The organism is Streptomyces sp. NPDC033136 (assembly GCF_055578235.1).
Genome location: NZ_JBVIPD010000005.1, coordinates 56,264 through 111,723, shown reverse-complemented (window position 1 = coordinate 111,723; position 55,460 = coordinate 56,264). Strand labels below are relative to the sequence as shown.

Below are 55,460 nucleotides of genomic sequence, written 5' to 3'. Positions count from 1 at the left end.
GGACCATGGAAAGCAGCAGTGCCGCGTCGGGCGGCAGCACGCGCCGCGAGGCCACCCGGCAGAAGCTCTACGAGGCGGCCGTCACGCTCATCGCCGAGCAGGGGTTCTCCGCCACGACCGTGGACGAGATCGCCGAGCGTGCCGGGGTCGCGAAGGGCACGGTCTACTACAACTTCGCGAGCAAGTCCGTCCTCTTCGAGGAACTGCTGCGGCACGGGGTCGGTCTCCTCACCGCCTCCCTGCGGGAGGCGGCCGAGCGGACCGCCGCGGAGGGCGGCAGCAAGGTCGGCGCCCTGGACGCGATGATCCGGGCGGGGCTGGTCTTCATCGACCGCTACCCGGCCTTCACCCAGCTGTACGTGGCCGAGCTGTGGCGCACCAACCGGGCCTGGCAGTCCACGCTGATGGTGGTCCGGCAGCAGGCCGTCGCGGTCGTGGAGGACGTCCTTCGCGACGGTGTGGCGGGCGGTGAGTTCAGCGACGAGATCGACGTCCCGCTGACGGCGGCCGCGCTGGTCGGCATGGTCCTGGTGGCCGCGCTGGACTGGAAGTCCTTCCAGCCGGAGCGCTCCCTGGACGATGTCCACGCGGCCCTGTCCCGGCTGTTGCAGGGTCGGGTCAGCGGCTGCCGCTGACGGGACGGGCGGCGCACACGTGAAGGCGCCGGTCCGGTGTGGCCGCGTCCCCCGCGGGCCACCCCGAACCGGCGCCTTCCCTGCTCCCCCGTGCTTCCCCCCGCAGGACCCCCGTTGCGGTCGTCCCCCGGTTTCTCCCCCGTGCCTCGCTTCCGCCGACGCCGTCGACGGAAGGAGCGGATCGTGGGCCGGCCCCGTTCCGGCGCCCCGTGTCGCCGGTGCCGGAGCCGTGCCCCTCTCCGTGTCTCCACTCTCTCGTTCCGGCAGGTCGTCCCCCATCCGCGCGCGTACTCAACTCCGCGTCTAGGTACGCGTACTCACTCCTGCGCACGCGACCTCAGGACGCTCCGTCGCCGCCTGGTCACGATCACGTCCGCGCCGGTACTCGAAGGTGGTCGGCGAGGGGCTGTCAGCGGGGGCCGATAAAGTCCCTGGCATGGCACGGATTGCGGTGATCGGCGCCGGGATGGGCGCGCTGACGGCCGCCGCCCGGCTGGCCGTCGCGGGCCACCGGGTGGCGGTGTACGAGCGGACGGACACGTACGGCGGGGCGCTGCGCCGCTTCGAGCGCGACGGGTTCTCCTTCGACACGGGCCCCGGCCTGCTCCCGCTGCCCGCCGTCTACCGCGACCTGTTCGTCAAGACCGGCAAGGAGCCGCTGGAGCGCTGCGTCGAGCTGGTCCAGGTCGACCCGTCGTCCCGGCATGTCTTCGCGGACGGCACACGGGTGTCCCTGCCGAACGCCTCGCGCGCGGGGGTCGTCGCCGCCCTGGACGAGGGGCTCGGCGCGGGCGCCGGGAAGCGGTGGGGCGACTTCCTGGTCCGGGCCCGCGAGGCCTGGGACCGGACCCGCCGGCCCCTCCTGGAGGAGCCGCTGTGGCCGAACTGGCAGGTGCTGGCCGACCGCGAGCCCTACCCGGCGGTGCCCCACAAGCGGCTGCTGCGTACCCGCCGGGCCGGCACACTCGCCGAGATCGGCGCCTGGGAGCTGCGCGACCCCCGGCTCGCCGCACTCCTGGAGAGCCACGCCCTGACCCACGGCCTGGACCCCCGCACCACCCCGGCGAGCGCGGCCGTCCTGCCGTACATGGAGCACGCCTTCGGCACCTGGTACGTGTGCGGCGGCCTGCGCGAGCTGGCCCGGGCGGTGTACGAGCGGTGCGTGGCCCGGAGGGTCGAGTTCCGTTTCGGCGCCGAGGTGACCGGTGTGCTGGAGAAGGACGGCCGGGCCTCGGGGGTCGAACTCACCGACGGGACGGTCGCCGAGGCTGATGCCGTGGTGGCGGGCGTCGCTCCTGGCGTACTGGACCGGCTGACCGCCGGCCCTGGGGTGCGGGGCGCCGGCGAGGTGCCTCCGCAGCGGGCGGCGGCCGGCCGGCTGACGGTCCTGCTCGCCCTGCGCGGCCCCCGCCCCGAGGGCACCGCCCACCGCACGGTGGTCCACACCCAGGACCGCGAGGCCGAGTTGGAGGCCCTGTTCGGCGCGGCGGTGCGGCATCCGCATCCGACGGTGACGGTCCTGCGGCCCGGTGAGCGGCGGTCGGCTCCGGAGGACCACGAGGCGGTCACCCTCACGACGGTGGTCCCCGCGCGGCTCGACCGGTCCTACGACGACCTCGCCGCACACATGGTCACCGTCGCCGAACGCGCCCTGCCCGGTCTGCGCGACCGCCTCCTCTGGCAGGAGGTGCGCACCCCGGCCGACATCGCGGACGCGACGGGCGCGGAGGGCGGAGCGGTGCCCGTGCCCGCGCTGGCGGCGGCCGGCGGGCGGCTGCTGCACCCGTCCAACAGCACACGCGTACCCGGCCTGTTCACGGTCGGCGGCTGGGCGCACCCCGGCGGCGGACTGCCGCACGCGGGCATGTCGGGCGCGCTGGTCGCGGGACTGATCGTGGAGGGACCGGAGTTCCGGGGCTCGCAGTGAAGTGAGGTCGCCTAGGAGCGGCCGGCTTCAGAAGCGGTACTGCTCGTCGAAGCCGTTGCCCTGCGGCTGCTGCCCGCCGCCCTGGTACGGGTACGGCTGCTCCGGCGGCAGTTCCTGCCCGTACTCGTCGGTGTTGCGCTGCTGCGGGACCCACACCCCGCCGGGCGGGGTCTCTCCGCCGTAGGTGCCGGGGTACTGGTCCTGTCCGTAGCCCTGCTGGCCGTAGTACTGCTGGTCGCCGTAGCCGGTGTCGTACGAGCCGCCGCCGTAGTTCGAGGAGCCGATGTACGGGTCGGAGTAGGCGGCGTACTGCTGCTGGCCGGTGGCGTCGTAGCCCTGCTGCTGGCCGTAGCCCGAGTAGTCGTAGCCGTAGGACGGGTCGGCGCCCTGGGCGGCGTACTGGTCGTGCGACTGCTCGTGGGACTGGCCCTGGTATCCGTTGTCGCCGTAGACGCCGTAGGAGCCGGTGTCCTCGGGCATGGGCTGCGGCTCGTAGACCGAGGTGGTCTCGGCGGCCGTCTCACGGCCGGGGCGCGCCGGGGTGAAGACGTCGTCGCGGTCGTAGTCGTCGTCCTGGCCGTAGTCCTGGCCGTAGTCGGCGGTGCCGCGGCGGTGGCCGGCGTCCTCGTCGCCGTAACCGCCGTCGGCGGCCTCCAGGCCGGAGACCTCGAGGGTCGGCTCCTGGCGGCTGCCGCGCTCACCACGCCGGCGCTTGCTGCCGCCCAGCACGGGCGCGTTCATCGCCCAGCCGGCCGCGAAGCCGCTGCGGAACGAGAGGGTCACGTAGGTCTGGCCGACCGCGAAGGCGGCGGCGCCCAGTCCGATCACGACGACCTGCGAGATCAGGACACCGATGACGACGCCGAGGAAGCCGCCGAAGGCGAGCAGCCGCCAGCGCAGCCGCGCCTTGTACTGCAGCAGCACCTCGCCCAGCAGCCACAGCGCGACGATGCCGAACGCGATGTAGAGGACCGCCCAGCCCATGTACGCCCCTCTCCCAGTGGCCGCTACGCAGTGTGTCGTATACCGGTGCGAACGGTCTAGGCCTGCGGTGGGTGGTGCAGGCCCAGGTTCTCGTAGATCTCCAGTGTCGCGGTGGAGTTGTTGAGCGTGATGAAGTGCAGGCCGGGCACACCCTCGGCGAGCAGCCGCGCACAGAACTCCGTGGCGAATTCGATACCGATGGAGCGTACAGCGGCCGGATCGTCTTGTGCTGTGAGGATCCGCTCTTTCAGGGCGGCCGGGAACGCGGCGTTGGTGAGCGAGCCGATCCGCTCCAGCGACCGCACGCTGGCGATCGGCATGACCTCGGGGATGATCGGGGTGTCACAGCCGGCGGCCGAGACCCGGTCACGCAGCCGGAGGTAGTCCTCCGACTGGAAGAACATCTGCGTGATGGCGTAGTCGGCGCCCGCACGGCACTTGTCGACGAAGTGACGGACGTCGGCGTCCCAGTCCGTGGAGCGCGGGTGCATCGCCGGGAAGGCGGCGACGCCCACGCAGAAGTCGCCGGAGGCCTTGATCAGCTCGACGAGCTCGGCGGCGTAGGCGAGGCCCCGCGGATGCGGCACCCAGTCGCCCATCGGGTCGCCGGGCGGGTCGCCGCGCAGGGCGAGCATGTTGCGGATCCCGGCGTCGGCGTACTGACCGATGATGTTGCGCAGGTCGGCCACCGAGTGGTCGACGGCGGTGAGGTGGGCGATCGGCGTGAGGGTGGTGTCGGAGGCGATCGCCTCGGTCGCCTTGACCGTGCCCGCGCGGGTGGAGCCGCCCGCGCCGTAGGTCACGGAGACGAAGTCGGGCGCCACGGCCTCGACCCGGCGCAGCGCGTTCCACAGGTTCCGCTCGCCCTTCGGGGTCTTGGGGGCGTAGAACTCGAACGAGTACGTCGTCTTGCCGGACGCGAGCATGTCGCGGACCGTGCGAGCGTGGTCCGACCTGATGGATGCGGTGCCGAGGGCCATACCGGCAGGTTAGCCAGGGGCCGTCGGTCCCCCAACCGGACGCTGACATTTGACCGCTTTGTCCACTTGTTGTCCACCCCTTGGACAGACCGGCGTCACTCACGCTCCCGCAGCCGCTTCGCGAACTCGGCCGCCGCCGCGCCCGGGTCGTCGGCCTCGGTGATCGCCCGTACGACCACGACGCGCCGGGCGCCGGCGTCCAGGACCTCGCCGAGGTTGCCGAGGTCGATGCCGCCGATGGCGAACCAGGGGCGGTCGGTGCCCAGGGCGGCGGTGTGGCGCACCAGGCCCAGGCCGGGGGCGTGGCGGCCGGGCTTGGTGGGGGTCGGCCAGCACGGGCCGGTGCAGAAGTAGTCCACGCCGTCCTGCACGGCGGCCGCGGCCGCCTCGGACTCGGCGTGCGTGGAACGGCCGATCAGGACGTCGTCGCCGAGGACCGCGCGGGCCGCGGGGACCGGGAGGTCGCCCTGGCCGAGGTGCAGGACGTCGGAGCCGGCGGCGTGTGCGACGTCCGCGCGGTCGTTGACCGCGAGCAGCTTGCCGTGCCGGGCGCAGGCGTCGGCGAAGACCGCCAGGTGCTCCAATTCCTCGCCGGCCTCCATGCCCTTGTCGCGGAGCTGCACGATGTCGACCCCGCCGGCCAGCACGGCGTCCAGGAACGGCGCGAGGTCGCCCTGGCGCTTGCGGGCGTCGGTGCACAGGTAGACCCGGGCGTCGGCGAGCCGGGCCCGGGCGGTGGTGGCGGTGCCGGTCATGCGTGTCCCCCTGGGTGTCGGTGGCGCGGGCCCGCCCGCGGGTACGCCGGTCGTACGGGTACGGCGCGCCGACGGGCACGTCGGTGTCGTACCCGTGTGGGTGCGGGTACGGGTGCGCCCGAGTGTCCGTGCGGGTGCAGGTGCGACTGCGTATGGTGCTGGCGCGAAGCGCCCCCCGTTCCGTGGCGTGGCGCGGGAGCGAGCGCCCACGTCCCGCTGCGAGCGCCTCGGGCACCTTACGCCTGCCCCGGGGCGGTCACGGCAGCCCCACCCGCCCCGAACAGGCGCGGCCCGTCCCCGGGCCGTGACCCCACGGGCCACGGCCCCACACCGGGCGGTTGTTCAGGTCCGGCTCCGCTCACACGGCGCCGGACGGTTGTTCGAGCGAGGGCGGGTCAGACCGCGAGCGCCTGGGCGCGGCGCTTCACCTCCGTGCCGCGGTTCTCGCTGAGCGCCTGCGCCGGGGTGCCGGGCAGGCTGGGGTCGGGGGTGAAAAGCCACTCCAGCATCTCTTCGTCCGTGAAGCCGTCGTCCCGCAGGAGCGTCAGGGTCCCGGACAGGCCCTTGACGACCTTGTCCCCGTCGATGAACGCCGCGGGGACGTGCAGCGCGCGGTTCTCACCGCGGCGTACGGCGATCAGCTGGCCCTCCTTGACCAGCTGCCGCACACGCGTCACCTCGACGCCGAGCTGTTCGGCGATGTCGGGGAGGGTGAGCCAGGCGGGGACGAGAGCATCGATCTTTGCGTCAATCTCGGTCACGGTGACAAGCCTGCCATCCACCATCGACAGTCGGAAGCCGACCCGGTCCGGCCGGGCGGGCACAGAGGCCCCGGTAACAGGCACCTAGGCCGCAGCCGCCTTCATGGGCCGGGCCGGGTCCGCCAGCAGCACCGGGTTCATCGGCGTGCCCGACTCGATCAGGCGGCGCCCCTGCGCCAGGTCCCGGGGGCGGCCCACCGCCAGCAGCGCGACCAGCCGGTCGCCCCGCAGCCAGCAGACCGTCCAGGCGGGACCGGAGGGGTCGCCGCGCCACAGGGTCGCGTCCGCGGCGGCGTGGTGCCCGGCGTACTGCACGAACCGCCCGAACTGCTCGGACCAGAAGTAGGGCACCGGGTCGTACACCGCCGGGGTCTCCCCCGAGGCCCGGCCGACGACGTTCACGGCGACCGTGCGCGGCCCCTGCAGGGCGTTGTCCCAGTGGTGGACCAGCAGGCGCTCGCCGTAGCGCCCGGAGGGGAAGGACGCGCAGTCGCCGACCGCGTACACATCCGGCGCCGACGTGCGCAGGTGCTTGTCGGCGACGATCTCGCCGTAGGTGCCCAGCTCGATCCCGCAGCCGGCCAGCCAGGCCGTCGCGGGGCGGGCGCCGATGCCGACGACGACCGCGTCGGCGGGCAGCCGCGAGCCGTCGTCGAGGAGCACCGCGCCGGGCTCGACGCGCGCCACGCGCGCGTTCGTCCGCAGGACCGCGCCCGCGTCGGCGTACCAGCCGGTCATCGGTGCGGCGACCTCGGCGGGCAGCGCCCCGGCCAGCGGCCGCTCGGCGGCCTCCACGACGGTCACCGCGCAGCCCGCCTCGCGGGCGGCCGTGGCGAACTCCGCGCCGATCCAGCCCGCGCCGACGACCACGATGTCGTGCCGGCCGGCCAGCACCGGCCGCAGCCGCTCGGCGTCGTCCAGGGTGCGCAGCAGATGCACCCCGGGTACGCCCTCCGCGCCGGGCAGCCGGACCGGTTCGGCACCGGTCGCGACGACCAGGACGTCGTAGGGCACGGGTCCGTCCTCTGTGTCCAGCTCATGGTCGGCGGGGCGCAGGCCCAGCACTTCGCAGCCGAGGCGCAGTTCGATGCCGAGGGCCTCGAAGTCGACGTCGAAGGCGGAGCCCTCGGCCTTGCCGAGCAGCACGGCCTTGGACAAGGGGGGCCGGTCGTAGGGCTGGTGGGGCTCGGCGCCGATCAGGATCACCGTGCCGGTGAAGCCCTGCTCCCGCAGGGCGACCGCGGTCTGCACACCGGCCATGCCCGCGCCCGCCACGACCACGCGCCGCGGCGCGGACGAGCCTGTTTCCTGCGTCTGCTCGCTCACCTGATCACCATAGACACCTGACGTTCTGTCAGTCACTGCTCCCGCGTCATGACCTGCTCCACAGCACTCGTCCCGCCGCCCGGGCCCGTCTGTCCGGGTACCCGCGATCGGCCCGTGTACGACGTCGCCGCCCGGGTGCCGGACCCGGGCCCCGGTGGAGGCTCTCTTACCGCCCTCCGCCGCCTCGGGCTAGGGTGGCCGACGTAAAGCACTCGCGGGAGCCCGGACGCACCGGGCTGAGAGGGAGGCTGGCGGCCTCCGACCGTACGAACCTGATCCGGGTCATGCCGGCGAAGGGAGGGGCTGGACGCCCATGTCGCCTACGTCCACCGCATCGGATACGTCCGCCACATCAGACGTCCTCGTCGTCGGGGGCGGGATCATCGGCCTGGTCACGGCTTGGCGGGCCGCGCAGCGCGGGTTCGCCACGGCCCTCGTGGACCCGGAGCCGGGCGGCGGAGCCGCGCAGGTCGCGGCCGGCATGCTGGCCGCCGTCACCGAGCTGCACTACGGCGAGCAGACCCTGCTCGGCCTGAACCTGGCCTCCGCCCGGCGCTACCCGGACTTCGCGTCCGAACTCACCGAGCTGACCGGCCACGACCTCGGTTACCGCCGCTGCGGCACCCTCGCCGTGGCCCTGGACGCCGACGACCGGGCCCACCTGCGCGAACTGCACGCCCTGCAGCAGCAGTCGGGCCTGGAGTCGCAGTGGCTGTCGGGGCGCGAGTGCCGGCGCCTGGAGCCGATGCTCGCGCCGGGCGTGCGCGGCGGGCTGCGGGTCGACGGCGACCACCAGATCGACCCCCGTCGGCTGGCCGGGGCGTTGGTGGCCGCGTGCGAGCGGGCCGGCGTGGTCGTCCACCGGGCCTGGGCGGAGCGGCTGACCGTCGTACGGGACCGGGCCGCGGGCGTCGTCCTGGCCGACGGGAGCGAGCTGGGTGCCGGGCAGGTGGTGCTCGCCGGGGGCAGCCTCAGCGGGCGGCTCTCGGGGGTGCCGGAGGACGTGCTGCCTCCCGTGCGGCCGGTGAAGGGGCAGGTCGTACGGCTGACCATGCCGCAGCGGCACGGGCCGTTCCTCAGCCGGACCGTGCGCGCGGTCGTACGCGGCAGCCATGTCTACCTGGTGCCGCGCGAGAGCGGCGAGCTGGTCGTCGGGGCGACCAGCGAGGAGCTGGGCTGGGACACGACCGTGACCGCGGGCGGTGTGTACGAGCTGCTGCGCGACGCGCACGAGCTGGTGCCGGGCATCACCGAGCTGCCGCTCACCGAGACCCGGGCCGGGCTGCGCCCCGGCTCCCCCGACAACGCGCCGCTGCTCGGCCCGACCGGGCTGGAGGGGCTGCTGCTGGCCACCGGACACTACCGCAACGGCGTGCTGCTCACGCCGGTGACCGGCGACGCCCTGGCGCACGCCCTGGCGACGGGTGAACTCCCCGAGGAGGCCGGCCCCTTCACCCCCAAGCGCTTCAGCACCGTCACCGCACTCACGGAGCAGCCCGCATGAACATCTCCGTCAACGGGGAGCCCCGGGACGTCCGGCCCGGCACTGCTCTCGGCACCGTCGTGGAGTCGCTGACCGCGTCGCCCTCGGGAGTGGCCGCCGCCCTCAACGAAACCGTCGTCCCGCGCACACAGTGGCCGTCCACGCCCCTCTCCGAGGGAGACCGCGTGGAGGTCCTCACCGCAGTCCAGGGAGGCTGACCATGGCCGACGATCCGTTTGTCCTCGGTGGTACGTCCTTCACGTCCCGCCTGATCATGGGTACGGGCGGGGCGCCCAGTCTCGACGTGCTGGAGCGGTCGCTGGTCGCGTCCGGGACGGAGCTGACGACGGTCGCGATGCGCCGCGTGAACGCCTCGGTGCACGGCTCGGTGCTGTCCGTCCTCGACAAGCTCGGCATCAGGGTGCTGCCCAACACGGCGGGCTGCTTCACCGCCTCGGAGGCCGTCCTCACGGCCCGCCTCGCGCGCGAGGCCCTCGGCACGGACCTGATCAAACTGGAGGTCATCGCCGACGAGCGCACGCTGCTGCCGGATCCGATCGAGCTGCTGGACGCGGCCGAGACACTGGTCGACGACGGGTTCACGGTGCTGCCGTACACCAACGACGACCCCGTGCTGGCGCGGAAGCTGGAGGACGTGGGCTGCGCGGCGATCATGCCGCTCGGCTCGCCGATCGGTTCCGGGCTGGGCATCCGCAACCCGCACAACTTCCAGCTGATCGTGGAGCACGCGCGCGTGCCGGTGATCCTGGACGCGGGCGCCGGGACCGCGTCGGACGCGGCGCTGGCGATGGAGCTGGGGTGTGCGGGTGTGATGCTCGCCTCGGCGGTGACGCGGGCGCAGGAGCCGGTGCTGATGGCCGACGCGATGCGGCATGCCGTGGAGGCGGGGCGGCTGGCGTACCGGGCGGGGCGGATCCCGCGGCGGCACTTCGCTCAGGCGTCGTCGCCGGCCGAGGGCATGGCCGCGCTGGATCCGGAGCGGCCCGCGTTCCGGTAGGCGGGCCGGGCACACGTCACAGGTCGGCTGCAGTCCCGCCCCGAAACCGACGGGGGGCCGGGGCTGTCGGTGGCGGCTCGTACACTCGCCTGCGTGGACACGACCCTTCAGGACCCCTTGGTCGGGCAGGTGCTCGACGGCCGGTATCGCGTAGACGCGCGGATCGCGGTCGGCGGGATGGCCACGGTCTACCGGGCCGTGGACACCCGGCTCGACCGGGTCCTCGCCCTCAAGGTGATGCACCCCTCGCTCGCGGTCGACGGCTCGTTCGTCGAGCGGTTCATCCGGGAGGCGAAGTCGGTGGCCCGGCTGGCGCACCCGAACGTGGTGCAGGTCTTCGACCAGGGCACCGACGGCTCGTACGTCTACCTCGCCATGGAGTACGTCGCCGGCTGCACTCTGCGCGACGTGCTGCGCGAGCGCGGGGCGCTGCAGCCGCGCGCCGCCCTGGACATCCTGGAGCCGGTGCTGGCCGCACTGGGCGCCGCCCACCGTGCCGGGTTCGTGCACCGCGACATGAAGCCGGAGAACGTCCTGATAGGGGACGACGGCCGGGTCAAGGTCGCCGACTTCGGGCTCGTCCGGGCCGTGGACACGGTGACGAACACCACCGGCACCGTCCTCGGCACCGTCTCGTACCTCGCCCCCGAGCAGATAGAGAACGGCACCACCGCCCCCCGCGTCGACGTGTACGCCTGCGGCGTGATGCTGTACGAGATGCTGACCGGCGACAAGCCGCACGACGGGGACTCCCCCGCCGTGATCCTCTACAAGCACCTGCACGAGGACGTGCCGCCGCCCTCGGCCGCCGTGCCGGGCCTGGCGTACGAGCTGGACGAGATGGTGGCCTCGGCGACCGCCCGCACTCCGGAGATCCGCCCGCACGACGCGGTGGCGCTGCTCGCGCGGGTCCGCGACGGACGCGGCCGGCTCAGCGAGGACCAGCTGGACGCGGTGCCGCCGCAGGCGCTCACGGCGGACCACGACAACGCCGACGACCGGACGAGCGTGATCCCGCGGGCGCTGACGGTGCCGCGGCCGCTGCCCGTCGACGAGGACGCCGAGCCGGCGGTGCACCGCACCAGCCGGCTGCGGACGCCGCCTCCGCCACCACCCCGGGGACGCCTGCCGCGGCGTGGCGTCCTCTCGATCGTCACCGCCCTGCTGCTGGTCCTCGGGGTCGGCGCGGGCGTCTGGTACATCAACTCCGGCCAGTTCACCAAGGTCCCGGCGCTGCTGTCGAAGACCGAAGCGCAGGCCCGGCAGCAACTGGAGGACGCCGGGCTCGAGGTCGGCAAGGTCAGCCACGACTACAGCGACACCGTCGAGCGCGGCACGATCATCGGTACCCAGCCCGAGCCGGGCAGCCGTATCCGTGTCAACGACTCCGTGTCGTTCACCGTCTCCGACGGCCCGGAGACGGTGAAGGTGCCGGATGTGGCGGCGTACCGACTGGCCCGGGCCAAGGAGCGGCTGAGGTCGGACGGCCTGGAGCCCGGCATGGTCACGCAGGAGTTCAGCGAGGACATGGACAAGGGTTACGTGATCAGCACGAAGCCCGCCGCCGGCACCGAGCGACGGGCAGGCTCGGCGATCGCTCTCGTCGTCAGCAAGGGCGCCCCGGTCGACGTCCCCGACGTCACCGGTGAGAGCGAGGACGACGCCTGGGAGGAGCTGCAGGAGGCCGGCCTGAGCATGAAGATCTCGCCCCGGCAGGTCACCTCGGACGAGTTCGACAAGGGCCAGGTCGCGGCGCAGTCCCCGAAGGCCGACACGCAGGTCGCCGAGGGCGCCACCGTGACGCTGACCGTGTCCAAGGGCCCCGAGATGATCGAGGTCCCGGACGTGGTCGGCGACAGCGTGGACGACGCGAGGAAGGCGCTGGAGGCCGCCGGGTTCCAGGTCAAGGAGGACCGCGGCCTGCTCGGCCTGTTCGGCGACACGGTCAAGGGCCAGTCGGTCGAGGGCGGCGAGACCGCGCCCAAGGGCTCGACGATCACCATCAAGATCAGGTGACGGACGCGGGCAGGGAGCCCGGACGGGACGGGGCCGGGCGCATGACACCCTGAACGGGTGAACAATCAGCTGTCCGGCCCTCCCCGCAATCCCGTGGGCGGCCATGTCCCCGTGGCCGGTGGACTCCACTCCGTCGGCCTGGCGTACGCCCGTGACCTCAAGGCGGAGACCGTGCAGGTCTTCGTCGCCAATCCGCGCGGCTGGGCCACCCCGGCCGGCAACCCGAAGCAGGACGAGGCGTTCCGCGCCGCGTGCGAGGCGGAGTCGATCCCGGCGTACGTGCACGCCCCCTACCTGATCAACTTCGGCTCGCACACCGAGGCCACCGTGGAGCGGTCGGTGGAATCGCTGCGGCACTCGCTGCGCCGGGGCCGGGCGATCGGGGCGCGGGGCGTGGTCGTGCACACGGGCAGCGCGACCGGCGGCCAGGAGCGGCCCGTGGCGCTGCGGCAGGTACGGGAGCACCTGCTGCCGCTGCTCGACGAGCTGACCCGTGACGACGACCCGTTCCTGCTGCTGGAGTCGACCGCCGGACAGGGCGCCTCGCTGTGCTCGCGGACCTGGGACTTCGGCCCGTACTTCGAGGCCCTGGACGCCCATCCGAAGCTGGGCGTGTGCCTGGACACCTGCCACATCTTCGCCGCCGGGCACGACCTGACGGGCCCCGACGGCATGCACCGGACACTGGACCTGCTGGTGGACACGGTCGGCGAGGGCCGGCTGAAGCTGATCCACGCCAACGACTCCAAGGACGTGGTGGGCGCCCACAAGGACCGGCACGAGAACATCGGCGTCGGCCACATCGGCGAGGACCCGTTCCGGGCCCTGATGACCCACCCCGCGACCGAGGGCGTGCCGCTGGTCATCGAGACGCCGGGCGGAAAGCAGGGGCACGCGGCGGACGTGGAGCGGCTGAAGAAGCTGCGCGACGACTGAGGGCTCAGAGACCGGGGCCGTCCTCGGGGCCCTCCTGGTACGAGTAGCGCTGCTCCTGCCAGGGGTCGCCGATGTTGTGGTAGCCGCGTTCCTCCCAGAAGCCGCGCCGGTCGGCGGTCATGTACTCCACGCCGCGCACCCACTTGGGGCCCTTCCAGGCGTACAGGTGGGGCACGATCAGGCGCAGCGGGAAGCCGTGCTCGGCGGTGAGCAGTTCGCCGTCCTTGTGGGTGGCGAAGAGGGCCTGCTCGGAGGCGAAGTCGGACAGCCGGAGATTGGAGCTGAATCCGTACTCGGCCCACACCATCACATGGGTGACGTCGTCCGCGGGCGGGGCGAGGTCGAGGAGCGTGCGGGCGGGAATGCCACCCCACTCGGCGCCCAGCATGCTGAACTTCGTGACGCAGTGCAGATCGGCCACGACGGTGGTGTGGGGCAGGGCCGTGAACTCCTCGTGGGACCAGCAGTGCTTGCCGCCGCCGGCGGTGGCTCCGAAGACCCGGAACTCCCAGCGCTCGGGCCGGAACTTGGGGACGGGCCCGTAGTGCGTGACCGGCCAGCCGCGTTGCACCCGTTGCCCCGGGGGCAGCCCGGGCTGCGTCACTCCTGCTGAGTCGCGCCCTTCTCCCGATGCGTTCTCCAGCGGCTGACCCATGACTCCATCCTGACAGACCCCGGGTGATGCCCCGGACCCGGGCGACACCAAAACGGAACAAACAGAACTAAGCATGCCCTTACTTACTAAGTGAAGACTTACTGGACGATCTTCTTCACCAGTGGAATCATGCGGCGCAACCTGCCAGTTCCCCCGCGTGGAAGGAGCCTCTGCTATGCAGGGCGACCCCGAGGTCCTCGAATTCCTCAACGAACAGTTGACCGGCGAGCTGACGGCGATCAACCAGTACTGGCTGCACTACCGGATCCAGGACAACAAGGGCTGGACGAAGCTCGCCAAGTACACGCGTGAAGAATCCATCGATGAGATGAAGCACGCGGACAAGATCACCGAACGCATTCTCATGCTGGACGGCCTGCCCAACTACCAGCGGCTCTTCCACGTACGGGTCGGCCAGACGGTAACCGAGATGTTCCAGGCCGACCGGCAGGTCGAAGTGGAGGCGATCGACCGCCTCAAGCGCGGTATCGAGGTGATGCGCAGCAAGGGCGACATCACGTCCGCGAACCTCTTCGAGTCGATCCTCGAGGACGAGGAGCACCACATCGACTACCTGGACACGCAACTGGAGCTGATCGACAAGATCGGCGAGGCGCTGTACATCGCGCAGCAGATCGAGCAGCCGAGCTAGGGCCTTTTGCGAAGGTGGGGTCTGCCGCGCGGCCGCCCTTCGGGCGACGACGACACAACAGGCCCCTAGGCGGCGTCCTCGAGTTCCGTGAGCGTCGGCCGGCCCTGGTCGGCCAGCTCACGGCGCGGGCAGGCCCCCCTGCCCAGAATCGCCTGGATACGGCGCACGCAGGACCCGCAGTCCGTGCCCGCCTTGCAGGCGGAGGCAATCTGGCGGGGAGTACAGGCGCCGCTGTCCGCGTGCTGCTTGACCTGCTTCTCGGTGATTCCGAAGCAACTGCAGACGTACACGCGGTCCACCTCCCGCCGGGTTCGTTCCTGGATGCCGTCCCCGTTGATCGGTGAGGCTAACCTAACCTTACCCGCCGGGTGGGAGTCGCAAAAGACGAGAGGGGCGCGGATCGTATGTGATCCGCGCCCCAGTCGATGCCCGGTAACAGGCGGACCCGTTACTGGTCCCTGTACATCTCGGCCACCAGGAACGCCAGGTCGAGCGACTGGCTGCGGTTGAGCCGCGGGTCGCAGGCCGTCTCGTAGCGCTGGTGCAGATCGTCGACGAAGATCTCGTCGCCGCCGCCCACGCACTCGGTGACGTCGTCGCCGGTCAGCTCCACGTGGATGCCGCCCGGGTGGGTGCCGAGCTCCTTGTGGACCTCGAAGAAGCCCTTGACCTCGTCGAGCACGTCGTCGAAGCGGCGGGTCTTGTGCCCGGAGGCCGCCTCGAAGGTGTTGCCGTGCATCGGGTCGGTCACCCAGGCCACGGTGGCACCGGAGGCGGTGACCTTCTCGACCAGCTCGGGGAGCTTGTCGCGGACCTTGTCGGCGCCCATGCGGACGATGAACGTCAGCCGGCCCGGCTCCCGCTCCGGGTCGAGGCGCTCGATGTACTGCAGCGCGTCCTCGGCCGTGGTCGTCGGGCCCAGCTTGATGCCGATGGGGTTGCGGATCCTCGACGCGAACTCGATGTGCGCGTGGTCCAGCTGCCGGGTGCGCTCGCCGATCCACACCATGTGCGCGGAGACGTCGTACAGCTGCCCGGTGCGCGAGTCCACCCGGGTCAGGGCGGACTCGTAGTCGAGCAGCAGCGCCTCGTGCGAGGCGTAGAACTCGACCGTCTTGAACTCCTCCGGGTCGGTCCCGCAGGCGTGCATGAAGTTCAGCGCGTTGTCGATCTCGCGGGCCAGCTGCTCGTAGCGCTGCCCCGAGGGGGACGACTTCACGAAGTCCTGGTTCCAGGCGTGCACCTGGCGCAGGTCGGCGTAGCCGCCGGTGGTGAAGGCGCGCACCAGGTTCAGCGTGGAGGCCGAGGCGTGGTACATCCGCTTCAGCCGCTCGGGGTCCGGGATCCGGGCCGCTTCGGTGAAGTCGAAGCCGTTGACGGAATCGCCGCGGTAGGTCGGCAGCGTCACGCCGTCGCGGGTCTCGGTCGGCTTGGAGCGCGGCTTGGAGTACTGGCCGGCGATGCGGCCGACCTTCACGACCGGCACGGAGGCGGCGTACGTGAGGACGGCGCCCATCTGGAGCAGGGTCTTCAGCTTGTTGCGGATGTGGTCCGCGGACACCGCGTCGAAGGCCTCGGCACAGTCGCCGCCTTGGAGAAGGAACGCCTCTCCCTTGGCGACGGCCGCCATCCGGGCGCGCAGCTGGTCGCACTCGCCCGCGAAGACGAGCGGCGGATACGACTCGAGGTCCGCAACAACTGCGCGCAGAGCCTCGGTGTCGGGGTACTCGGGCTGCTGCGCCGCGGGCAGGTCTCGCCAGGTGTTGCCAGCGGTGGCGCTGGTCTTAGCGTTCACGGTCACGACCTCAACACTACGGGGTCGTGTCGGACGTCCCGACCCATGCCCAGCAATTGAGACACCGCGTGCACGCCTAGGACGTGCGGTAAGGTGCCTGGCATGTTCGCGCACTCGACCCAGACCTGGTGGTGGACCGCTCATCCGGCGGCCCGCTGACTGCGCGTACTCAAGACTTCGCGAAGGCCGCCCGAGGGGCGGCCTTCGGTGTTTCCCGGGGTCGCTCCTCTCCACACCGCATCCCAACGGACCCCAGCGGATCCCAACGGACCCCAACGGATCCTCGGAGAAGGAGCACGGACCCATGAACCTGCTCGGCTTGCCGGACGACCCCCGCCCGTTCGCCCTGCTGCGCCGCCGCACCCCGGGCCACGACCACGATCTGGTCGAGGTCCTCATCGGCCCGGTCGCCACGTACGACCGCCTCGCCGACCTCCCCGGCGAGAGTCTCGCGCTCGTGCCCTTCCGGCAGATCCGCGAGCGCGGCTTCGACGTCCGCGACGACGGCACGCCCCTGCTGGCGCTGACGCCCGAGGAGTCGTACACCGTCCCGCTGGCCGAGGCACTGGAGCAGCTGCCGGCGCACGACGTGCGCGTCGAGGACGGCGGCTTCGACGTCGCCGACGAGGAGTACGCGGAGATCGTCGGACGCGTGCTGCGGGAGGAGATCGGCCGGGGCGAGGGCGCGAACTTCGTGATCCGGCGGACGTACGAGGGCGAGATCCCCGGGTTCGGGCGAGCCGACGCGCTCGCGCTGTTCCGGCGGCTGCTGGAGGGCGAGCGGGGCGCGTACTGGACGTTCGTCGTGCACACCGGAGATCGGCAAGGGCCCGAAGGGCCTTCCTCGGAAGGGCGGGGGCGGGAGACGGGCGGGCGGACGCTGGTCGGGGCGAGCCCGGAGGCGCACGTCCGGATGTCCGGCGGCACGGTCGTCATGAACCCGATCAGCGGCACCTACCGCTACCCCGCCGAGGGGCCCACCCCCGAGCACCTGCTGGACTTCCTCGCCGACGGCAAGGAGATCGAGGAGCTGTCGATGGTCGTCGACGAGGAGCTCAAGATGATGTGCACCGTCGGCGACATGGGCGGGGTCGTGGTCGGGCCGCGGCTGAAGGAGATGGCGCACCTCGCGCACACCGAGTACGAACTGCGCGGCAAGTCCTCGCTGGACGTGCGGGACGTGCTGAAGGAGACCATGTTCGCGGCGACCGTCACGGGCTCGCCGGTGCAGAACGCCTGCCGGGTGATCGAGCGGCACGAGGTGGGCGGGCGCGGCTACTACGCCGGCGCGCTGGCCCTGGTCGGCCGGGACGCGGGCGGGGCCCAGACCCTCGACTCCCCCATCCTCATCCGCACCGCCGACATCTCCGCCGACGGGCACCTGCGGGTCCCGGTCGGCGCGACCCTCGTGCGCGGCTCCGACCCGGTGGGCGAGGTCGCGGAGACCCACGCGAAGGCGGCGGGCGTCCTGGCGGCCCTGGGCGTACGGCCGGGCAGGCCGCGCGCGGAGGCCGTACGGCCGCGGCTGGCTGACGACCCCCGGGTCCGGGCCGCGCTGGACGGACGCCGGGCCTCGCTCGCGCCCTTCTGGCTGCGGATGCAGGAGAGGACCGGGGAGCTCGCCGGGCACGCCCTCGTCGTCGACGGTGAGGACACCTTCACGGCGATGCTCAAACACGTGCTGCGGTCGAGCGGCCTGGACGTGACCGTGCGGCGGTACGACGAGGACGGGCTCCGGGAGGCGGTGCTCGCGCACGCGGGCCCGGTCGTGCTGGGCCCGGGCCCCGGTGATCCCTCCGATCTCGGCGACCCCAGGATGCGGATTCTGCGGAACCTCACCGCCGAGGTCGTCGGCGGCCACCCGCACGGCGTGCTCGGCGTCTGTCTCGGGCACGAGCTGATCGCCGCCGAGCTGGGGCTGGACATCGTGCGGAAGGAAGTGCCGTACCAGGGGGCGCAGACGGAGATCGAGCTGTTCGGGCGGCGGGAGACCGTCGGCTTCTACAACAGTTTCGTGGCCCGCTGCGACGACGAGGCGGCGGCCGAGCTGGCGGCCCACGGCGTCGAGGTCTCGCGCGCCGCGAACGGTGAGGTGCACGCGCTGCGGGGGCCCGGATTCGCGGGCGTGCAGTTCCACCCGGAGTCGGTGCTCACGCTCGACGGCGCGGCCGTCGTGCGGGACCTGCTCGGGCAACTGCGGGGCACGAGCACGCCCTCGGTGTGAGCCGGTGCCGGCCGGGGCCGCGCGGCCCCGGCCGGTCACGCGTCGTCGAGGCCGCGCTCGATCGCGTACCTCACCAGCTCCACGCGGTTGTGCAACTGCAGCTTGCCCAGGGTGTTCTGGACGTGGTTCTGCACCGTGCGGTGGGAGATGACCAGGCGTTCGGCGATCTGCTTGTAGCTCAGGCCCTTGGCGACCAGGCGCAGCACCTCGGTCTCGCGCTCGGTGAGCCTGGGCGCCTTCGGTTCGTCGGTGTCCTGGGCGGGGGCGGGTTCGGAGGCCAGACGGCGGTACTCGCCGAGGACCAGGCCGGCGAGGCCGGGGGTGAAGACGGGGTCGCCGACGGCCGTGCGGCGGACCGCGTCCTGGAGTTCCCCGGTGGAGGCCGACTTCAGCAGATAGCCGGTCGCGCCCGACTTCACCGCCTCCAGGACGTCGGCGTGCTCGCCGCTCGCGGACAGCACGAGAACGCGCAGGGCGGGGTTGGCGGCGACGACCTCCTTGCAGACCTGCACGCCGGGCTTGCCGGGCAGGTTCAGGTCGAGCACGAGGACCTCGGGCGCCGCGGCCTTGGCGCGGCGCACGGCCTGGTCGCCGTCGCCCGCGGTCGCGACCACCTCGAAGCCCGACTCGGCCAGGTCACGGGCGACGGCGTCGCGCCACATGGGGTGGTCGTCGACCACCATGACCTTGATCGGCTCCCGCCGCTCCCCGGTGTTCTCCGTCATCGCCGCTCCGCCTTCCCCCGTACGTCCGTCACGTCCTTCGGTACCTTCAACTCGACCTCCGTGCCCTGCCCCGGCACCGAGATCAGCTCCGCGCTGCCGCCGAGGTCGCGCAGCCGGCCGCGGATCGACAGGGCCACGCCGAGCCGCCCCTCGCCCTCGGCCTGGGCGAGCCGCCCCTCCGGGATGCCGGGTCCGTCGTCCCGGACGGTGACGATCACCTCGTCCGGCTCGTCCTCGATCAGAATCCAGGCGCGGGCGTCCTGTCCGGCGTGCCGCTGGACGTTGTCCAGGGCGGCCCCGACCGCGGCGGCCACCTCCCGGGCGGCGACCGGCGCCAGCGGCACCGGCGCGCCGGGCTCGGCGAGGCTGACCGTGGCCCCGGCGTACGGCGCGAGCAGGGCACGCACGTCCACGGGGCCGCTCTCCTCCGGCTCCTCGTCGACGGCCCGGACGAGCGCGCCCTCGGCGGCGTCCTCCGACACCCGGGAGACCGGCACCAGTCCGCCGGAGACCAGGGTGCGCAGCGCGACCTCCTGCTCGCCGGCCATCCGGCCCAGCTCGGCCGCCTCGCCGCCGATCACCGCCCCGCGGCGCTGCACCATCGCCAGCACCTGGAGCACGCTGTCGTGGATGTCCCGGGCTAGACGCTCCCGCTCCCGTGTGGCGGCCTCGATCTCCAGGGCGCGGGCGAGGGTGCGCTCGGAGGCGCGGGCGACCTCGACGACGTAGCCGATGGCGATGGAGGCGATGCAGACCAGGATGACGTTGTGGACGGTGTCGCGGGCCGGGCTGCCGCGTTCGACCAGGTTGGCGACGGCCACCAGGCCGGAGGCGAGGGCCGCCCAGCGCCAGCCGCCCTTGATGGCGAAGGCGAGGACGGCGCCGGCGGTCCATATCGACGGCAGCGTCGGGCCGCCCGCCTGGATCCGCTCGTGGGCGTCGGCGACTGGCGTGAGCAGGATGCCGGTGACGGCGACGGTGAGGTCGGCGGCGAGGAACCGCTTGGTGCAGCGGGCGGCGTTCGCGACCCGGGGCAGCGTGGCCAGGGTCCACCCGCCGAGCACGACGTAGTAGGCGACGGCGACCCAGGGCCGGGTGAACTCGGCATAGGCGGTGGCGAACAGGCCGACCGCGTACAGCATCGTGAGCACCCGGTACGCGCTGAGCGCACGCCACAGCGGCTGCTCGACCGACATCCTCATGACACGCTCGCGCCTGGCCATCTTTCCCACCCCCGGATCGAGCCCCCCTGAATCCAGCACCCCTGGATCCGGCACCCCTGGATCGAGCCCCGGCTAGGGGGCTTCTGTCCGCGGCTCCGCCTGCTGTTCCTTCTCGGCTTCGGCCTGTTCCTTCTCGGCCTGTTCCTTCTCGGCCTGTTCCTTTTCCGCCTGTTCCTTTTCCGCCCGTGCGAGCGCGGCCTTCGCCGCCTTGCCGGCTTCCTTCTCCGCCTTCGCCACTTCGGCGAGCTGCCGCTTCATGGCCGTCGCGTACATGTCGACGTACTCCTGGCCGGAGAGCTTCATGATCTCGTACATGACCTCGTCGGTCACCGCGCGCAGGACGAAGCGGTCGTGCTCCATGCCCTGGTAGCGGCTGAAGTCCAGGGGCTTGCCGATCCGGATGCCGGGCCGCATCAGCTTCGGCATGACCTTGCCGGGCGGCTGGATCTTCTCCGTGTCGATCATGGCGACGGGGATGACGGGCGCACCGGTCGCGAGCGCGACGCGCGCGAGGCCGCCCGGCTTGCCCCGGTAGAGCCGGCCGTCGGGCGAGCGCGTCCCCTCCGGGTAGATCCCGAACAGTTCGCCGCGCTGAAGCACCTCGATGCCGCTCTTGATGGCGGCCTCACCCGCGCCGCGCGCGCCGGAGCGGTCCACGGGCAGCTGGCCGACCCCCTTGAAGAAGGCGGCCGTCAGCCGGCCCTTCACCCCGGGCGTGGTGAAGTACTCGGCCTTCGCGATGAACGTGACCTTGCGGTCCAGGACCGCGGGCAGGAAGAACGAGTCCGAGAAGGACAAGTGGTTGCTCGCCAGGATCGCGGGGCCCTCGGCGGGAACGTTCTCCAGTCCTTCCAGCCAGGGCCTGAAGGCGACCTTCAGCGGTCCCCCGACAGCGACCTTCATAGCGCCGTACAACAACCCAGTGCCTCCTGTATGTGTCGATCAGACCTTAACCCGGAGCACTGTCAAAGGCGCCGACGGCCCTGGCCGGTGTCAGTACGGTCGCGTACGGTGAAGGTCCCGCGAACGATGTGCGACCCCTTCCATGACGTTCCATGACGTTCCCTGACGTTCCGTAACATTTCGTGATCGTGTCAGTCCGTCCTCATCCGTTCTCAGCCGTTCTCATCCCTGCTCATCCCTTCTCACGACCAGGAGGCCGAAGGTGCCGGTCCTTGCCGGAGCCGAGCCGTTCCACCACGAGGGCGGGGAGGTCGCCGTCCTCCTCTGCCACGGCTTCACCGGTTCACCGCAGTCGCTGCGCCCCTGGGCGGAGCACCTCGCCGAGCACGGCCTGACCGTCTCCCTGCCGCTGCTGCCCGGGCACGGCACGCGCTGGGAGGACCTGCGCATCACCGGCTGGCACGACTGGTACGCGGAGGTGGACCGTGCGCTGCGCCTGCTGTGCGAGCGCCGCGAGAAGGTCTTCGTGGCCGGCCTGTCCATGGGCGGCGCCCTGGCTCTGCGGCTGGCCGCGAAACACGGTGACGCGATCAGCGGCGTGATGGTCGTCAACCCGGCGAACAAGGTGCACGGCCTGGCCGCGCACGCCCTGCCGGTGGTCCGCCACCTCGTCCCCGCGACGAAGGGCATCGCCAGCGACATCGCCAAGCCGGACAGCAGGGAGCTGGGCTACGACCGGGTGCCGCTGCACGCGGCGCACTCCCTGCGGCAGTTCTTCCGGGTCGTCGACGGCGAGCTGCCGCAGGTCACCCAGCCGGTGCTGCTGCTGCACAGCCCGCAGGACCATGTGGTGCCGCCCGCCGACTCGGCCCGTATCCTCAGCCGCATCTCGTCGACGGACGTGAAAGAGGTCCTGCTGGAACAGAGCTACCACGTCGCCACGTTGGACCATGACGCGGACCGGATCCACGAGGAGAGCCTCGCGTTCATCGGCCGGCTCGCGTCCGGCCTCGTACAGGAGCCCGGTCTCGGCAAGGAAGGGACGACCGCAGGTGGCTGAGCACGACTCCGACCGCGAAGGCCGGGAGCCGGACGAGAAGGGTGTCCCCCTCGACGAGGAGGCCGCCTGGGCGGCGATCGTCGCCGGGTACGGCGACGAGCCGCCGGACCCGCCGGGCGCGAAGCCGTTCAAGTCGGTCGAGGACCTGGCGCTGTTGGAGGCCGGGACCAACGACGACCGGGGGGAGGACAACCGTGTGGAGACGGCCGGGTCGGCCGGGGAGGCCGTGAAGCCCGCGGAGCCGGAGGAGGCCGAGGGGCCCGGTGAGAAGCCCGTCAAGCCGCTGGGCGGCTCCGTCTCCTTCGCGCCCGGGGTAGGCCCGCGTGACTACTCCGCGCCCGAGCCCGCCGAGGAGGACTTCGACGAGGACGACGAGGGCCACTTCGTGCCGCCGGAGCCGCCCCCGCTGCCGACCGCCGACCCCACCGCGAAGTTCGCCTGGCTCGGCGTGCTGGGCGGGCCGGTGCTGCTCCTGCTCGCGGTGCTGCTCGGCTGGGAGATGACCTGGTGGCTGGCCACGCTGGCGATCGGCGGGTTCGTCGGCGGGTTCGCGACGCTGGTGATGCGGATGCGTACGGACGACGAGGAGGACGACGACCCCGGGCGGGGCGCGGTCGTCTAGGAGGGCGGACGGCCCCGGGCGGGAGCTCGGGCACCCAAGGGGCCGACGCCCCCAGGCGGAATCCCGGCCGCCCAAAAGGCCGACGCCCCCAGGCAGGGATGCCGTCGGCTAAGAGGCCGGAATTCTGAGGGCAGCCAGGACCGGCAGGTGGTCCGTGGCCGCCCTCAGGTCCGCGTCGGTCACCCCCGGCTGCCCGGACGGCACGCCGCAGCCCAGCACCTCGACGCCCTGGGTCGCGAAGATCGCGTCGATGCGCTGGTAGGGGTCGCTGGGGGTCCAGGTGTGCTCGCCGCCCCAGGGGGCCGCGGCCCGGCAGTCGGTCAGGCCGTCGGCGAGCCGGCGGAAGGCCGGGCCGTCGGGGCGTTCGTTGAGGTCACCGCCCGCGACCGCGTGCTCAACGCCCAGGGCGGCGAGCCGGTCCAGGAGCATGCCGGCCTGATCGTGGCGCTCGTCCTTCTGGAGCGACAGGTGACAGCTGAGGACTCCGAGGCGGACGCCGGCGAAGCGGACGACCGCGGTGGCGAAGCCGCGGCGGTGCAGGCCGGGAGTGAGGGGCAGGAGAACGTCCTCGGTGCGTTCGGCACTCGCCCGGAGCGAGCAGAGGATCGCCGGTCCGGCGGCCGTGGCCCCGCCCGTGAGGATCGTCAGGCCGGATGCGTGGGCCAGGCGGGCGAGTTTCTTGCGCCAGCGGAAGAAGCGGGGGGCCTCCTGGACGAGGACCAGGTCGGGGGCGCAGGCGCGGATGACACGGGCCAGGGCGTCGGTGTCGTCGCGCATCGAGCGGATGTTGTAGCTCAGGACCCTGATGACCGCGGAACCGTCAGGTTCGCTACGCGAGTTGGGGAGCAGCGACATGTGATCAATTTACGCCCGATGGCTCGGGACGCGGGGATGTGCGCGAGCGCCAGTCGTTCGCGGCTGGTTCGCACACATCCCCGCGCCCCCGGAAGAGACAGGGCGTCACATGATCGGGTCGGGTTCCCTCACCAGGTCCGCCGCGCCCACCAGACCTGCTTTGTTGCCCAGTTCCGCCGCTCGGACCTCCGCCACCGGACGCCAGTTGCCGCCCACCAGCCAGCGCTTGTAGGACTTGCGGATCGGGCCCAGGACCAGTTCGCCCTCGTCGGAGAGGCCGCCGCCGACGATGAACGCGGAGGGGTCGAAGAGGGACGCGAGGTCGGCGAGGCCCGCGCCGACCCAGCGGGCCAGTTCGCGGTAGGAGTCGACGGCCACCCGGTCGCCCTGGCGGGCGGCCATGGAGATGTGCTTGCCCTCGATGCCGTCGGGCGTGCCGTCGCCGAGGCCGAGGAGGATCTCGGCGTTCTCGGGGGTGGCGTTGGCACGCTGCATGGCGTAGCGGACGAGCGCGCGGCCGGAGGCGTACTGCTCCCAGCAGCCCTGGGATCCGCAGCCGCACAGCAGGCCGTCCGGCACCATGCGGATGTGGCCGAACTCGGCTGCCACGCCGAAGTGCCCGCGGCGCAGCTTGTTGCCGATGATGATGCCGCCGCCGAGGCCGGTGCCCAGCGTGATGCAGATGACGTTGCGGTGGCCCTTGCCCGCGCCGAACTTGTACTCGCCCCACGCTGCGGCGTTCGCGTCGTTCTCGACGACCACCGGGAGACCCACACGGGCCTCGACCTTGTCCTTGAGCGGCTCGTTGCGCCAGTGGATGTTGGGCGCGAAGTAGACCTCGGAGCGCTGCCGGTTGACGTAGCCGGCGGCGCCGATGCCCACGCCGACGATGTCGTGTCCGACGCGTGCGCCTTCCACGGCCGAGGCGATGGCGTCCACGATGCCCTCGGGCGTGCCCGGGGTCGGCACCTTGTGGGTCGAGAGGATGTTGCCTTCCTCATCGACCACGCCGGCCGCGATCTTCGTGCCGCCGATGTCGACGCCGATGGTGAGTCCCATGAATCCCTCAGTTTCGGTCGAGCCCCGCTACGGCCCACGGTACCCGAGGCCCTGCCGTCGGGTTCGCCGTCGTCCGTACGCTGGGCAGGACCGGCGGCGGCACGCCGGGGGCCGCTCGTCCCGGGCCGGGGGCTCAGTCCAGGTCGATGCGCTCGCCGGGGCCGTCGTCGTCGCCGCGGTCCCGGCGTTCGTCCTGGTCACGGGGGTCGCCGTCGGTGCCGCGACTGGTCCAGCGCTGCTCCTGTGCCTGGACGGCGGAGCGGTAGGCGGCGAGCAGTTCGTTCCCGGCCGCGGCCAGGTGGTCGAAGACGTCCGGGTTGCGTTCGATGACGGGTTCCACGGCGGCCTTGGCCTGCTGGACGGCCTGCTGGACGGCCTGCTGCGCGGCGGGGCCCGCGACCGCGCCGAACAGTGGGGACTGCATGCCGGACAGCTTGTCCGCGACCGCGTCGACGAGCTTCTTCAGTTCCTCGGCCGCGGAGGCCGGGGGCGGGCCGTACCGGTCGCGGTGGCGGGCCTTCTCCGCCTCGAGGTCCTCGGCACACGCGGTCGACCAGGCGTCGGCGTCGGCCGCCCGCGCCTCGTCCACGGCCTCTTCGCGGGCGGCGTCGAACGGCGGGGGCTCTTCGCTCATGACGGGCTCCTGACTACGGTTCGTCCCTACGACGTTACCCGAACGGCCCCGGAGGGTTCACGGGCCCGCGCGGCCCATGTTCCGCCGCGCTGCCTCACCGGGCCTGCGGCCAGAGCTTCGGGTCGGGCACGAAGCGGATGCGCAGCTCGCCCTCGCGCAGGGCGGCCCCGTCGACGGTGCAGCGGCGCAGGACGGAGGGCAGCGGGACGATCCGGCGCAACCCTCCCGCCGTGACGGCGAGTTCGTCGCCGCGCCGGACCAGGTCCAGCTCCTCGCGTATCGCTCCGGGCAGGGGGATGTGCCAGACGAGCACCCCGTCCTCGCCGAGCCCGTCGGTCACGGGCCACTCGACCGGGGCGGCCGGGATATCCGGGATGTCCGGGCCGGCGCCGGGCACGGCGAGGGCGGTGAGATCGTCGGTGCCGCGCGGGTCGCGGCCGAGGTGGGCGACCGTGCGGACGTCGTACGACTCCCGCCACTCCTCCAGTGTCTTGCGCTGCTGGGCGACCGGGCCGGCCAGCCAGGTGTCCGCTGAGGCCTCGGGCAGGACGCGGTTGGCGACCACGACATCGGTGCGCAGGCCGCGCAGGGCGAGTCCGAGGCGCGCGTGGCGCAGGGCGTCGGCGCCGGCCGGACCGGGCTCGGCGACCAGGCGTACGACGGTGTCGCGGTCGGCGACGACGGCCTCGACGGCGGCCAGGTCCACGTCCCGGCGGGCCGCCGTCTCGTACAGCCACTCGGCGGGCATGGGGACTCCGGCGAGCCGGCCCAGGACGGGGCGCAGGGCGCGGGCGGCCTGCCGCTCGGGCGGGAGCAGGCGGCGCAGGTAGCGGCGGAGTTCCCCGGGCAGGGCGAGGAGGGTGAGGGCCTGCGGGGCCGGGGGCAGGTCGACGACGAGGAGGTCGTACTCCTCCGACAGCGCGGCGTCCCGCAGGGCGCGCAGCAGGGCGAGTTCCGCCGCCCCGGGGAGGGGAGTGAGTTCCTCGGGGTCGAGGCGGGAGGCGCCGAGGAGGTCCAGGGCGGAGGCGGCGCGGTCCTGGAGGGTGGTGAGGTCCTCGCGGAAATCCTGGTCCGGGTCGGGGCGCCAGGCGGTGAGGCACGGGGCGGCCTCGCCCGGGACCGGGCCGGTCGGGACGCCGAGGGCGGCACCGAGGGTGTCCGTACGGTCGGTGCCGAGGACGAGGGTGCGGGTGCCCTCGGCCGCCGCGGCCAGGGCGGTCGCGGCCGCGAGGGTGGTACGACCGCTGCCGCCGGGGCCGGTGATCAGGATGGTGCGCATGGGGATGAACGGTAACCGAGCCGCCCTCGGGGGCGCGGGGCTGTGCGTACCCGCGGCCGGGCACGACGCCCCGCACCGGGGCCGCCGCGCGAACCCCCGGCCGGTCAGGCCGACTCGACCCTCTTCTTCAGGCCCGCCAGCGCCCGGTCGATGATGACCTTCTCGGCCTTCCGCTTGATCATCCCCAGCATCGGGATCTTGACGTCGACGGTCAGCACGTACGTCACCTCCGTGCCGCCGGCGCCGGACGGCTTGAGGAGGTAGGAGCCGTCCAGGGAACGGAGCATCTGGGACTTCACCAGCGTCCAGGACACCTCCTGTTCGCCGGTCCAGGTGTATGCGAGCACCTGGTCGTCCTTGATCGCGCCCGCGTCCATGACGAGGCGGACCTGCTCGGCGCGGCCCCGCTCGTCGGTCTTGAGGACTTCCGCCTCCTTCACCTCACCCGTCCAGTCCGGGTAGCGGGCGAAGTCGGAGATGACCGCCATGACATCGGCCGGGGCCGCCTCGATGGTGATGCTCGAGCTGGTGTGTTCCGCCATCGCCGTGGCTCCTCCAGATGCGGGCCGGTAAGACGTCGTCGTGCGCACGTGCGTGCAGCGTGAAGGCTACCGCGCACGGGACCGGGCGATCTCACCCGACCTGGGACCTCACCATTCCAGCACCCACGGCGTGCCGGTCCCCGCGAAGTGCCCCACGTTCACACACTCGGTCGCCCCGATCCGCATCCGCCGCACCAGCGGCTGGTGCACGTGTCCGAAGAGGGAGTAGCGGGGGCGCGTGCGACGGATGGCCTCCAGCAGGGCCCGGCTGCCGCGCTCGAAGCGGCGCGCGACGGTGTCGTAGACCAGCTCGGGAACCTCCGGCGGGATGTGTGTGCACAGCACGTCGACCTCGCCCACGGCCTCGATCTTTGCCGCGTACTCCTCGTCGCTGACCTCGTACGGCGTCCGCATCGGCGTGCGCAGACCACCGCCGACGAAGCCGAAGACCCGGCCGGCTATCTCCACGCGCTGGCCGTCGAGGACGGTCGTGCCGGGGGTGGCGTACTCCCGCCACAGAGGCGGCATGTCGACGTTTCCGTAGGTCGCGTACGTAGGTGTGGGGAACGCGGCGAACAACTCGGCGTACTGCTTGCGCACCGCCTTCTCGATCACCGCGGCGCGGTCCTCGCCCACCCCGGCCCACAGCCGCGCGCCGAACTCCCGGGCCTCCTCGAAGCGCCGTGCGGTGCGCAGCGCGACGATCCGGTCGGCGTTCTCGACACCGAACAGGTCGGGGAAGATGCCGCGTGAGTGGTCGGCGTAGTCGAGGAAGAGGACGAGGTCGCCCAGGCAGATCAGGGCGTCGGCGCCCTCGCCGGCCCTGGCCAGGTCACGGGCGTTGCCGTGCACGTCGCTGATCACGTGTACGCGCGTCCTGCGGGTTCCGGCTGGTGTGGGTGCCATGACGATCAAGGGTAGGTCGAGCGCCGCAGTTGTGAACAGTGGCGGCCCTACCTGCGGTTACTGGCCAGTGATTTAGTGGTTGGACTACTGTGCGCGAAGGAATACCCCACTGTGTGACGCAGCGAACATCTCGACGGGACCCCCTGTCGTAGAAGCCATACCGGCGGGTAACGTCCGGGCAGTCCAGTCGTGCTCTGCATTTCAACAAGCGAATGCCTGAGTACCCGCCCGAGCCTTGGACCGCACCGTCGCAGCACACACCGTCGTGGCGCCGGCGCCCTATGAGGAGCAGCAGTTTTGCGCGAGTTCAGCCTTCCGGCCTTGTACGAGGTCCCGTCGGACGGAAATCTGACCGACATCGTCCGCAGAAACGCCGCGCAGCACCCGGACGTCGCCGTCATCGCCCGCAAGATCGGCGGCAGCTGGCAGGACGTCACGGCCACCACCTTCCTCGCCGAGGTGCGCACGGCGGCGAAGGGGCTGATCGCCGCCGGGGTCCAGCCGGGCGACCGGGTGGGCCTGATGTCCCGCACCCGCTACGAGTGGACGCTGCTGGACTTCGCGATCTGGAGCGCGGGCGCGGTGACCGTGCCGGTGTACGAGACGAGCTCGCCCGAGCAGGTGCAGTGGATCCTCGGTGACTCGGGCGCGACCGCCTGCATCGTGGAGTCGGACGCCCACACGGCCGCCGTCGAGTCGGTGCGCGACCGGCTGCCGGAGCTGAAACACGTGTGGCAGATCGAGGGCGGCGGCCTCGACGAGCTGGGCCGGCTCGGCCAGGACGTCACGGACGAGACGGTCGAGGCGCGCAGCTCGATCGCCCGGGCCGACGACCCGGCGACCATCGTCTACACCTCCGGCACCACGGGCCGCCCCAAGGGCTGTGTCCTCACCCACCGCAACTTCTTCGCGGACTGCGGGAACGTCGTGGAGCGCCTGCGCCCCCTGTTCCGCACCGGCGAGTGCTCGGTCCTGCTCTTCCTGCCGCTGGCGCACGTCTTCGGCCGGCTGGTGCAGATCGCCCCGATGATGGCGCCGATCAAGCTGGGCTGTGTCCCGGACATCAAGAACCTCACCGACGAGCTGGCCGCGTTCCGCCCGACGCTGATCCTCGGTGTGCCGCGGGTCTTCGAGAAGGTCTACAACTCGGCGCGCGCCAAGGCCCAGGCCGACGGCAAGGGCAAGATCTTCGACAAGGCCGCCGACACGGCGATCGCGTACAGCGAGGCCCTGGACACCCCCTCGGGCCCGTCGCTCGGCCTGAGGATCAAGCACAAGACCTTCGACAAGCTCGTCTACAGCAAGCTGCGCGCGGTCCTCGGCGGTCGCGGCGAGTACGCGATCTCCGGGGGCGCCCCGCTGGGCGAGCGGCTGGGTCACTTCTTCCGCGGCATCGGCTTCACCGTCCTGGAGGGCTACGGCCTGACCGAGTCCTGCGCTCCCACCGCCTTCAACCCCTGGGACCGCCAGAAGATCGGCACGGTCGGCCAGCCGCTGCCCGGTTCGGTGATCCGGATCGCCGACGACGGCGAGGTGCTGCTGCACGGAGAGCACATCTTCAAGGAGTACTGGAACAACCCCGGCGCGACCGCGGAGGCGCTGGCCGACGGCTGGTTCCACACGGGTGACATCGGCACCCTCGACGAGGACGGCTACCTCAGTATCACCGGCCGCAAGAAGGAGATCATCGTCACCGCGGGCGGCAAGAACGTCGCCCCGGCCGTGATCGAGGACCGCATCCGGGCGCACGCGCTGGTCGCGGAGTGCATGGTGGTGGGCGACGGACGGCCGTTCGTGGGCGCGTTGGTCACCATCGACGAGGAGTTCCTGGGCCGTTGGTGCTCCGACCACGGCAAGCCGGCGGGTTCCACCGCGGCGTCGCTGTGCGAGGACCCGGACCTGCTGGCCGCGATCCAGGCGGCGATCGACGACGGCAACGCCGCGGTGTCGAAGGCGGAATCGGTACGGAAGTTCCGCATCCTGTCCTCCCAGTTCACGGAGGAGTCGGGCCACCTGACCCCCTCGCTGAAGCTGAAGCGGAACGTGGTGGCGAAGGACTACGCGCACGAGATCGAGTCGATCTACGCGAAGTAGTACAGCCTCTGCGCAAGGGTCATGGCGCGGTGTCCTCGGCGAGGACCCGCGCCATCGTGCGTTCGGCGAGCGCGGTGATGGTGACGAAGGGGTTCACCCCGAGCGACCCGGGCACCAGCGAACCGTCGGTGACGTACAGCCTGGGGTAGCCCTTCACCCGCCCGTAGTCGTCCGTGGCCCGGCCCAGCACGCAGCCGCCCAGCGGGTGGTAGGTGAAGTCGTCGGCGAAGACCTTGCTCCTCGCCCCGAACAGGTCGTACCGGTAGATCGTCGCGTTGGCCGCGTTGATCCGGTCGAACAGCTTCTTGGCCATGGCGACGGAGACCGCGCTGTGGGCGGCCGTCCAGCCGAGCCGCAGCGCCCCCGAGCCGGTGTCGTAGGAGAACGACGCCCGCTCCGGGTTGCGGGTGATCGCCAGGTAGAGGCTCACCCAGTGCTCCAGGCCCGTCGGCAGCGGGGCGATCTCCGCGAACACCGGGTTGGAGGCGTTGGCCCAGTCGTCGATGCCCATGACCGGCATGGTCGACTGGTGGGCGCCGACCGTGTCCCAGAGGTGGTTGGCCCGGCCGAGCATCACGTTGCCGTTGGTGCCCCAGCCGGCGCCGACGCTCGCGTCGAGGTCGGGCAGGGTGCCCGTCTCCCGTGCGCGCAGCAGCAGTTCGGTGGTGCCGAGGCTGCCGCCGCCGAGGAAGAGGTACGTGCAGCCGTACTCCTTGGTCGCGACGACCCGGCCGGTCTCGTCGATGCGGTCGGCGGTCAGGACGTAGCCGCCGTCCGGCGCTCTGCCGATCGCGCGCACCTTCTCCAGGGTGTGGAGGGTGACGTTGCCGGTGCCGAGGGCGGCGGCGAGGTAGGTCTTGTCGAGGCTGCGCTTGCCGTGGTTGTTGCCGTAGATGACCTCGCCCGCGAGCGCCGACTTCGGGGCGGTGCCGGCCGCCTCGCGCCGCATGTGGCCGAAGTCGTAGACGCTCGGCACGAAGGTGGTCCGCAGGCCGGCCTTCTCGGCGTGGCTGCGGGAGACGCGGGTGAAGCGGTACCAGTCCGTCGACTCGAACCAGGCGGGGTCGACGGTGTTGACGCCGAGGGCGGCACGGGCGCGCGGGAAGTACGTGCCGTACATCTCGTCGGCGTCGACGGTGGGGAACTGCTCGGCGAAGTACGCCCGGGGCGGGGTGACCGCCATGCTCCCGTTGACCAGGGAGCCGCCGCCGACGCCGCGGCCGACGTAGACGGACATGTGGTCGAAGTGGACGCGGTCCAGGACGCCCGGGTGGCGGCCGATGTCCCGGTTGACGACGTCCAGCCAGAGGAAGGAGCCGAGGGGGGCCTCGGTGCGGGTGCGGAACCACATGGAGCGGTGGTCGGGGGCGCTGGTGGTGCAGAAGACCTTGCCGTCGGGGCCGGGGGTGTTCCAGAGGCGGCCCATCTCGATGACGACCGTGCGGATACCGGCCCGGCCGAGGCGGAGGGCGGCGACCGCGCCGCCGTAGCCGGAGCCGATGACGACGGCGGGGGCGGTGTCGACTGCGTCGGGCTGGGCGGCTCGGGCGCTTTCGAGGCCGATACGGGTGAAGCCGAGGGTGGCCGCTGTTTGCAGGGCCGCCATGCCCAGAATTCGACGTCTTGTCAGGTGACGATGTGTCAGGTTTGCTGTCATGGGCGCAGCATCGGCGGTATTCGGGGTTCCGCCTAGTGGGATGCCGCTTGATCGTTGGGGGCGGGTGCGGGTCGTCCGTGGCCTGCCGCGCGGTTCCCCGCGCCCCCGGCTGCCCTACAGCAAGCTCTTGAGGTGCTCAGCGAGCAGGTCCCAGCGCCACTTCTCCTCGACCCATGCGCGGCCCCGCTCCCCCATCCGGCGACGCAGCTCGGCGTCTTTGAGGAGCGTGGTGATCCGGTCGGCGGCGTCCTTGGGGGAGCCGCCGCGCACCACCCAGCCGGTCTCCCCGTCCAGGACCGCGTCCGGCGCACCCCCCGAGTCGCCCGCGACGACCGGCAGGCCCGTCGCGGAGGCCTCCAGGTAGACGATGCCGAGGCCCTCGACGTCCAGGCCGCCGCGCCGGGTCCGGCAGGGCATGGCGAAGACGTCACCGGCGCCGTAGTGGGCGGGCAGTTCGGACCAGGGGACGGGGCCGGTGAAGCGTACGGCGGGGGCGACGCCGGTCTCCCGGGCGAGCCGCCGCAGGTCCTTCTCGTACGGGCCGCCCCCGACGATCAGCAGCACGGTGTCCGGCTCGGCGGCCAGGATGCGGGGCATGGCCCGGATCAGGGTGTCCTGTCCCTTGCGCCGGACGAGCCGGGAGACGCAGACCACCACCGGCCGGTCCGTCAGGCCGAGGCGGGCCCGCACCTCGTCGCCGCCCGATCCGGGGTGGAACGTCTTCTCGTCCACCCCGGGCGGCAGCTGCGCCATGCGGGCGGCCGCCGCGGGCGTCAGTGCGGAGGCGATCCGCGAGCGCGTGTACTCGCCGAGGTAGGTGATCGTGTCCGTGGAGTCCCCGATCCGGCGCAGCAGCTGCCGCGCGGCGGGCAGCTGGGCCCAGCCGGCCTCGTGTCCGTGCGTGGTGGCCACCAGCCGCTCGGCGCCCGCGCCGCGCAGCGCCGGGGCCATCAGGCCGAGCGGGGCCGCGGCCCCGAACCACACCGAGGTGCACCCGTGCTCCCGCAGCAGCCCGACGGCCCGCCGGGTGGCGCCCGGCGTCGGCAGCAGCATGGTCGTAGGGTCGCGTACGACGGTGAAGGGCTGCTCGGCGTCGAAGGAGCGGGTCGCCTCGACACCCTCCCGGCTCCGCTTCCAGGTCGACGCGTAGACGACCAGCCGCTGCGGGTCCAGCCGGAGCGCCATGTTGTGCAGGAACGCCTGGATGCCACCGGGCCGGGGCGGGAAGTCGTTGGTCACGATCAGGGTCTTGCGCACGCCGCCGACCCTATCGAACCGCACCTCACAGCCCCGCGCGGCAGCACGTATGGCACCCTCACAGGCGGCGGGCCCATCATGGCCCCATCATCACGGCACGCGAACGGGCAGGGATCACGTGAAGACGACGGACTCGAGGTGGTCCCTGGCATGGCTGCCGGTGGTCTGGTGTCTCACGAGGCTGGTGCTGCTGCTGTTCGTGCTGAAGGTGTACGTCTTCCCGGGCCCGGACGTCACAAGCGACGTGCACGTGATCTACCAGGGCTGGTACGACGTCCTGCGCACCGGGTCGTTCCCGCTCGGCGATGTCACCTGGCAGTACCCGCCCGCCGCCGCCCTGGCGATCCTCTCCCCCGGCCTGCTGCCGTTCCTGGACTACGCCACCGCCTTCTTCGTCCTGGTCTGCGTCACCGACCTGGCGGTGCTGGCCCTCATGGCGTACGCGGGGCGCCGCCCGGGCCGGTCACCGCGCGGCGCCTGGGTGTGGGTGATCGGCGTACCGCTGCTCGGGCCGACGGTGTACGCCCGCTACGACGTGATGGTCACGGCGGTGGCGATGGCCGCGCTGCTCGCGGGCGCCCGGCACCCGAGGACCATGGGGGCCCTGGCGGCCTTCGGCGCACTGCTGAAGGTCTGGCCGGCCATGCTGCTGCTGGCCGCCCGCCGCCGCAGCGCCTGGGTGTCGGCCCTGGTGACCGGCATCGCGGTGACGGGCCTGTTCGCCCTGGCCGTGCCGGGGGCGTTCGCGTTCCTGACGTTCCAGCGGGACCGGGGCACCGAGGTGGAGTCGCTGGGCGCGCTGGTCTTCCATGTCGCCCGGCACTTCGGCTGGCAGGGCGAGGTGAAGCTGAACTACGGCTCGATCGAGTTCCTCGGGCCGTACGTGAGCGAGGTGAGCACGGGTGCGCTGTTCCTCACGGGGGCGGCCTTCGGCTGGCTGGTGCTGTGGCGGCTGCTGGCCCGGCGCTTCGAGGAGCACACGCTCGCCGACGCGGCCTTCGTGGCGGTGCTGATGTTCACCACCACCAGCCGTGTGATCAGCCCGCAGTACATGGTGTGGCTGGTCGGGCTGGCGGCGGTGTGCCTGTACTTCCCGGGGAGCCGGATGCGGCTGCCGGTCGTGCTGGTGCTGGTGGCGTGCTTCGTGACGGTGCTGGAGTTCCCGCTCTACTTCGGCAACGTGGTGGCCAGCGACGGTCTCGGTATCACCCTGCTGTTCCTGCGCAACGGCCTGCTGGTGGCGGCCGCCCTCATCGCGGCCCGTGCCCTGTGGCGCGCGACGGTCCCGCGCACGCTGCCCGCTCCCGTGCCCCCTCAGCCCGCCCGCGCCGACGAGACCCGCGTCTCCTCCTGAGCCGGAGCCCGCCGGAACACCACCCCCACCGGCACGCACTGCACCACCGTGGCCGGCGCCGGCGCGAGGCACACCCCGGGCAGCCCCGGCTCCGTCGGTTCCGCCAGGGCATGCTCCGGGTCGCCCGGGCGACGGGCGAGGCGGAACGGGCCTGGCTGCGGGAGGCCATCGAGCGGCGGGACCGGGCGGGGTGGGGCTGCCCGGTCAGCCCAGCTGGGCCCGCAGGGAGTCCCGCCACTCCCGGGTGAACGCCTCCGGCGTCGTCCCCAGGACCTCTCGCATCGCGTCCTGCACCGCCCCGGCCCGCTTCTCGTGCTCCCCGACGGCCCGGTAGAACTCGCCCAGCCGGTCCTCGCCCCAGCGGTCGGCGATCAGCCGGCACGCCGTCCAGCCGCTCTCGTAGGCCCGGGCCAGGCGGCTCGCGTCGCCGGTGAAGCCGAAGTCCTTGTCGTCCGGGAGGGCGGCCGGGACCTGGCCCCGGCTCACCGCGCGGGACAGCTCCGGTGCCGCCTCGGAGGGCGGGCGGTCGGCGGCGCGGTAGCCGACCCAGTCGGCGTACCCCTCGGACAGCCACAGGGGCGTGGCGGCGCCGGTGTGGGCGCGGGTGGCGACATGGGTGGCCTCGTGGGTGACGACGACCTGCTCGCCGAGGCTGCCGAGGAGGGCGAACGCGTCCGGGTTGACGATGATCCGGTCGGCCGGCGCCCGGGCCGGTGCGCCCGTCTCGCCGGTGGTGACGGCCGCGATGCCCCGGTAGGAGGAGGCGGGCGAGCCAAGGAGCCCGGCCATCCCCTCCAGCGACTTCGGTACGACCAGGACGACCCGCCGGCTCCAGTCGGTGCCCCACGCGTCCGACACGGCGGGCACCGCACGGTCGGCCAGGGCGGCGAAGTCGCGCAGTGACCGCCCGGACCGGCCGACGCCGAGGACGAGGCTGCGCTGCCCGCGGACGAGGTGCACGGTCCCCTGGTCCCACAGCTGCTGCGCGGCCTTCCTGGCGGGCCGCTCGGTGTCGACGGTCCACCGCCCGTCCGCGTCCCGGCTCAGCCGCAGGGTACGCGGGGCGGTCACCGGTCCCCGGTCGTACCCGGCGACGCGGTAGCGCAACTCGGCGTCGGCGGTGGCCGTGTCGCCGGCGCGGCGCAGGCCGGTCACGCGGTACGACCAGGCGGCCAGGGGCACCGCGCGCAGATCGGCGAAATCCACCCCGGCGCCGGTGCGTTCGTAGGCCCGCTCGTCACGGTCGAGGACCGCGGCGGCCCGCCGGTCCAGAAGCCGCTGGACGTCGGCCGCGGCACGGTCGGTCGCGGACGGCCCGCCGCACCCGACCAGGCCGGCGAGCAGCACGACGAGCGCCACCAGCGCGGACCCCGACCTTCGACCAGCCACGTTCCCGATCGTACGGGCGCCGGGCCGCCCTGGTCAGACCCTGGTGACCGACGAGACGGGCATCATCCCGACCGGGTCGTAGCGCACGGGGGCGCCGGGGTAGGGCGCGTGGATGACCTGGCCGTTGCCCATGTACATCCCGACATGGCTGGCGTCGGACCGGTAGACCACCAGGTCACCGGGGCGGGCCTCGGACAGCGGCACCTGCCGGCCGGCGTGCCGCTGCGCCTGCGAGGTGCGTGGCAGGGAAACCCCGGCCTGCGCGTACGACCACTGCATCAGGCCCGAACAGTCGAAGCCGGTGGGCCCGTTGGCGCCCCAGACGTAGGGCTTGCCGAGGGCGCTGCGGGCGGCGGCGACGGCAGCGGCCCCGCGTCCCGAGGCCGCGGTGGCGCCGCCGAGGTCGGGCGCGCCGGCGCGGCCGGAGCGGGAGGCCCGGCCGTAGGCGTCACGTTCGGCGTCCGGCAGGGAGTCGAGCAGCCGCTTGGCCATGGCGAGCTTCCGCTCGACGGTCCTCTTGTGGGCGGCGACGGCCTTGCGGCTCTTCTCCAGCTCGCGGAGCTTGTCCGCGGCCTCCTCGCGGTCCTGGGCGAGTTCGCGCATGGCGTCCTGGAGCTCCTTCAGTTCACCGGCCTGGTGGGCGGTGAGGCGGTCGAGCCGGGAGGCCTGGTCGAGGTAGTCGTCCGGGTCGTCGGAGAACAGCAGGGCAAGGGACGGATCGATGCCGCCCGAGCGGTACTGGGCACCGGCGAGCGAACCGAGCGACTCCCGCACGGAGTTGACGCGCTGCTGCTGCCGGGCGATCCGGTCCCGGGCGGTGCCGGCCTCCCGGCGCAGGTGGCCGGCGCGCTCGTCGGCCTCGTTGTAGGCCTCGGTCGCCTTCTCGGCCTGCTCGTAGAGGCGGTCCACCGTGGCCCGGGTGTCGTCGTACGGTGCGGCCACGGCGGGTACCGCGCCCAGGGCGGCGGCCGCGGCGGACAGGAAGCCGACCGCGGCACTGGTGCCCCGGTCGAACCCGGACGGTGCAAAGCGGCGATGGGACCCCACAGGAAGCCGCTCTCCTCTCCACTGGAGACCACTGACGGATGTGGAAACGCGGCAGACAGTAGCCCCGCGGGAGGGGGCCGCCAACGACCATCCGTGGGTATGCGGCACGACGCCCCGCCGCTGACGCAGGTCACCGGCGGGGCGTGGGCTCATTCAGGACTGGCGCGATTCGCCCGAACGGCGGACACGGTGTCCTGGTCTTGAGGACGTCGAGGGGGTTTCCGGGGGTTACCCCAGGGGCTGGGGTCAGACCCGGACGCCGAACATGAAGGGGCCGCCGATGGTGTTCATCGACTCGTAGCGGACGACCGTGCCGGTGCGCGGGGCGTGGATGATCTGCCCGTTGCCGGCGTAGAGGCCGACGTGGTGCAGGTCGTTGAAGAAGAAGACCAGGTCACCGACCTTGAGCTGGCTGACCGAGTAGATCTTGGTGCCGGCTCCGGTCTGGGCCTCGGAGGTGCGCGGGATCTGCACGCCGGCGGCGGCGTAGGCCCGTGAGGTGAGGCCGGAGCAGTCGTAAGAGCTCATGCCGGTGGCGCCGTAGACGTAGGGCTTGCCGAGCTGGCTCTGGGCGAAGGAGAAGGCGGCGGCGGCACGGCCCGAGCCGGGCGGGACGTCGACGGTGAGGGCGTCGCGCTCGGCGGCCCGGCTGGCGCGGTTCTCCTCCTCCTTGAGCTGTGCCTTCTCGGCGGCGGTGAGGGTGTTGAGCAGCTTCTGCGCGGAGGAGAGCTTGCCCTGGACTTCCTTCTTCTTCTTGCCGAGTTCGGTGCGGGTGGAGGCGAGGTCCTTGAGCTTCTCGGAGGCCTCGGCGCGCTGCTGGGCGAGTTCGCGCTGCTTCTCCTGGACCTTCTTCAGCGCCTCGACCTGCTGGCTGCTCAACTGGTCGAGCGTGGAGGCCTTGTCGAGGTAGTCGTCCGGGTTCGAGGAGAGGAAGAGCTGGACCGAGGGGTCGATGGAGCCGGTGCGGTACTGCGACGCGGCGGCGAGGCCCAGGCTGTCGCGCAGCTCGTTGAGCTCCTCCTGGCCGCGGGCGACGTTGTCCTGGATGGTGGAGATCTCCTTCTGGAGCTTCTCCTGCTTCTCCTTGGCCCCGTTGTACTTCTCGGTGGCGTGCTCGGCCTCCTCGTAGAGCTTGTCGACCTTGGCCTTGACCTCGTCCTTGCTCGGCTTCTCACTGGGAGCCGCGTTGGCGGCCTGCGAGCTGAAGGCGACGGCAGCGGCGGCGGCGGTGGTCAGCACGGTCACACGTGCGCGGCTGGGCTGCTTCGGACGACGGTGGGACGCCACGGGTGAAAGCTCCTTCTGGCTCCTCCGCCGTCTCTCCCGATGAGTGATCACCCGAGCGGAGGTTCGGCCCGACCCTAGTGACCTTCCTGTGATCAGTTCAAATCCTCAGATGAAAAATCGCGTCACGGTAGGCCAACTTTTCCCCGGGACTCACCAGCGGTGCGCCCCAGCTGACGTAACGTGACCCACAGACCTCATCAATTCGGGCATCACGCCCGGAGGTTACGTATGGTGCGTACGTCCCCTAGGGCCGCGAAAGGCGCTTGAGGAGCATCGCCGAGGCCACCGGCCGGGCACCCGCGCGGGCCACGCCGTCGGCGACCTCGCGGTCGGTGGAGGCCACGATGACCGGGCGGCCCGGCGGTTCGGCGCGCACCAGCTGGCGGATCAGCTCGTCGGCGGTGACGCCCGGCTTCGAGAAGAGCACCCGGACCCCGCGCGGCGGCGCCAGCAGCACCGGCGCGGCCAGCTCGGCCCCGTCGAAGACGCAGGTGACCTCCGCACCGCTCTGCGCGGCCAGTTGGGAGAGCTGCCCGAGCAGCCTCAGGCGCTGCTTCTCCAGCGGCATCTGCGGATAGCCGGTCTTGGTGACGTTGTAGCCGTCGACGACCAGATGGGCCTGCGGCAGCGCGAGCAGCTGGTCGAGGACCTGCGGGTCGTTCTCGGACAGGGCGCGGGCGGCGATGTCCTTGGGGCTCATCCGGCCCGGCTCGACGGCGTCCACGGTCTCGGCGGGCCGCACCGACACCGGCGGCAGGGCCAGCTCGCGCCGGAGCCCCTGGGTGGCGTCCAGCAGGGTGTCCAGCAGCAGCCGCACCCGCATGTCCTCGACGCTGCGGCCCTCGCGCGCCGCCCGGCGCGCCGCCTCCAGGGCGGCCTCGGTCTCCCCGAGCCGGGCCTTGAGCCGCCGGGTCTCGCTCTCGGCGGCGGACACCTGGGCCTGCCCCTCGGCGCGGACGGCCTCGATCTCGCCGTGCGCCTTGCGCAGGGCGGCCTCGCCGCGCTTGACGTCGCTGAGGGCGGCGCGGAGCTTGCGGTGCGCCGACTCGGCTTCCTTCTTGGCCGATTCCAGCTCCGCGCGCAGCCGCTCGGTCTCGGTCCGGGTGTGGTCACGGGCCCGGTCGAGTTCGGCGCGCAGCCGCTCCAGCTCGGCCCGGTTCTCCTCGTCGGCGCGCTCGGCGTCGGCCCGCTGGGCCTCCTCGCCGGCCGCGGTCACCAGCTTCACCCAGCCGGCGGGCCGCAGCACGTAGGCCGCGGCCGCCACGTCGAGCGGGTCCGCGGCCGGGGGCGGGGAGCCTGAGTCGAGGGCGCCGGTGAGCTCCGGCTGGGCCTCTCTGAGCTTCTCCCCGATGCGCTGCCGGAACAGCGGGTCGGTCTCCAGCGCCGCGGCCATGGCGTTGCCGGCGAACTTGGCTCGCCGGTTCGGGGCGAAGCGGGCGAACTGCCGTAGCTGTGCGGGCAGCTCGCCGACCGTCAGCGAGCCGAAGCCATCGGAGACGATCTGCACGACCCTGCGGCGCACGCCGTCGGGCAGCGGACGGTCGAGCACCTCGGCGGCGCCGTCGCCCGGCCCCCCGCCTGTGGTCTCCGCCATCCGTCACACCCCAATGTCTGTGCGGGGCCCGCTCCCCTCAGGAGCCGGCGCCCGGCCTGTCCACGAGTTCCACCTGGTCCACCGCGTTGCACCAGCGGCAGCGCACCGACTCGATGGTCTCACTGAGCACCTCGCGCTCCTCGACCTTCGGCTCTCCGGCCAGGTCCAGGTGGACGTACTCCACGACCTTCGACGAGCGGGTCACGTCGAACCTCGTGAGGTTGCCGCAGAGGGTGCAGCGCCACCGCGTCGAGGCGGTCGGCAGGGGAACCGTCATCGTGACCTGTTCTCTTTCCTTCTAGTGTCCGTGACGCGACCGGCATCCCCGGTGCGTGTGGCACGTAACCCTACGGCCTGGCGGGTCGTCGCCGCCCGCGCGTCCACGGCGGCGAGGCGGTCTGTGCGGTTGCGTCCGGTTACGTCATGCTCTGTGTTCATGATCAGCAAGTGGACTGCGTCGATCGCCCGGGCCGGCAGATCGGTCAGGGGATCGTCGGCGCCGGTGACGTACTCCCTGATCGCCCTGTGCTGCCTGGTCTTCCTGGCCGGACCCGGCTCGGGACTGAATCCGGCGTACGGCTCGGGCGACGAGCTGCTCGCCGCGCAGCGGGCCTACTTCCGGCGCTGGGGCGTGATCCCCGCAGACCTGTTCGAAGGGTCCGGGGGGTCGGCTCTCACCCCGGCGACAGCGCTCTTCGTCCACGGCAGCTGGGTGCACCTGCTCGGCAACATGCTCTTCCTCTACGTCTTCGGCGCGATGACCGAGGAACGGATGGGCCGGGTGCGGTTCACCCTGTTCTACGTCGGCTGCGGCTACCTGGCCCTGCTGGGCTACGCCGTCGCCAACGCGGACTCCGGGCAGTCCCTGGTCGGTGCCTCGGGGGCCATCTCGGCCGTCCTCGGCGCGTTCCTGTACCTGTTCCCCCGCGCCCGGGTGACCAGTCTCCTGCCGTTCCTCTTCTTCCTGCCGGTGCGCTTCCCGGCATGGATCGTGCTGCCGTTCTGGGCGGCCCTGCAGTGGCTGGCCGCGGGGCGGGCCTCGGACGGGCCGGGGGTGGCCTACCTCGCCCACCTGATCGGATTCGCGCTCGGCTTCGGCTACGCGTCGGTCCGCTACGGCCGCCCGACCAGCCCCACTAGAGTGAAGGCCGCCCCTGCTCCGGCCCCCGAGGGAGAGAACCAGCCGTGATCACCGCGATCGTCCTCATCAAGACCAGCGTGGACCGGATCCCCGAGATCGCCGAGTCGATCGCGGCGCTGGACAGCGTCAGCGAGGTCTTCTCCGTCACCGGCACCTACGACCTGATCGCGATGGTCCGGGTGAAGCAGCACGAGGACCTGGCCGAGGTCATCCCGGGCCGCATCAGCAAGATCCCCGGGGTGGAGGGGACGGACACGCACGTGGCGTTCCGCACCTACTCCCAGCACGACCTGGAGGCGGCGTTCTCGATCGGGCTGGACAACTAGCGCCGGGACGCCAGGACCGTCCGGCCCGCGCCGGTCCCGGATGAAGAGTTCTTCATCCGGGGTTCATCCTGCTTCCCGGGTTCCGTCCGCAGGATCGGGCTCATGGTCTTCTCTCGCCGGATGGCGGCCCTGTCCGCCGTCGTGCTGATCCCGCTGGGCATCGCCGCGACCAGCTACGCCCTCGCGGACCGCCCCGCCTCGCCCAGGGTGCCCTCCCAGCGGGTGGAGCTGGACACCGCCTCGCCCACGCCCACCTCCGCGCCCGATCCCACCCCGAAGCCCACGCCGTCCGGCTCCACGCCGGGCGACGAGGTCGTCTCCCGGCCTGCGGTGACCGACAGCTCAGCGAGTGACGATGATGACGACGACAGCGGCGGCCGGGGCGACGCGGACGACGGGCCGGGCGACGACGACGGCCCCGGATCCGACAACTGACACCGGCCGCCGGCGGCTCTCCGCCCGGGTCCGGATCCTGTTGTGGCTGCTGCTGGTGATGGCCCTCGCGCTCGCCTCGGTGGCCATGACCACGCGCTCCTTCCTCCTGCGGGACGTCGACAACCGGATCAACCGGCTGCTCACCCAGGAGACCGGCGAGTTCGCCAACTTCGAGGAGCGGGGCGGAGATCCCCGGACGGGCCGCCCGTTCTCCGACGCGGACCGGCTGCTGACGGTGTTCCTGGAGCGGCAGTACCCCGACGCGGACGAGGAGCTGATCGGCCTGGTCGGCCGGGCGGGCGGAGCACCCCGGCAGATCCGCCAGCCGCACGACCTGCCCGTCGCCCTGCCCCTGCACGAGGACCCCGGGGCCCGCCGCCGTGTCTTCGACTCACCCCGCTCCTCCGGTGTGCTGCGGCGGCCGCAGGGCGAGATCCGCTGGGCGAAGGTCACCGTGGCCCGGCCGGGCCGGGAACCGGACGCCGCGTTCGTCGTCGCCTTCCACCCGGAGCGCGAGCAGGCCCGCGTGAACGACGTGTTCCGCACCCTGCTCGTCATCTCCGGGGTCGCCCTGCTGCTGACCGTCGGGATCGCCTGGGCGGTCGCCGGGCGGATCCTCGAACCGGTGCGGGTGGTGCGCCTCGCGGCCGCTCAGCTCACCGAGCAGGACCTCACCCGCCGGATCCCGGTGCACGGCAACGACGACATAGCGGCTCTCGCCGAGACGTTCAACGGCATGCTCGACCGGCTGGAGCGGGCCTTCGCCGCGCAGCGCGAGTTCGTCGACGACGCCGGCCACGAGCTGCGTACCCCCATCACCATCGTGCGCGGCCATCTGGAGCTGATGGGCGGTGCCGAAGAGAACGCAGCCGAGCGCGAGGAGACGGTCCGGCTGGTCACCGACGAGCTGGACCGGATGAGCCGCATCGTCGAGGACCTGCTGCTGCTCGCCAAGGCCGAACGCCCTGACTTCGTCTCCCCCGAGCCTTTCCAGGTCGCCGAGCTCACCGCCGACGTCTACGTCAAGGCCCGCACCCTGGGCGACCGCGACTGGCAGCTCGCCGAGGTCGCCGATCTGGAGGCCGAGCTGGATCCGCAGCGGATCACCCAGGCCATGGTGCAGCTCGCGCAGAACGCGGTGCAGCACACCACGGCCGGACAGACCATCCGCATCGGCTCCCGCACCGACGGCCCGCGTCTGGAGCTGTACGTGGCCGACTCCGGGCCCGGTGTGCAGCCCCAGGACACCGAGGTGATCTTCGAGCGGTTCCGGCGCGGCACGGCCCGCCGCGGCGCCCGGGGCTCCGGCGCCGGACTCGGACTGTCCATCGTCAAGGCGATCGCCGAGGGCCACCGGGGGCACGTACGGCTCCGCGACACCCCCGGGGGCGGCGCCACCTTCGCCCTCGTCCTGCACGCACCCCGGGCACCGGAAGGGGACCCCACGTGAACCGCATCCTCATCGTCGAGGACGAGGAACGCATCGCCTCCTTCGTGGAGAAGGGCCTGCGTTCCAACGGCTTCACCACGACCGTCGTCACCGACGGCGACGTGGGCCACGAGTACGCCCTGACCGGCGGCTTCGACCTCGTCGTCCTGGACATCGGGCTGCCCGGACGGGACGGTTTCACGATCCTGCGGGAGCTGCGCGAGGCGCGGGTGTCGGTGCCGGTGATCGTGCTGACCGCGCGGGACTCCGTACGGGACACGGTGGCCGGGCTCGAGGGCGGCGCCGACGACTGGATGACCAAGCCGTTCCGCTTCGAGGAACTGCTGGCCCGGGTGCGGCTGAGGCTCCGCACGGCGGCGCGGGCGCCGGAGGTGACGGTGCTCAGGTCGGGCTCCCTGAGCCTGGACCTGCGCACGCGCCGGGCGCGCTCCGGGGAGCGGACGGTCGACCTGACGGCCCGTGAGTTCGTGCTGCTGGAACTGTTCCTCCGGCATCCCGGGCAGGTGCTGTCACGGGAGCAGATCCTGTCCCATGTGTGGGGGTACGACTTCGACCCCGGGTCCAACATCGTGGACGTGTACGTGCGCACGCTGCGGAAGAAGCTGGGGGCCCAGCGGGTGGAGACGGTACGGGGGATGGGGTACCGGCTGCCCGCCGGGTGAAGTTCCCTTCATGTCCGGCTCATCGGAGGCTCACCCCCGGGATGAACCCTCGATGACGTGACAGGGAACCCACGAGCTCTCACCGCCCTCTGCGTGGCGCTGTCGCTGTGCGCCCTGCTGGCGAGCCCCGGGAACTTCCCGGGGCTCGGGGGCGACGCCCGGTTCACGCTCGTCGTGTTCGCGCTGGCCACCTGCGCCTGGATCTGGACGCCGGTCGACGACACCTGCATCGCCCTGGGCGCCGGGCTCGCGCTCACGGTGACCGGGGTGATCAGCGTCGACACCCTGTTCGGGACGCTCGGGGACGCCACGGTCTGGCTGCTCATCTGCGCGTTCGTGCTGGCGGCTGCGGTGAGCCGGACCGGGCTCGCGGGGCGGGCGGCGGTGTTCCTGGTCGGTGGGGCACGCACCGTGCGGCAGCTCGTGCACCTGACGACGGCCGCCCTGGTCGTCACGGCGTTCGCGGTGCCCGCCACCTCCGGCCGGGCCGCGCTCGCTCTGCCGGTGTTCCTCGCGCTCGCCCAGGTCCTGGCCGACCGGAAGCGACTGGTCGTGATGCTGGCGCTGCTGTTCCCGACCGTGATCCTGCTGTCGGCGGTGGCGACCCTGATCGGCGCGGGCGCGCATCTGATCACCGTGTCGGTGCTGTGGGAGACGACCGGGCAGCACATCGGCTTCACGCAGTGGCTGCTGCTGGGCCTGCCGCTGGCCGTGGCCTCCTCCCACCTGGCCGCCGAACTGGTCCTGCTGACGACGACCCGGCGCGCGGACCGCACCGGCCCGGTCCGCATCACCCCCGAGCAGCTCCAGGAGCACAGCGAGCAGCCGGTCACCGGCCCCTGGAGCCAGGCCGAGAAGCGCTGCGCGCTGCTGCTGGCCACCGTGATCGTCCTGTGGTGCGGTGAGCCGCTGCACCGCGTGCCGCCGGCCCTGGTCGCGCTGATCGGCGCGGTCACCGCCTCCTCGCCCGTCCTCGGCACCGTACGCCTGAAGGACGCGCTGAGGACCGTCCCCTGGTCACTGCTGCTGTTCATGGCGGCGACGATGGCGATGGGCGTCGCGCTCGCCGACTCGGGCGCGGCGGGGTGGCTGGTGTCCGGACTGCCGGCGAACGACTCCCCGGTGGTGTTCCTGGCCGTCGTGATCGCCGTCAGCACGGCGGCCCATCTGGTCCTGCAGTCCCGCTCGGCCCGCTCGTCGGTCCTGGTCCCGCTGGTGGTGGCCGCCGCCGTCGGCGTCGGGGTCAACCCGGTCGCCGCCGCCCTCGCCTCCACCGCCGCCGCGGGCTTCTGCCACACCCTGCCCGCCTCGGCCAAGCCGGTCACGCTCTTCGCACGGATCCCCGGCACCCCCACCTACGCCCCGCGCGACCTGCTGCGGCTGTCCGCCGTCCTGGGACCGCTGACCGCCGCGCTCGTCCTGCTCTTCGCCGTCGCGGTGTGGCCGCTGCTCGGCGTGTCCGTCACCCGTTGAGGAGCCTCCATGCTGACCCGTGTCGTCGTAGCCCCCAGCGGCTTCAAGGAGTCCCTGTCCGCCGAGGCCGCCGCCGACGCCATCGCGGCCGGTGTGCGCCGGGTCCTGCCCCACACCGCGATCGACCTCGTCCCACTCGTGGACGGCGGTGAGGGCACGGCCCTCGCCCTGGCGGCCGCGACCGGGGGCAGGATCGTCACCGTGCCCGCGACCGGCCCGGTCGGGAAGACCATCGCCGCGCACTTCGCCCTGCTGGGCGGCGGGGACACCGCGGTGGTGGAGATGGCCGCGGTGGCCGGCCTCTCCCTCGTCCCGCACGACCTGCGTGACCCGGGCGCCACCACCACGTACGGGGTCGGCGAGCTGATCCGCGCCGCCCTCGGCTCGGGGGTACGGCGGATCCTGGTCGGCTGCGGCGACTCGGGCACCTCGGACGGGGGCGCGGGCGCGCTCCAGGCGCTGGGCGCCCGGCTGCTGGACGAGGACGGACGCGAACTCCCCCGCGGCGGACGGGAGCTGACGCGCCTGCGCCGCGTCGACCCGGCCGGTCTGGACCCGCGGCTCTCGGAGGTGGATCTGCTCGTCGCGTGCAATCCGTACAACGTGCTGTGCGGCGCACGGGGCGTGGCCCGGGTCTTCGGACCGCAGAAGGGCGCGACGCCCGCGCAGGTGGAGGAGCTGTCGGCGGCCCTGGAGAACTGGGCGTCCGTCCTCACCCGGGATGCCGCCGTGCCGGACACCGACCTGCGCTCCGGCCCGGGGACGGGAGCCTCCGGCGGTCTGGGCGCCGGGCTGGCCGCCCTGGGCGCCCGTCTCCTGCCCCGCTTCGACGTGCTGCTGGACCACCTCGACCTGGACGCCCGGCTGGCCCGCGCCGACCTGGTCGTCACCGCCGAGGGCGCGCTGGATCACCAGACGCCGCGCGGCAAGGTCCCGGCCGAGGTGGCCCGCCGGGCCAAACTCTACGGCCGCCCGGTCCTGGCGCTCGCGGGCACGCTCGGCGAGGGCGCGCACGAGGTGCCGGGCGTGGACGCGTTCAGCGGCATCCTGCCGGCACCGATGGCCCTGGCGGAGGCGCTGCTGCGGGCGAGCGAACTGCTCACGGACGCCACCGAACGGGCCCTGCGGATGATCGTCCTCGGCACCCGGCTACCCCTGGTGTCCGGCCGGGCCGGTCAGGCGGAGGTGTCCGGCACGCAGCGCCCGTCCTCCGTGCGGTAGGTCCACCGCGCCCCGTCCGTCACGAGTTCCCGCACGGCCCGGACGAACCGCTCCACGTGTTCGTCCGGCGTGCCCGCGCCGAAGCTGACCCGGATGGCGTTGAGCGACGCCTCCCCGGGCGCGGCCTCGGGCGACCCGCACGCGCCCTGCGTCTGCGGGTCGCCGCCGAGCAGGGTGCGCACCAGCGGGTGGGCGCAGAACAGCCCGTCCCGGACGCCGATGCCGTACTCGGAGGAGAGCGCGGCGGCGAAGTGGGAGCTGTTCCAGCCCTCGACGACGAAGGAGAGAACCCCGACGCGCGGGGCGTCGTCGCCGAAGAGGGAGAGGACCCGCGCCTGCGGCACCTCGGCGAGCCCCGCGCGCACCTTCTCGATCAGGTACCGCTCCCGGGCGGCCAGGGCAGCGAAATCGGCCTCGGTGAGGGCCTTGCAGGCGGAGGCGATGGAGTAGGCGCCGATGACGTTCGGGGAGCCGGCCTCGTGACGGGCGGCGCTCTCGTGCCACTCCACGTCGACGCCCCCGTCGGTGCGCCGCACGACCTTCCGCGAGGCGCCGCCGCCCGCGAGGTACGGCTGCGCCGCGCGCAGCCAGTCGGCCCGCCCGGCCAGGACGCCGGAGCCGAACGGCGCGTACAGCTTGTGCCCGGAGAAGGCGACCCAGTCGACGTCGAGGTCCTTGACGGACACCGGGTGGTGCGGGGCCAGTTGGGCGGCGTCGAGCACGATCCGGGCGCCGTGGGCGTGCGCGGCCGCGGCGAGTTCCCGTACGGGCCACAGCTCGCCGGTGACGTTGGAGGCGCCGGTGACGCAGACGAGGGCCGGCCCGGAGGGGTCGCGGCCGGCGAGGGCGCGCTCCAGGGTCTCGACGGCCTGGCGGGGGCTGCTCGGGGCGTCGAGGTAGCTGACGCGGGCGTTGCGCCAGGGCAGCAGGGAGGCGTGGTGCTCGGTCTCGAACACGAACACCTGGCAGTCGTCCGGGAGGGCGGCGGCGAGGAGGTTGAGGGAGTCGGTGGTGGACCGGGTGAACACCACCTGGTCATCGTCCCGGCAGTCGAGGAACTCCGCGACGGTCCGGCGGGCGTCCTCGAACAGGTCGGTCGACAGCTGGGACAGGTACCCGGCACCGCGGTGGACACTGCCGTAGTAGGGCGCGTAGGCGGCGACGTCGTCCCAGACGCGCTGGAGCGCCGGGGCGCTGGCGGCGTAGTCGAGCGCGGCGTAGCCGACCTCGCCGCCGGTCACGAGCGGCACGGTGACGTCCCGGCCGAGAACGGGCAGCGGGGCACAGACGGACGGGGCGGCTGCGGCGACGGTGGACACGGTGGTGGCAGTGGAGACAGACATGACGGAACTCCCGTGAGGGCAGGCGGAATCCGCCCCGCGAGCGCACAAGGCCACGAGCGGGGGGTGAAGGGAAGAGGGGATGCGGAGGCGGGGCTCTGCGGCCCTATCGCATTCGCTGGCTCACGGAAGGCTCCTCGACGACCAGGACCCCTGGTTCGCGAGGGGTCCGCGCTTGCCGTAGACCTCGCTGCCTACGGCCTGGTCTTCACCCGGGGCACCCCGCCACGGACGGAGGGTTGCCGGACAGTCGGCCGGGGCCTCATGACTGTCACTCATGACCTGGACAGGAACGTACGGGAATGACCGATGTCCCGCAACCCGCGTCCGGATTGCGGGACATCCCGCACTACGTGTTGCTCGCGGCCACCCACCGCTCCAGGGTCCGCTTGGCGGCCCCGGAGTCGATCGACTCGGCGGCCTTGGCCATACCGGCGCGGATCTGCTCGGCGAGCGGCGCCGCGGTCGGCTCCAGCGCCACCAGCGCCGCCGCCGAGTTCAGCAGGACCGCGTCGCGCACCGGGCCCGTCTCGCCGTCCAGCAGGCGGCGGGCGACCTCCGCGTTGTAGGAGGCGTCCGCTCCGCGCAGCGCCTCCACGGGGACCAGTTCGAGGCCCACGTCGCGCGGGTCGAAGGCCTCCTCGGTCACCTTGCCGTCCCGGACGATCCACACCCGGGACGTCGACGTGGTGGTCAGCTCGTCGAGGCCGTCGTCGCCCCGGAAGACCAGGGACGAGTTGCCGCGTTCGGCGAAGACGCCCGCGACGATCGGGGCCATGCGCGGGTCCGCCACCCCGACGGCCTGGGAGCGCACCCGGGCCGGGTTGGTCAGCGGGCCGAGGGCGTTGAACACCGTGCGGATGCCCAGCTGGCCGCGGGCCGCGCCCGCGTGCCGCAGCGCCGGATGGAACTTCACGGCGAAGCAGAAGGTGATCCCGGCCTCCTCGGCGACCTCCGCGACCCGGCTGAGCGGCAGTTCCAGGTTGACCCCGAGCTTCTCCAGCACGTCGGAGGCCCCGGAGGCCGAGGACGCGGCCCGGTTGCCGTGCTTGACGACCTTCGCGCCCGTGCCGGCGACGACGATCGAGGACATCGTGGAGATGTTGACCGTCTTGGCGCCGTCCCCGCCCGTGCCGACGATGTCGACCGTCGCCCCGGGCACCTCGATCACGTTGGCGTGCTCGTACATCGTGCGGACGAGGCCGTTGATCTCCTCGACGGTCTCGCCCTTGGCGCGCAGCGCCACGACGAACCCGGCGATCTGCGCCTCGGTCGCCTCGCCGCGCATGATCAGGTCCATGGCCCAGGCGGTGTCGTCCGCGCCGAGGTGCCGGCCGTCCAGCAGACCGTTCAGCAGGGCGGGCCAGGAGCGGCCCGCCGCGGTGTCGCCTCCAGCGGGGGTCACAGCGCTCATAAGCCGCTCCAGGGTCAGGCGTCCCGTACTGCGGGACGAGAGTCTCAACGGGTCCACCCTATCCAGCCCGGGGCACCACGAAGGGCCCCGTCCGTCCCCCAAGCTCCAAGGAGCAGGGGGTGCCCCCATCCGGACGGGGCCCCTCTGTGGCGTGGCGAAGCAGTGATCAGTGGTGGCCGTGGCCGCTCGTGATCTCCCGGTACTCCTCGGCGGTGGGCTTCGGGATCTGGGCACCCTCACCGAAGTAGGAGTCGCTGAGCTTGGCGCGCAGCTTCTCGGAGCCCTTCACCTTGCGCTCGACACCGTTCTCGTCGACCGTCGGGCCGAGCTCGACCGGCTGGTACTGCTCGTGCGCGGTGAGCGTGTACATCTGCTCCTGGCTGAGCGGCTCGTGCACCTCGATGAACTCACCGTGCGGCAGGCGCTTGATGATGCCCGACTCGCGGCCGTGCAGCACCTTCTCCTTGTCCCGGCGCTGCAGGCCGAGGCAGATCCGCTTGGTGATGATGAACGCGATGACCGGTCCGGCGAAGAACCCGATCCGGACGAACCAGGTGACCGCGTTGATCGACAGGTGGAAGTGGGTGGCGACGATGTCGTTGCCACCGCCGATCAGCATGATCATGTACGCCGTGATCCAGGCGACACCGAAGGCCGTACGGGTCGGGGCGTTGCGCGGCCGGTCCAGGATGTGGTGCTCGCGCTTGTCCCCGGTGACCCACGACTCGATGAACGGGTAGAGGGCGATGATCCCGAGGAACAGACCGAAGATCACCAGCGGGATGAACACGCCCAGGACGAGCGTGTGGCCCCAGAGGTTGATCTCCCAGCCGGGCATCGCCCGGACCAGACCCTCGGCGAAGCCCATGTACCAGTCGGGCTGGGCACCGGTCGACACCTGGTCGGCCCGGTAGGGCCCCAGGTTCCAGATCGGGTTGACCGTCGCGATGCCGGCGAGAGCCGTGATGAAGCCGAAGACCAGGAAGAAGAAACCTCCGGCCTTGGCCATGTAGACCGGCAGCAGCGGCATGCCGACGACGTTCTTGTTGGTCCGGCCGGGACCCGCGAACTGCGTGTGCTTGTGGTAGAAGACCAGGATCAGGTGGGCGACCACGAGCCCGAGCATGATGCCCGGCAGCAGCAGGATGTGGATCGAGTAGAACCGGGCGACGAAGTCGGTGCCCGGGAACTCCCCGCCGAACAGGAACATCGAGATATACGTGCCGACGATCGGCACGGACAGGATCGCGCCCTGGGTGAAGCGGACACCGGTGCCGGAGAGCAGGTCGTCCGGGAGCGAGTAACCGGTGAAACCGGTGAACATGCCCAGGACGAACAGCAGGAAGCCGAACAGCCAGTTGATCTCACGCGGCTTGCGGAACGCGCCGGTGAAGAACACGCGCATCATGTGCACGAACATGCCGGCGAGGAAGATGATCGCCGCCCAGTGGTGGATCTGCCGGATGAGCAGACCACCGCGGATGTCGAAGCTGATGTCCAGCGTGGAGGCGTACGCCTCACTCATCAGCACGCCCTGCATGGGGACGTAACTGCCGTGGTACTCCACCTCGTTCATCGACGGGTGGAAGAACAGCGTCAGGTACACACCGGTGAGGATGATGATGATGAAGCTGTAGAGGCAGATCTCACCCAGCATGAAGGACCAGTGGTCCGGGAAGATCTTGCGCATGTTGGCCTTGGCCAGGGAGTAGATCCCCAGGCGGCCGTCGGCCCAGTCGGCGACCCGCTCTCCGGCGGGCGCCTTGCGGCGTGTCTGTGCAGTGCTCATCCGCGCTCCCAGAAAGCAGGGCCGACGGGCTCTTCGAAGTCGCCGAGCGCCTCGAGGTAGCCCTCGTCGTTCACGCCGATGCGGAGCTGCGGCAGGGCGTGACCAGCGGGGCCGAAGATCACTCGGGCACCGTCGGAGAGGTCGAAGGTGGACTGGTGGCAGGGGCAGAGCACGTGGTGCGTCTGCTGCTCGTACAGGGAGATCGGGCAGCCGACGTGGGTGCAGATCTTCGAGTACGCGACGATGCCCTCGTGCGACCACTCGAGCTCGCGCTTGTCCTTGATGTCCTCCGGCTGGATGCGGATGATCATCAGGGCGGCCTTGGCGATCTCGTTCTGGAACCCGTGGTCGTGCTCCTCCAGGCCCTCGGGCTTGGCGAAGGTCAGCGAACCGACCGCGACGTCGGAGGGACGCATCGGCTCGTTCGTGTTCATGTTGACGAGCAGCTTGCCCCTGGACCAGAGCGTGTGACGCAGCTTGTCCTCGGGCAGCGGGCCGAGGTCGCGCAGCAGCACGACACCGGAGAGCGGCACCAGCGTGAGCGCGCCGAACATGGTGTTTCGGATCAGCTTGCGACGGCCGAGCGCGGACTCCTTGGCGCCCTGGCTGAAGTCGGCGAAGACCTTCTCGCGGACCTCGGGCTCCGCCGCGATCGGGTGCCGCTCGTCGGCGATCTCCACGTCCGACATCAGGGTGCGGGCCCAGTGGACGGCGCCCGCGCCGATGCAGAACAGCGCGATGCCGAGCGTCATGCCCAGCGCGAAGTTCAGGGCACTGATGTGGCCGAGCGGGAAGATGTAGACCGACTTGTCGACCGGGATCGCCACGAACGCGGCGATGAAGGCGACCGTCGCCAGCATCGACACCGTGAACATCAGGGCGACCGAACGCTCGGACCGCTTGGCGGCCCGCTCGTCGATGTCCTGGATCCGGTGCTCGTGGGGCGGCAGGCCCGGGTCGGCGAACGGGTGCTTGTCGTCCGCGACGCTCACCGCGCCGTGCCCGTGCTCGTCACGTCCTGCGGACTGCTCGGCGGGCAGGTTCTCTTCGGGAATGTCTTGGCTACTCATGACTTCTTGGCCTTTGCGGTCCGGGCGGCGACCCACACGGCGACGGCGATCAGCCCGCCGAGACCGAAGATCCAGCCGAACAGGCCCTCGCTGACCGGCCCGAGGCCGCCCAACGCGAGACCGCCGGGGCTCTCGGAATCGCTGCTGTTGACCGCGTCCAGGTACGCGATGATGTCCTTCTTGTTCTCCTCCGACAGCGTGGTGTCGGGGAAGGACGGCATGTTCTGCGGGCCGGTCTGCATGGCCTCGTAGATGTGCTTCGGAGAGACGTCCTCGAGGTCCGGCGCGTACTTGCCGTGCGTCAGCGCGCCGCCCTTGCCGGTGAAGTTGTGGCACTGCGCGCAGTTGTTGCGGAACAGCTCACCGCCCTCGGCGATGTCGGCACCCTCGGGGCCGTACTGCTCCTCGGTCGGAATGGCGGGACCGGCGCCCAGCGAGGCGATGTACGCCGCGAGCTGGTCGATCTCGGCCTGCGAGTAGATGTTCTTCTTCTCCGGGATCTGAGGACCCTGGGAGGTGGCGGCCGGCATCCGGCCGGTGCCCACCTGGAAGTCGACGGCCGCGGCGCCCACGCCTACCAGGCTCGGCCCGTCGGAGGTGCCCTGACCGCCGGTGCCGTGGCAACTGGCGCAGCCGACGGCGTAGAGCTTCTTGCCCTCCTCGATGGTGAGGGACTGGGCTGTTTCGTCGGCCTGTGCCTTGTCCGCGGGTGCGAACACGGCGTACAGCCCCCCGGTGCATGCCAGCGCGAGGAGTAGGACGACGAGCGCCGCCAGCGGATGGCGTCGTCGTGCGGAGAGCTTTTTCACGGATTACCCCGGTGTCAGGATCTTCTGCGTCGATGCTTCTGGGATGCGCGCTTCGGTGAGCACGCGCGATGGGGGCCCTGCTACTTGATCATGTAGATCGTGGCGAAGAGGCCGATCCAGACGACATCGACGAAGTGCCAGTAGTAGGACACGACGATCGCGGCGGTCGCCTGCTCGTGGGTGAACCTCCGGGCCGCGTAGGTCCGGCCCAGGACCAGCAGGAAGGCGATGAGACCGCCCGTCACGTGCAGGCCGTGGAAGCCGGTGGTCAGGTAGAAGACCGAGCCGTACGGGTCGGAGGACAGGGTCAGGCCCGCCTCCTTGACCAGCTCGGTGTACTCGAGGACCTGGCCGCCGATGAAGATCGCACCCATCACGAACGTGACGATGAACCACATCCGCAGCTTCTTCACGTCACCGCGCTCGGCGGCGAAGACGCCGAGCTGGCAGGTGAGCGAGGAGAGCACCAGGATGGTGGTGTTCGCCGCCGAGAACGGGAAGTTGAGATGGCCCGCCATCTCCTTCCAGTGATCGGGACCCGTCACCGATCGCAGGGTGAAGTACATCGCGAAGAGGGCCGCGAAGAACATCAGCTCGGAACTCAACCAGATGATGGTTCCGACGCTGGTGAGGTTCGGCCGGTTGACCGACGGGTGCGCGTGCCCGGTTTCTACTGTCGTTGCTGTCGCCACGACCGACATTATGTCGGTCGCTTATCCCGCCCTCACTCCGGGGGGTGCCGTTCGGAGTGTCTGCACCGGTCGTACCGGTGTTGACGTGGTGTTCAAGGGAGTAGCATCCGCCCCACGGGCCTGTCCTTACGACGCTGACGTCACGGAGGAACAATGCAGCCGACCGCCACGGTGCTGGTCTACAGCGACGACTCCAACACCCGCGAACAGGTGCGGCTCGCCACGGGACGGCGGCCGGCGCCGGACGTTCCCGTGGTGGAGTTCGTGGAGTGCGCTACACCGGCGGCTGTGATCACGGAGCTGGACCGGGGCGGGATCGATGTCTGCGTCCTGGACGGCGAGGCCGTGCCGATGGGGGGAATGGGGCTCTGCCGGCAGATCAAGGACGAGGTGTTCGACTGCCCGCCGGTGCTGTTGCTGATCGGGCGGCCGCAGGATGCGTGGCTGGCGACGTGGAGCCGGGCCGAGAGTGCGGTGACCCTGCCGGTGGAGCCGGTGGAGTTCGCGGCGGCCCTGGCCTCCCTATTGCGGGAGAAGGCGGCTCTCAACGCCTAGGAGTCCGGGTTCGCCCGTGACGCGGTGTGTGCGGGTGCGTTCGTGGGGGGGCTGGTCGCGCCCACGCGGCGGAGCCGCCTGTCGGCACAGCCCCGCGCCCCCTTGCAAGCAGTTCAGACGGTCTGCGGGCGCAGGCGGGCCCTGTCGGCTGCCGCGGGGCCGTCCGGGGTGCCGCCGGCCAGGGCGCTGCCCGTGCGCCACTTCGACCAGTCGAGGTTCCAGTCGCCGAAGCCGTTGCCGAAGGGGGCCATGGTGTCGCCGGCGGAGTTGACGACCTTGACGATGTCGCCCTCGCGGATGTTCTCGTAGAACCACGCGGCGTTCTCGGTGCTCATGCCGGTGCAGCCGTGGCTGACGTTGGCGTAGCCCTGGGAGCCGACGGACCAGGGGGCCGCGTGGACGTACTCGCCGCTGTGGGTGACCCGGACCGAGTGGTGGACGATCAGGTCGTAGAAGTCCGAGGCGCCGATGCTGGCGCTGGTCATGCGGACGGTGCCCTCCTTGGCCAGGACGACCTTGACGCCGTTGCGGGTCTCGTAACCGGGCATGCCCGTGGTGACCGGGATCTGCCGGACGATCTCGTCGTTCTTGTAGACGGTCATCTGGTGGGCGGCGGCGTCCGTGACGGCGACGACCTTGTCGGCGGTGCTGATCGTCAGCGGCTTGGCCTTGCCGCCCCGCACGCGGTCGCCGATCTTGATGCCCTCCAGGTTGCTGCGGACCTGGATGGTGGCCTGTGCGGGCCAGAAGTCCTGCGGGCGGTAGTGGAGCTTCTTGTCGTCCACCCAGTGCCAGGCGCCATCCGCGGCGGGCATGGAGGAGACCCTGAGGGCGCGTTCGACGACGGCCCGCTGGGCCCGGTCCTTGACGGGCTGGCTCAGCTCCGCCGTGATGGGCTGGCCGACGCCGTAGGTGCCCTTCTCGGGGCCGAAGGTGACGTCCAGGCGCTTGTGGGTGGTGGGCTTGCCGGTGTCGAAGGTGACGACCTTGCGGCCGGGCGCCCCGTCCTCGTCCTCGGTGCTCACCCGGACCGTGTAGCGGGCGTCGGCGGCCAACGGCGAGGTGCTGTGCCAGCGGCCTCCGTCGGCGGCGAGTTCGCCGGCCACGTAGCGCCCTGCGGCGTCGTAGGCCGTGACGTCCGTGATGCGCCCGTCGGAGTCCTCGGCGACCACTTCCAGGGGCTTGTCCGGGTCGGCCTTCTCGCGGCCGTCGGAGTGGGCGTTGAAGGATATCTGGTCCGCCGCGTCGTACGGGCGGTGGGAGAGGGGGTTGCCGTCGGAGCCGCAGGCGGTGACGCCCGCGCAGAGGGCTATCACCAGCAGTGTGCAGCTGACGGCGCTGCGGGGGCGGGAGATCGCGGTGTGGCTCATGACCTCACGCTAGGAAGCCACGTCAAGAGCGGCACGCCGAATGACTCGTACGAGTGACATATGTTGGGGCAAAAGCAGG

At 71.9% G+C, this 55,460-nt stretch carries 53 protein-coding genes and 2 riboswitches; of the genes, 22 read left to right on the top strand and 31 right to left on the bottom strand.

Going from position 1 to position 55,460, the window contains the following annotated elements; genetic code table 11:
• Window positions 1-5 precede the first annotated feature (5 nt).
• Together ACZ5TL_RS11125 and ACZ5TL_RS11120 are read left to right on the top strand one after the other, a co-directional pair.
• Window positions 6-635 carry a TetR/AcrR family transcriptional regulator gene (locus tag ACZ5TL_RS11125; protein ID WP_468589138.1) on the top strand — a complete coding sequence of 210 codons (630 nt, stop codon included), beginning with the start codon at window positions 6-8 and terminating at the stop codon, window positions 633-635.
• Window positions 636-1,071: 436 nt separating this feature from the next.
• Window positions 1,072-2,562, top strand: coding sequence for a phytoene desaturase family protein (locus ACZ5TL_RS11120; protein WP_468589137.1), 1,491 nt, complete (start codon window positions 1,072-1,074; stop codon window positions 2,560-2,562).
• A 27-nt stretch (window positions 2,563-2,589) separates the two neighbouring features.
• On the opposite strand, the gene ACZ5TL_RS11115 is transcribed toward ACZ5TL_RS11120, so the two are convergent.
• From ACZ5TL_RS11115 to ACZ5TL_RS11095, 5 genes are all read right to left on the bottom strand, one after another.
• Window positions 2,590-3,546, bottom strand: a complete 957-nt coding sequence (locus ACZ5TL_RS11115) for an SCO2102 family sporulation regulator (protein WP_468589136.1) — start codon at window positions 3,544-3,546, stop codon at window positions 2,590-2,592.
• A 56-nt stretch (window positions 3,547-3,602) separates the two neighbouring features.
• On the bottom strand, window positions 3,603-4,526 hold the full coding sequence (metF, locus tag ACZ5TL_RS11110) for a methylenetetrahydrofolate reductase [NAD(P)H] (RefSeq protein ID WP_468589134.1): 924 nt from the start codon (window positions 4,524-4,526) through the stop codon (window positions 3,603-3,605).
• A gap of 95 nt (window positions 4,527-4,621) precedes the next feature.
• Window positions 4,622-5,281 carry a thiamine phosphate synthase gene (thiE, locus tag ACZ5TL_RS11105; RefSeq protein ID WP_468589133.1) on the bottom strand — a complete coding sequence of 220 codons (660 nt, stop codon included), beginning with the start codon at window positions 5,279-5,281 and terminating at the stop codon, window positions 4,622-4,624.
• A 395-nt stretch (window positions 5,282-5,676) separates the two neighbouring features.
• Entirely contained in the window at window positions 5,677-6,042 is a 366-nt protein-coding gene (locus tag ACZ5TL_RS11100; RefSeq protein ID WP_053671919.1) for an Rv2175c family DNA-binding protein, read from the bottom strand.
• 84 nt (window positions 6,043-6,126) lie between these two features.
• Entirely contained in the window at window positions 6,127-7,368 is a 1,242-nt protein-coding gene (locus tag ACZ5TL_RS11095; protein ID WP_468589132.1) for an NAD(P)/FAD-dependent oxidoreductase, read from the bottom strand.
• Window positions 7,369-7,572: 204 nt separating this feature from the next.
• A riboswitch (TPP riboswitch) is annotated at window positions 7,573-7,684 on the top strand.
• Here ACZ5TL_RS11095 and thiO point away from each other — a divergent pair.
• The 5 genes from thiO to ACZ5TL_RS11070 all read left to right on the top strand — a co-directional run bounded on the left by thiO (window position 7,682) and on the right by ACZ5TL_RS11070 (window position 12,821).
• Window positions 7,682-8,872: a glycine oxidase ThiO gene (gene thiO / locus ACZ5TL_RS11090; RefSeq protein WP_468589131.1), complete on the top strand. Its 1,191-nt coding sequence runs from the start codon at window positions 7,682-7,684 to the stop codon at window positions 8,870-8,872. It overlaps the preceding riboswitch by 3 nt.
• On the top strand, window positions 8,869-9,069 hold the full coding sequence (gene thiS, locus ACZ5TL_RS11085; RefSeq protein ID WP_468589130.1) for a sulfur carrier protein ThiS: 201 nt from the start codon (window positions 8,869-8,871) through the stop codon (window positions 9,067-9,069). Before thiO ends, thiS begins: the two co-directional genes overlap by 4 nt.
• 2 nt (window positions 9,070-9,071) lie before the next feature.
• Entirely contained in the window at window positions 9,072-9,869 is a 798-nt protein-coding gene (locus ACZ5TL_RS11080) for a thiazole synthase (protein ID WP_468589129.1), read from the top strand.
• Between the two features lie 93 nt (window positions 9,870-9,962).
• Window positions 9,963-11,885, top strand: coding sequence for a Stk1 family PASTA domain-containing Ser/Thr kinase (gene pknB, locus ACZ5TL_RS11075; RefSeq protein WP_468589128.1), 1,923 nt, complete (start codon window positions 9,963-9,965; stop codon window positions 11,883-11,885).
• Between the two features lie 57 nt (window positions 11,886-11,942).
• On the top strand, window positions 11,943-12,821 hold the full coding sequence (locus tag ACZ5TL_RS11070) for a deoxyribonuclease IV (RefSeq protein ID WP_468589126.1): 879 nt from the start codon (window positions 11,943-11,945) through the stop codon (window positions 12,819-12,821).
• A gap of 4 nt (window positions 12,822-12,825) precedes the next feature.
• Here the strand turns inward: ACZ5TL_RS11070 and ACZ5TL_RS11065 are convergent, their stop codons facing one another.
• Complete coding sequence (locus ACZ5TL_RS11065) at window positions 12,826-13,476, bottom strand: sulfite oxidase-like oxidoreductase (protein ID WP_468589125.1); 651 nt, start codon at window positions 13,474-13,476, stop codon at window positions 12,826-12,828.
• A 175-nt stretch (window positions 13,477-13,651) separates the two neighbouring features.
• On the opposite strand from ACZ5TL_RS11065, the gene bfr reads away from it, so the two are divergent.
• The gene (gene bfr, locus ACZ5TL_RS11060; RefSeq protein ID WP_020272982.1) at window positions 13,652-14,128 is read left to right on the top strand and encodes a bacterioferritin; all 477 of its coding nucleotides are present in this window, start codon (window positions 13,652-13,654) and stop codon (window positions 14,126-14,128) included.
• A gap of 65 nt (window positions 14,129-14,193) precedes the next feature.
• Here the strand turns inward: bfr and ACZ5TL_RS11055 are convergent, their stop codons facing one another.
• Both ACZ5TL_RS11055 and ACZ5TL_RS11050 read right to left on the bottom strand, forming a co-directional pair.
• The gene (locus ACZ5TL_RS11055; protein ID WP_468589123.1) at window positions 14,194-14,418 is read right to left on the bottom strand and encodes a (2Fe-2S)-binding protein; all 225 of its coding nucleotides are present in this window, start codon (window positions 14,416-14,418) and stop codon (window positions 14,194-14,196) included.
• A 158-nt stretch (window positions 14,419-14,576) separates the two neighbouring features.
• Entirely contained in the window at window positions 14,577-15,929 is a 1,353-nt protein-coding gene (locus tag ACZ5TL_RS11050; protein WP_468589121.1) for a class II 3-deoxy-7-phosphoheptulonate synthase, read from the bottom strand.
• Window positions 15,930-16,025: 96 nt separating this feature from the next.
• On the opposite strand from ACZ5TL_RS11050, the gene ACZ5TL_RS11045 reads away from it, so the two are divergent.
• Entirely contained in the window at window positions 16,026-16,082 is a 57-nt protein-coding gene (locus ACZ5TL_RS11045; protein ID WP_078625594.1) for a trp operon leader peptide, read from the top strand.
• 145 nt (window positions 16,083-16,227) lie between these two features.
• On the top strand, window positions 16,228-18,147 hold the full coding sequence (locus tag ACZ5TL_RS11040) for an anthranilate synthase family protein (protein WP_468589120.1): 1,920 nt from the start codon (window positions 16,228-16,230) through the stop codon (window positions 18,145-18,147).
• A 35-nt stretch (window positions 18,148-18,182) separates the two neighbouring features.
• Here the strand turns inward: ACZ5TL_RS11040 and ACZ5TL_RS11035 are convergent, their stop codons facing one another.
• The 3 genes from ACZ5TL_RS11035 to ACZ5TL_RS11025 form a co-directional block, all read right to left on the bottom strand.
• Window positions 18,183-18,872, bottom strand: coding sequence for a response regulator (locus ACZ5TL_RS11035; RefSeq protein ID WP_468589118.1), 690 nt, complete (start codon window positions 18,870-18,872; stop codon window positions 18,183-18,185).
• Complete coding sequence (macS, locus tag ACZ5TL_RS11030; RefSeq protein WP_468589116.1) at window positions 18,869-20,095, bottom strand: MacS family sensor histidine kinase; 1,227 nt, start codon at window positions 20,093-20,095, stop codon at window positions 18,869-18,871. Before macS ends, ACZ5TL_RS11035 begins: the two co-directional genes overlap by 4 nt.
• A gap of 72 nt (window positions 20,096-20,167) precedes the next feature.
• Complete coding sequence (locus ACZ5TL_RS11025) at window positions 20,168-20,998, bottom strand: lysophospholipid acyltransferase family protein (protein ID WP_468589115.1); 831 nt, start codon at window positions 20,996-20,998, stop codon at window positions 20,168-20,170.
• A gap of 262 nt (window positions 20,999-21,260) precedes the next feature.
• Here ACZ5TL_RS11025 and ACZ5TL_RS11020 point away from each other — a divergent pair, with 262 nt between their 5' ends.
• Together ACZ5TL_RS11020 and ACZ5TL_RS11015 are read left to right on the top strand one after the other, a co-directional pair.
• Window positions 21,261-22,058: an alpha/beta hydrolase gene (locus ACZ5TL_RS11020; protein WP_468589114.1), complete on the top strand. Its 798-nt coding sequence runs from the start codon at window positions 21,261-21,263 to the stop codon at window positions 22,056-22,058.
• On the top strand, window positions 22,051-22,680 hold the full coding sequence (locus ACZ5TL_RS11015) for a hypothetical protein (protein WP_468589112.1): 630 nt from the start codon (window positions 22,051-22,053) through the stop codon (window positions 22,678-22,680). The genes ACZ5TL_RS11020 and ACZ5TL_RS11015 overlap by 8 nt, the downstream gene beginning before the upstream one ends.
• A 108-nt stretch (window positions 22,681-22,788) precedes the next feature.
• Here the strand turns inward: ACZ5TL_RS11015 and ACZ5TL_RS11010 are convergent, their stop codons facing one another.
• From ACZ5TL_RS11010 to ACZ5TL_RS10985, 6 genes are all read right to left on the bottom strand, one after another.
• Window positions 22,789-23,535, bottom strand: coding sequence for an endonuclease/exonuclease/phosphatase family protein (locus tag ACZ5TL_RS11010; RefSeq protein WP_468589111.1), 747 nt, complete (start codon window positions 23,533-23,535; stop codon window positions 22,789-22,791).
• 105 nt (window positions 23,536-23,640) lie between these two features.
• Window positions 23,641-24,594 (bottom strand): ROK family glucokinase, encoded by a 954-nt coding sequence (locus tag ACZ5TL_RS11005; RefSeq protein WP_468589110.1) that lies wholly within the window; start codon window positions 24,592-24,594, stop codon window positions 23,641-23,643.
• A gap of 133 nt (window positions 24,595-24,727) precedes the next feature.
• On the bottom strand, window positions 24,728-25,228 hold the full coding sequence (locus tag ACZ5TL_RS11000; RefSeq protein ID WP_468589108.1) for a DUF5304 domain-containing protein: 501 nt from the start codon (window positions 25,226-25,228) through the stop codon (window positions 24,728-24,730).
• Between the two features lie 94 nt (window positions 25,229-25,322).
• Window positions 25,323-26,507: an ArsA family ATPase gene (locus ACZ5TL_RS10995; protein WP_468589107.1), complete on the bottom strand. Its 1,185-nt coding sequence runs from the start codon at window positions 26,505-26,507 to the stop codon at window positions 25,323-25,325.
• Between the two features lie 104 nt (window positions 26,508-26,611).
• The gene (locus ACZ5TL_RS10990) at window positions 26,612-27,049 is read right to left on the bottom strand and encodes an SRPBCC family protein (protein ID WP_468589106.1); all 438 of its coding nucleotides are present in this window, start codon (window positions 27,047-27,049) and stop codon (window positions 26,612-26,614) included.
• Between the two features lie 108 nt (window positions 27,050-27,157).
• The gene (locus ACZ5TL_RS10985; protein ID WP_468589105.1) at window positions 27,158-27,955 is read right to left on the bottom strand and encodes a metallophosphoesterase family protein; all 798 of its coding nucleotides are present in this window, start codon (window positions 27,953-27,955) and stop codon (window positions 27,158-27,160) included.
• A gap of 297 nt (window positions 27,956-28,252) precedes the next feature.
• Between ACZ5TL_RS10985 and ACZ5TL_RS10980 the strand changes: the two genes are divergently transcribed.
• Window positions 28,253-30,049 (top strand): AMP-dependent synthetase/ligase, encoded by a 1,797-nt coding sequence (locus tag ACZ5TL_RS10980; RefSeq protein ID WP_468589104.1) that lies wholly within the window; start codon window positions 28,253-28,255, stop codon window positions 30,047-30,049.
• A 19-nt stretch (window positions 30,050-30,068) separates the two neighbouring features.
• On the opposite strand, the gene ACZ5TL_RS10975 is transcribed toward ACZ5TL_RS10980, so the two are convergent.
• Window positions 30,069-31,706, bottom strand: coding sequence for a GMC oxidoreductase (locus ACZ5TL_RS10975; RefSeq protein WP_468589103.1), 1,638 nt, complete (start codon window positions 31,704-31,706; stop codon window positions 30,069-30,071).
• 114 nt (window positions 31,707-31,820) lie between these two features.
• Entirely contained in the window at window positions 31,821-32,963 is a 1,143-nt protein-coding gene (locus ACZ5TL_RS10970) for a glycosyltransferase family 4 protein (protein WP_468589102.1), read from the bottom strand.
• 118 nt (window positions 32,964-33,081) lie between these two features.
• Here ACZ5TL_RS10970 and ACZ5TL_RS10965 point away from each other — a divergent pair, with 118 nt between their 5' ends.
• Window positions 33,082-34,317, top strand: a complete 1,236-nt coding sequence (locus tag ACZ5TL_RS10965; protein WP_468589100.1) for a glycosyltransferase 87 family protein — start codon at window positions 33,082-33,084, stop codon at window positions 34,315-34,317.
• Window positions 34,318-34,521: 204 nt separating this feature from the next.
• On the opposite strand, the gene ACZ5TL_RS10960 is transcribed toward ACZ5TL_RS10965, so the two are convergent.
• The 5 genes from ACZ5TL_RS10960 to ACZ5TL_RS10940 all read right to left on the bottom strand — a co-directional run bounded on the left by ACZ5TL_RS10960 (window position 34,522) and on the right by ACZ5TL_RS10940 (window position 39,911).
• Window positions 34,522-35,706 carry a hypothetical protein gene (locus tag ACZ5TL_RS10960; protein WP_468589099.1) on the bottom strand — a complete coding sequence of 395 codons (1,185 nt, stop codon included), beginning with the start codon at window positions 35,704-35,706 and terminating at the stop codon, window positions 34,522-34,524.
• Between the two features lie 33 nt (window positions 35,707-35,739).
• The gene (locus ACZ5TL_RS10955; protein ID WP_468589097.1) at window positions 35,740-36,753 is read right to left on the bottom strand and encodes a C40 family peptidase; all 1,014 of its coding nucleotides are present in this window, start codon (window positions 36,751-36,753) and stop codon (window positions 35,740-35,742) included.
• Between the two features lie 246 nt (window positions 36,754-36,999).
• Window positions 37,000-38,040 carry a C40 family peptidase gene (locus ACZ5TL_RS10950; protein WP_468589095.1) on the bottom strand — a complete coding sequence of 347 codons (1,041 nt, stop codon included), beginning with the start codon at window positions 38,038-38,040 and terminating at the stop codon, window positions 37,000-37,002.
• Between the two features lie 244 nt (window positions 38,041-38,284).
• Window positions 38,285-39,634, bottom strand: a complete 1,350-nt coding sequence (locus tag ACZ5TL_RS10945; protein ID WP_468589094.1) for an NYN domain-containing protein — start codon at window positions 39,632-39,634, stop codon at window positions 38,285-38,287.
• A gap of 37 nt (window positions 39,635-39,671) precedes the next feature.
• Window positions 39,672-39,911 carry a hypothetical protein gene (locus ACZ5TL_RS10940; RefSeq protein ID WP_010048941.1) on the bottom strand — a complete coding sequence of 80 codons (240 nt, stop codon included), beginning with the start codon at window positions 39,909-39,911 and terminating at the stop codon, window positions 39,672-39,674.
• 159 nt (window positions 39,912-40,070) lie between these two features.
• On the opposite strand from ACZ5TL_RS10940, the gene ACZ5TL_RS10935 reads away from it, so the two are divergent.
• From ACZ5TL_RS10935 to ACZ5TL_RS10905, 7 genes are all read left to right on the top strand, one after another.
• Complete coding sequence (locus tag ACZ5TL_RS10935; protein ID WP_468589092.1) at window positions 40,071-40,823, top strand: rhomboid family intramembrane serine protease; 753 nt, start codon at window positions 40,071-40,073, stop codon at window positions 40,821-40,823.
• Window positions 40,820-41,101, top strand: coding sequence for an Lrp/AsnC family transcriptional regulator (locus ACZ5TL_RS10930; protein ID WP_097216160.1), 282 nt, complete (start codon window positions 40,820-40,822; stop codon window positions 41,099-41,101). Before ACZ5TL_RS10935 ends, ACZ5TL_RS10930 begins: the two co-directional genes overlap by 4 nt.
• A gap of 102 nt (window positions 41,102-41,203) precedes the next feature.
• Window positions 41,204-41,536: a small secreted hydrophilic protein gene (locus tag ACZ5TL_RS10925; protein WP_468589091.1), complete on the top strand. Its 333-nt coding sequence runs from the start codon at window positions 41,204-41,206 to the stop codon at window positions 41,534-41,536.
• Window positions 41,460-42,986 carry a sensor histidine kinase gene (locus tag ACZ5TL_RS10920; protein WP_468589542.1) on the top strand — a complete coding sequence of 509 codons (1,527 nt, stop codon included), beginning with the start codon at window positions 41,460-41,462 and terminating at the stop codon, window positions 42,984-42,986. The genes ACZ5TL_RS10925 and ACZ5TL_RS10920 overlap by 77 nt, the downstream gene beginning before the upstream one ends.
• Window positions 42,983-43,648 carry a response regulator transcription factor gene (locus ACZ5TL_RS10915; RefSeq protein WP_468589090.1) on the top strand — a complete coding sequence of 222 codons (666 nt, stop codon included), beginning with the start codon at window positions 42,983-42,985 and terminating at the stop codon, window positions 43,646-43,648. The genes ACZ5TL_RS10920 and ACZ5TL_RS10915 overlap by 4 nt, the downstream gene beginning before the upstream one ends.
• Window positions 43,649-43,705: 57 nt before the next feature.
• Window positions 43,706-45,121, top strand: a complete 1,416-nt coding sequence (locus ACZ5TL_RS10910) for an SLC13 family permease (protein WP_468589089.1) — start codon at window positions 43,706-43,708, stop codon at window positions 45,119-45,121.
• A 9-nt stretch (window positions 45,122-45,130) separates the two neighbouring features.
• Window positions 45,131-46,342 carry a glycerate kinase family protein gene (locus tag ACZ5TL_RS10905; RefSeq protein ID WP_468589088.1) on the top strand — a complete coding sequence of 404 codons (1,212 nt, stop codon included), beginning with the start codon at window positions 45,131-45,133 and terminating at the stop codon, window positions 46,340-46,342.
• Here ACZ5TL_RS10905 and ACZ5TL_RS10900 read toward each other — a convergent pair.
• The 6 genes from ACZ5TL_RS10900 to ctaE all read right to left on the bottom strand — a co-directional run bounded on the left by ACZ5TL_RS10900 (window position 46,297) and on the right by ctaE (window position 53,465).
• Window positions 46,297-47,685, bottom strand: coding sequence for an aminotransferase class V-fold PLP-dependent enzyme (locus tag ACZ5TL_RS10900; protein ID WP_468589087.1), 1,389 nt, complete (start codon window positions 47,683-47,685; stop codon window positions 46,297-46,299). The two genes, ACZ5TL_RS10905 and ACZ5TL_RS10900, sit on opposite strands and share 46 nt — an antisense overlap.
• A 163-nt stretch (window positions 47,686-47,848) precedes the next feature.
• Window positions 47,849-47,965: riboswitch (SAM riboswitch) on the bottom strand.
• A 66-nt stretch (window positions 47,966-48,031) separates the two neighbouring features.
• Window positions 48,032-49,096, bottom strand: coding sequence for an anthranilate phosphoribosyltransferase (gene trpD, locus ACZ5TL_RS10895; protein WP_468589086.1), 1,065 nt, complete (start codon window positions 49,094-49,096; stop codon window positions 48,032-48,034).
• A 166-nt stretch (window positions 49,097-49,262) separates the two neighbouring features.
• Window positions 49,263-50,885, bottom strand: a complete 1,623-nt coding sequence (qcrB, locus tag ACZ5TL_RS10890) for a cytochrome bc1 complex cytochrome b subunit (protein ID WP_468589085.1) — start codon at window positions 50,883-50,885, stop codon at window positions 49,263-49,265.
• A complete protein-coding gene (gene qcrA, locus ACZ5TL_RS10885; protein ID WP_468589084.1) occupies window positions 50,882-51,955 on the bottom strand; it encodes a cytochrome bc1 complex Rieske iron-sulfur subunit in 1,074 nt (357 codons plus the stop codon). The genes qcrB and qcrA overlap by 4 nt, the downstream gene beginning before the upstream one ends.
• On the bottom strand, window positions 51,952-52,764 hold the full coding sequence (qcrC, locus tag ACZ5TL_RS10880) for a cytochrome bc1 complex diheme cytochrome c subunit (RefSeq protein ID WP_468589083.1): 813 nt from the start codon (window positions 52,762-52,764) through the stop codon (window positions 51,952-51,954). Before qcrC ends, qcrA begins: the two co-directional genes overlap by 4 nt.
• 80 nt (window positions 52,765-52,844) lie before the next feature.
• Entirely contained in the window at window positions 52,845-53,465 is a 621-nt protein-coding gene (gene ctaE, locus ACZ5TL_RS10875; protein ID WP_468589082.1) for an aa3-type cytochrome oxidase subunit III, read from the bottom strand.
• Between the two features lie 144 nt (window positions 53,466-53,609).
• On the opposite strand from ctaE, the gene ACZ5TL_RS10870 reads away from it, so the two are divergent.
• On the top strand, window positions 53,610-54,011 hold the full coding sequence (locus tag ACZ5TL_RS10870; RefSeq protein ID WP_468589081.1) for a response regulator: 402 nt from the start codon (window positions 53,610-53,612) through the stop codon (window positions 54,009-54,011).
• Between the two features lie 113 nt (window positions 54,012-54,124).
• On the opposite strand, the gene ACZ5TL_RS10865 is transcribed toward ACZ5TL_RS10870, so the two are convergent.
• On the bottom strand, window positions 54,125-55,381 hold the full coding sequence (locus tag ACZ5TL_RS10865) for a L,D-transpeptidase (protein ID WP_468589079.1): 1,257 nt from the start codon (window positions 55,379-55,381) through the stop codon (window positions 54,125-54,127).
• Between the last annotated feature and the right edge of the window lie 79 nt (window positions 55,382-55,460).

What these genes read in the sequence shown, in the direction of transcription:
- trpD (WP_468589086.1), bottom strand. Translation starts at nt 49,096, where the DNA reads ATGAGCGCTGTGACCCCCGCTGGAGGCGACACCGCGGCGGGCCGCTCC.
- ACZ5TL_RS10870 (WP_468589081.1), top strand. Translation starts at nt 53,610, where the DNA reads ATGCAGCCGACCGCCACGGTGCTGGTCTACAGCGACGACTCCAACACC.
- ACZ5TL_RS11065 (WP_468589125.1), bottom strand. Translation starts at nt 13,476, where the DNA reads ATGGGTCAGCCGCTGGAGAACGCATCGGGAGAAGGGCGCGACTCAGCA.
- ACZ5TL_RS11010 (WP_468589111.1), bottom strand. Translation starts at nt 23,535, where the DNA reads ATGTCGCTGCTCCCCAACTCGCGTAGCGAACCTGACGGTTCCGCGGTC.
- ACZ5TL_RS11000 (WP_468589108.1), bottom strand. Translation starts at nt 25,228, where the DNA reads ATGAGCGAAGAGCCCCCGCCGTTCGACGCCGCCCGCGAAGAGGCCGTG.
- bfr (WP_020272982.1), top strand. Translation starts at nt 13,652, where the DNA reads ATGCAGGGCGACCCCGAGGTCCTCGAATTCCTCAACGAACAGTTGACC.
- ACZ5TL_RS10940 (WP_010048941.1), bottom strand. Translation starts at nt 39,911, where the DNA reads ATGACGGTTCCCCTGCCGACCGCCTCGACGCGGTGGCGCTGCACCCTC.
- ACZ5TL_RS11025 (WP_468589115.1), bottom strand. Translation starts at nt 20,998, where the DNA reads ATGAAGGTCGCTGTCGGGGGACCGCTGAAGGTCGCCTTCAGGCCCTGG.
- ACZ5TL_RS10945 (WP_468589094.1), bottom strand. Translation starts at nt 39,634, where the DNA reads ATGGCGGAGACCACAGGCGGGGGGCCGGGCGACGGCGCCGCCGAGGTG.
- ACZ5TL_RS10985 (WP_468589105.1), bottom strand. Translation starts at nt 27,955, where the DNA reads ATGGCACCCACACCAGCCGGAACCCGCAGGACGCGCGTACACGTGATC.
- ACZ5TL_RS10935 (WP_468589092.1), top strand. Translation starts at nt 40,071, where the DNA reads ATGATCAGCAAGTGGACTGCGTCGATCGCCCGGGCCGGCAGATCGGTC.
- ACZ5TL_RS11080 (WP_468589129.1), top strand. Translation starts at nt 9,072, where the DNA reads ATGGCCGACGATCCGTTTGTCCTCGGTGGTACGTCCTTCACGTCCCGC.
- qcrA (WP_468589084.1), bottom strand. Translation starts at nt 51,955, where the DNA reads ATGAGTAGCCAAGACATTCCCGAAGAGAACCTGCCCGCCGAGCAGTCC.
- ACZ5TL_RS10990 (WP_468589106.1), bottom strand. Translation starts at nt 27,049, where the DNA reads ATGGCGGAACACACCAGCTCGAGCATCACCATCGAGGCGGCCCCGGCC.
- macS (WP_468589116.1), bottom strand. Translation starts at nt 20,095, where the DNA reads ATGGCCAGGCGCGAGCGTGTCATGAGGATGTCGGTCGAGCAGCCGCTG.
- thiS (WP_468589130.1), top strand. Translation starts at nt 8,869, where the DNA reads ATGAACATCTCCGTCAACGGGGAGCCCCGGGACGTCCGGCCCGGCACT.
- ACZ5TL_RS10975 (WP_468589103.1), bottom strand. Translation starts at nt 31,706, where the DNA reads ATGACAGCAAACCTGACACATCGTCACCTGACAAGACGTCGAATTCTG.
- ACZ5TL_RS10920 (WP_468589542.1), top strand. Translation starts at nt 41,460, where the DNA reads ATGACGACGACAGCGGCGGCCGGGGCGACGCGGACGACGGGCCGGGCG.
- ACZ5TL_RS11005 (WP_468589110.1), bottom strand. Translation starts at nt 24,594, where the DNA reads ATGGGACTCACCATCGGCGTCGACATCGGCGGCACGAAGATCGCGGCC.
- ACZ5TL_RS11115 (WP_468589136.1), bottom strand. Translation starts at nt 3,546, where the DNA reads ATGGGCTGGGCGGTCCTCTACATCGCGTTCGGCATCGTCGCGCTGTGG.
- ctaE (WP_468589082.1), bottom strand. Translation starts at nt 53,465, where the DNA reads ATGTCGGTCGTGGCGACAGCAACGACAGTAGAAACCGGGCACGCGCAC.
- qcrB (WP_468589085.1), bottom strand. Translation starts at nt 50,885, where the DNA reads ATGAGCACTGCACAGACACGCCGCAAGGCGCCCGCCGGAGAGCGGGTC.
- ACZ5TL_RS11120 (WP_468589137.1), top strand. Translation starts at nt 1,072, where the DNA reads ATGGCACGGATTGCGGTGATCGGCGCCGGGATGGGCGCGCTGACGGCC.
- ACZ5TL_RS11125 (WP_468589138.1), top strand. Translation starts at nt 6, where the DNA reads ATGGAAAGCAGCAGTGCCGCGTCGGGCGGCAGCACGCGCCGCGAGGCC.
- metF (WP_468589134.1), bottom strand. Translation starts at nt 4,526, where the DNA reads ATGGCCCTCGGCACCGCATCCATCAGGTCGGACCACGCTCGCACGGTC.
- ACZ5TL_RS10905 (WP_468589088.1), top strand. Translation starts at nt 45,131, where the DNA reads ATGCTGACCCGTGTCGTCGTAGCCCCCAGCGGCTTCAAGGAGTCCCTG.
- ACZ5TL_RS10925 (WP_468589091.1), top strand. Translation starts at nt 41,204, where the DNA reads ATGGTCTTCTCTCGCCGGATGGCGGCCCTGTCCGCCGTCGTGCTGATC.
- ACZ5TL_RS10995 (WP_468589107.1), bottom strand. Translation starts at nt 26,507, where the DNA reads ATGCGCACCATCCTGATCACCGGCCCCGGCGGCAGCGGTCGTACCACC.
- ACZ5TL_RS11040 (WP_468589120.1), top strand. Translation starts at nt 16,228, where the DNA reads ATGAACCTGCTCGGCTTGCCGGACGACCCCCGCCCGTTCGCCCTGCTG.
- ACZ5TL_RS11035 (WP_468589118.1), bottom strand. Translation starts at nt 18,872, where the DNA reads ATGACGGAGAACACCGGGGAGCGGCGGGAGCCGATCAAGGTCATGGTG.
- ACZ5TL_RS10900 (WP_468589087.1), bottom strand. Translation starts at nt 47,685, where the DNA reads ATGTCTGTCTCCACTGCCACCACCGTGTCCACCGTCGCCGCAGCCGCC.
- thiE (WP_468589133.1), bottom strand. Translation starts at nt 5,281, where the DNA reads ATGACCGGCACCGCCACCACCGCCCGGGCCCGGCTCGCCGACGCCCGG.
- thiO (WP_468589131.1), top strand. Translation starts at nt 7,682, where the DNA reads ATGTCGCCTACGTCCACCGCATCGGATACGTCCGCCACATCAGACGTC.
- ACZ5TL_RS10865 (WP_468589079.1), bottom strand. Translation starts at nt 55,381, where the DNA reads ATGAGCCACACCGCGATCTCCCGCCCCCGCAGCGCCGTCAGCTGCACA.